The 53,899-nt window shown below is 55.7% G+C and carries 50 protein-coding genes and 2 tRNA genes (1 of these 52 only partly in view); 16 read left to right on the top strand and 36 right to left on the bottom strand.

Annotated elements, in window-relative coordinates; genetic code table 11:
- Positions 1 to 319, top strand: a 319-nt coding sequence (locus QP752_RS06885; RefSeq protein ID WP_256021995.1) for a hypothetical protein, incomplete at its 5' end; no start/stop codon positions are given.
- Between the two features lie 63 nt (positions 320 to 382).
- On the opposite strand, the gene QP752_RS06880 is transcribed toward QP752_RS06885, so the two are convergent.
- Complete coding sequence (locus QP752_RS06880; RefSeq protein ID WP_070976441.1) at positions 383 to 1,762, bottom strand: GntP family permease; 1,380 nt, start codon at positions 1,760 to 1,762, stop codon at positions 383 to 385.
- Positions 1,763 to 1,953: 191 nt separating this feature from the next.
- Here QP752_RS06880 and QP752_RS06875 point away from each other — a divergent pair, with 191 nt between their 5' ends.
- The gene (locus QP752_RS06875) at positions 1,954 to 2,481 is read left to right on the top strand and encodes a gluconokinase (RefSeq protein WP_071573909.1); all 528 of its coding nucleotides are present in this window, start codon (positions 1,954 to 1,956) and stop codon (positions 2,479 to 2,481) included.
- A 46-nt stretch (positions 2,482 to 2,527) separates the two neighbouring features.
- On the opposite strand, the gene tyrS is transcribed toward QP752_RS06875, so the two are convergent.
- The 14 genes from tyrS to uvrA all read right to left on the bottom strand — a co-directional run bounded on the left by tyrS (position 2,528) and on the right by uvrA (position 18,600).
- Entirely contained in the window at positions 2,528 to 3,796 is a 1,269-nt protein-coding gene (gene tyrS / locus QP752_RS06870; protein WP_070479100.1) for a tyrosine--tRNA ligase, read from the bottom strand.
- A gap of 35 nt (positions 3,797 to 3,831) precedes the next feature.
- The gene (locus tag QP752_RS06865; protein ID WP_070362515.1) at positions 3,832 to 4,014 is read right to left on the bottom strand and encodes a Trm112 family protein; all 183 of its coding nucleotides are present in this window, start codon (positions 4,012 to 4,014) and stop codon (positions 3,832 to 3,834) included.
- Positions 4,015 to 4,117: 103 nt separating this feature from the next.
- Positions 4,118 to 5,551 carry an argininosuccinate lyase gene (gene argH / locus QP752_RS06860; protein ID WP_071573911.1) on the bottom strand — a complete coding sequence of 478 codons (1,434 nt, stop codon included), beginning with the start codon at positions 5,549 to 5,551 and terminating at the stop codon, positions 4,118 to 4,120.
- A gap of 18 nt (positions 5,552 to 5,569) precedes the next feature.
- Entirely contained in the window at positions 5,570 to 6,769 is a 1,200-nt protein-coding gene (locus QP752_RS06855; protein WP_070479104.1) for an argininosuccinate synthase, read from the bottom strand.
- An 89-nt stretch (positions 6,770 to 6,858) separates the two neighbouring features.
- Entirely contained in the window at positions 6,859 to 7,350 is a 492-nt protein-coding gene (locus QP752_RS06850; RefSeq protein WP_284805022.1) for an arginine repressor, read from the bottom strand.
- A complete protein-coding gene (gene argF, locus QP752_RS06845; protein WP_070362519.1) occupies positions 7,350 to 8,297 on the bottom strand; it encodes an ornithine carbamoyltransferase in 948 nt (315 codons plus the stop codon). The genes QP752_RS06850 and argF overlap by 1 nt, the downstream gene beginning before the upstream one ends.
- Positions 8,298 to 8,407: 110 nt before the next feature.
- On the bottom strand, positions 8,408 to 9,541 hold the full coding sequence (locus QP752_RS06840) for a bifunctional ornithine acetyltransferase/N-acetylglutamate synthase (protein WP_070479106.1): 1,134 nt from the start codon (positions 9,539 to 9,541) through the stop codon (positions 8,408 to 8,410).
- 163 nt (positions 9,542 to 9,704) lie between these two features.
- The gene (gene pheT / locus QP752_RS06835; RefSeq protein ID WP_284805019.1) at positions 9,705 to 12,212 is read right to left on the bottom strand and encodes a phenylalanine--tRNA ligase subunit beta; all 2,508 of its coding nucleotides are present in this window, start codon (positions 12,210 to 12,212) and stop codon (positions 9,705 to 9,707) included.
- A gap of 13 nt (positions 12,213 to 12,225) precedes the next feature.
- Entirely contained in the window at positions 12,226 to 13,272 is a 1,047-nt protein-coding gene (gene pheS / locus QP752_RS06830) for a phenylalanine--tRNA ligase subunit alpha (protein WP_284805016.1), read from the bottom strand.
- Between the two features lie 93 nt (positions 13,273 to 13,365).
- Positions 13,366 to 14,187: an RNA methyltransferase gene (locus QP752_RS06825; protein ID WP_070362523.1), complete on the bottom strand. Its 822-nt coding sequence runs from the start codon at positions 14,185 to 14,187 to the stop codon at positions 13,366 to 13,368.
- A gap of 88 nt (positions 14,188 to 14,275) precedes the next feature.
- Positions 14,276 to 14,662 carry a 50S ribosomal protein L20 gene (gene rplT / locus QP752_RS06820; RefSeq protein ID WP_070362524.1) on the bottom strand — a complete coding sequence of 129 codons (387 nt, stop codon included), beginning with the start codon at positions 14,660 to 14,662 and terminating at the stop codon, positions 14,276 to 14,278.
- A gap of 53 nt (positions 14,663 to 14,715) precedes the next feature.
- On the bottom strand, positions 14,716 to 14,910 hold the full coding sequence (gene rpmI / locus QP752_RS06815; protein WP_070362525.1) for a 50S ribosomal protein L35: 195 nt from the start codon (positions 14,908 to 14,910) through the stop codon (positions 14,716 to 14,718).
- Between the two features lie 31 nt (positions 14,911 to 14,941).
- Complete coding sequence (gene infC, locus QP752_RS06810; RefSeq protein WP_083290943.1) at positions 14,942 to 15,490, bottom strand: translation initiation factor IF-3; 549 nt, start codon at positions 15,488 to 15,490, stop codon at positions 14,942 to 14,944.
- 257 nt (positions 15,491 to 15,747) lie between these two features.
- Positions 15,748 to 18,600, bottom strand: a complete 2,853-nt coding sequence (uvrA, locus tag QP752_RS06805; protein WP_284805012.1) for an excinuclease ABC subunit UvrA — start codon at positions 18,598 to 18,600, stop codon at positions 15,748 to 15,750.
- 108 nt (positions 18,601 to 18,708) lie between these two features.
- On the opposite strand from uvrA, the gene QP752_RS06800 reads away from it, so the two are divergent.
- From QP752_RS06800 to QP752_RS06790, 3 genes are all read left to right on the top strand, one after another.
- A complete protein-coding gene (locus tag QP752_RS06800) occupies positions 18,709 to 19,329 on the top strand; it encodes an MBL fold metallo-hydrolase (RefSeq protein ID WP_284805011.1) in 621 nt (206 codons plus the stop codon).
- Positions 19,330 to 19,411: 82 nt separating this feature from the next.
- Positions 19,412 to 20,452, top strand: coding sequence for a DoxX family protein (locus QP752_RS06795; protein ID WP_256001392.1), 1,041 nt, complete (start codon positions 19,412 to 19,414; stop codon positions 20,450 to 20,452).
- A 72-nt stretch (positions 20,453 to 20,524) separates the two neighbouring features.
- On the top strand, positions 20,525 to 22,720 hold the full coding sequence (locus QP752_RS06790; RefSeq protein WP_284805007.1) for a UvrD-helicase domain-containing protein: 2,196 nt from the start codon (positions 20,525 to 20,527) through the stop codon (positions 22,718 to 22,720).
- A 47-nt stretch (positions 22,721 to 22,767) separates the two neighbouring features.
- Here QP752_RS06790 and QP752_RS06785 read toward each other — a convergent pair whose 3' ends face one another.
- From QP752_RS06785 to QP752_RS06755, 7 genes are all read right to left on the bottom strand, one after another.
- Positions 22,768 to 23,211 (bottom strand): universal stress protein, encoded by a 444-nt coding sequence (locus QP752_RS06785; protein WP_070362531.1) that lies wholly within the window; start codon positions 23,209 to 23,211, stop codon positions 22,768 to 22,770.
- A 107-nt stretch (positions 23,212 to 23,318) separates the two neighbouring features.
- Complete coding sequence (locus tag QP752_RS06780; RefSeq protein WP_070362532.1) at positions 23,319 to 23,777, bottom strand: universal stress protein; 459 nt, start codon at positions 23,775 to 23,777, stop codon at positions 23,319 to 23,321.
- An 18-nt stretch (positions 23,778 to 23,795) separates the two neighbouring features.
- A complete protein-coding gene (gene uvrB / locus QP752_RS06775) occupies positions 23,796 to 25,895 on the bottom strand; it encodes an excinuclease ABC subunit UvrB (RefSeq protein WP_070479118.1) in 2,100 nt (699 codons plus the stop codon).
- 31 nt (positions 25,896 to 25,926) lie between these two features.
- Positions 25,927 to 26,541 carry a dephospho-CoA kinase gene (coaE, locus tag QP752_RS06770; protein ID WP_256008529.1) on the bottom strand — a complete coding sequence of 205 codons (615 nt, stop codon included), beginning with the start codon at positions 26,539 to 26,541 and terminating at the stop codon, positions 25,927 to 25,929.
- A 67-nt stretch (positions 26,542 to 26,608) separates the two neighbouring features.
- Positions 26,609 to 28,072 (bottom strand): 30S ribosomal protein S1, encoded by a 1,464-nt coding sequence (rpsA, locus tag QP752_RS06765; protein ID WP_070362535.1) that lies wholly within the window; start codon positions 28,070 to 28,072, stop codon positions 26,609 to 26,611.
- Positions 28,073 to 28,708: 636 nt separating this feature from the next.
- On the bottom strand, positions 28,709 to 31,378 hold the full coding sequence (gene polA, locus QP752_RS06760; protein WP_284805003.1) for a DNA polymerase I: 2,670 nt from the start codon (positions 31,376 to 31,378) through the stop codon (positions 28,709 to 28,711).
- Between the two features lie 40 nt (positions 31,379 to 31,418).
- Positions 31,419 to 31,492, bottom strand: a tRNA-Leu gene (locus tag QP752_RS06755).
- 144 nt (positions 31,493 to 31,636) lie between these two features.
- Between QP752_RS06755 and QP752_RS06750 the strand changes: the two genes are divergently transcribed.
- The 3 genes from QP752_RS06750 (at position 31,637) to QP752_RS06740 (ending at position 33,294) form a co-directional block, all read left to right on the top strand.
- On the top strand, positions 31,637 to 32,386 hold the full coding sequence (locus tag QP752_RS06750) for a sulfite exporter TauE/SafE family protein (protein ID WP_284805001.1): 750 nt from the start codon (positions 31,637 to 31,639) through the stop codon (positions 32,384 to 32,386).
- Positions 32,387 to 32,551: 165 nt separating this feature from the next.
- Positions 32,552 to 32,941, top strand: coding sequence for a TetR/AcrR family transcriptional regulator (locus QP752_RS06745; protein ID WP_070479193.1), 390 nt, complete (start codon positions 32,552 to 32,554; stop codon positions 32,939 to 32,941).
- Positions 32,938 to 33,294, top strand: coding sequence for a hypothetical protein (locus QP752_RS06740; protein WP_071573923.1), 357 nt, complete (start codon positions 32,938 to 32,940; stop codon positions 33,292 to 33,294). Before QP752_RS06745 ends, QP752_RS06740 begins: the two co-directional genes overlap by 4 nt.
- 57 nt (positions 33,295 to 33,351) lie before the next feature.
- Here the strand turns inward: QP752_RS06740 and QP752_RS06735 are convergent.
- The 3 genes from QP752_RS06735 to QP752_RS06725 form a co-directional block, all read right to left on the bottom strand.
- Positions 33,352 to 33,425: transfer RNA gene (locus QP752_RS06735), tRNA-Leu, on the bottom strand.
- Positions 33,426 to 33,482: 57 nt separating this feature from the next.
- Entirely contained in the window at positions 33,483 to 33,740 is a 258-nt protein-coding gene (locus QP752_RS06730) for a HypC/HybG/HupF family hydrogenase formation chaperone (protein ID WP_070362538.1), read from the bottom strand.
- 7 nt (positions 33,741 to 33,747) lie between these two features.
- Entirely contained in the window at positions 33,748 to 34,872 is a 1,125-nt protein-coding gene (locus QP752_RS06725; protein ID WP_284804998.1) for a reducing hydrogenase subunit alpha, read from the bottom strand.
- A 51-nt stretch (positions 34,873 to 34,923) separates the two neighbouring features.
- Here QP752_RS06725 and QP752_RS06720 point away from each other — a divergent pair, with 51 nt between their 5' ends.
- Positions 34,924 to 35,259 carry a hydrogenase maturation nickel metallochaperone HypA gene (locus tag QP752_RS06720; protein WP_284804997.1) on the top strand — a complete coding sequence of 112 codons (336 nt, stop codon included), beginning with the start codon at positions 34,924 to 34,926 and terminating at the stop codon, positions 35,257 to 35,259.
- Here QP752_RS06720 and QP752_RS06715 read toward each other — a convergent pair.
- From QP752_RS06715 to QP752_RS06690, 6 genes are all read right to left on the bottom strand, one after another.
- Complete coding sequence (locus tag QP752_RS06715; protein WP_083290945.1) at positions 35,237 to 35,788, bottom strand: hydrogenase maturation protease; 552 nt, start codon at positions 35,786 to 35,788, stop codon at positions 35,237 to 35,239. The two genes, QP752_RS06720 and QP752_RS06715, sit on opposite strands and share 23 nt — an antisense overlap.
- A gap of 3 nt (positions 35,789 to 35,791) precedes the next feature.
- Positions 35,792 to 37,024: a Ni/Fe-hydrogenase, b-type cytochrome subunit gene (cybH, locus tag QP752_RS06710; RefSeq protein ID WP_084028583.1), complete on the bottom strand. Its 1,233-nt coding sequence runs from the start codon at positions 37,022 to 37,024 to the stop codon at positions 35,792 to 35,794.
- The gene (locus QP752_RS06705) at positions 37,021 to 38,760 is read right to left on the bottom strand and encodes a nickel-dependent hydrogenase large subunit (protein WP_070479130.1); all 1,740 of its coding nucleotides are present in this window, start codon (positions 38,758 to 38,760) and stop codon (positions 37,021 to 37,023) included. The genes cybH and QP752_RS06705 overlap by 4 nt, the downstream gene beginning before the upstream one ends.
- A gap of 38 nt (positions 38,761 to 38,798) precedes the next feature.
- Positions 38,799 to 40,040: a hydrogenase small subunit gene (locus QP752_RS06700; protein WP_083329509.1), complete on the bottom strand. Its 1,242-nt coding sequence runs from the start codon at positions 40,038 to 40,040 to the stop codon at positions 38,799 to 38,801.
- A gap of 167 nt (positions 40,041 to 40,207) precedes the next feature.
- Positions 40,208 to 41,026 (bottom strand): hydrogenase nickel incorporation protein HypB, encoded by an 819-nt coding sequence (hypB, locus tag QP752_RS06695; RefSeq protein ID WP_284804994.1) that lies wholly within the window; start codon positions 41,024 to 41,026, stop codon positions 40,208 to 40,210.
- Positions 41,027 to 41,042: 16 nt separating this feature from the next.
- Positions 41,043 to 41,387, bottom strand: a complete 345-nt coding sequence (locus QP752_RS06690) for a hydrogenase maturation nickel metallochaperone HypA (RefSeq protein ID WP_070362543.1) — start codon at positions 41,385 to 41,387, stop codon at positions 41,043 to 41,045.
- A gap of 47 nt (positions 41,388 to 41,434) precedes the next feature.
- Here QP752_RS06690 and hypF point away from each other — a divergent pair, with 47 nt between their 5' ends.
- Positions 41,435 to 43,732: a carbamoyltransferase HypF gene (gene hypF, locus QP752_RS06685; RefSeq protein ID WP_284804991.1), complete on the top strand. Its 2,298-nt coding sequence runs from the start codon at positions 41,435 to 41,437 to the stop codon at positions 43,730 to 43,732.
- Positions 43,733 to 43,755: 23 nt separating this feature from the next.
- On the opposite strand, the gene hypE is transcribed toward hypF, so the two are convergent.
- Positions 43,756 to 44,850, bottom strand: a complete 1,095-nt coding sequence (gene hypE / locus QP752_RS06680) for a hydrogenase expression/formation protein HypE (protein WP_070479136.1) — start codon at positions 44,848 to 44,850, stop codon at positions 43,756 to 43,758.
- 240 nt (positions 44,851 to 45,090) lie between these two features.
- Here hypE and QP752_RS06675 point away from each other — a divergent pair, with 240 nt between their 5' ends.
- The 6 genes from QP752_RS06675 (at position 45,091) to QP752_RS06650 (ending at position 49,871) form a co-directional block, all read left to right on the top strand.
- Positions 45,091 to 45,360, top strand: a complete 270-nt coding sequence (locus tag QP752_RS06675; protein WP_070362546.1) for a HypC/HybG/HupF family hydrogenase formation chaperone — start codon at positions 45,091 to 45,093, stop codon at positions 45,358 to 45,360.
- Between the two features lie 36 nt (positions 45,361 to 45,396).
- On the top strand, positions 45,397 to 46,536 hold the full coding sequence (gene hypD / locus QP752_RS06670; protein ID WP_070362547.1) for a hydrogenase formation protein HypD: 1,140 nt from the start codon (positions 45,397 to 45,399) through the stop codon (positions 46,534 to 46,536).
- An 87-nt stretch (positions 46,537 to 46,623) separates the two neighbouring features.
- Positions 46,624 to 47,178, top strand: coding sequence for a hypothetical protein (locus QP752_RS06665; RefSeq protein WP_284804990.1), 555 nt, complete (start codon positions 46,624 to 46,626; stop codon positions 47,176 to 47,178).
- An 84-nt stretch (positions 47,179 to 47,262) separates the two neighbouring features.
- The gene (locus QP752_RS06660; protein WP_284805035.1) at positions 47,263 to 48,129 is read left to right on the top strand and encodes an ABC transporter substrate-binding protein; all 867 of its coding nucleotides are present in this window, start codon (positions 47,263 to 47,265) and stop codon (positions 48,127 to 48,129) included.
- A 6-nt stretch (positions 48,130 to 48,135) separates the two neighbouring features.
- Positions 48,136 to 49,077: an amino acid ABC transporter permease gene (locus tag QP752_RS06655; protein WP_284804988.1), complete on the top strand. Its 942-nt coding sequence runs from the start codon at positions 48,136 to 48,138 to the stop codon at positions 49,075 to 49,077.
- 41 nt (positions 49,078 to 49,118) lie between these two features.
- Positions 49,119 to 49,871: an amino acid ABC transporter ATP-binding protein gene (locus tag QP752_RS06650; protein ID WP_141742258.1), complete on the top strand. Its 753-nt coding sequence runs from the start codon at positions 49,119 to 49,121 to the stop codon at positions 49,869 to 49,871.
- A gap of 53 nt (positions 49,872 to 49,924) precedes the next feature.
- On the opposite strand, the gene coaD is transcribed toward QP752_RS06650, so the two are convergent.
- The 4 genes in view from coaD to QP752_RS06630 are tightly spaced (at most 16 nt apart) and all read right to left on the bottom strand, a layout consistent with a single transcriptional unit that may run on beyond the window.
- Positions 49,925 to 50,434 carry a pantetheine-phosphate adenylyltransferase gene (gene coaD / locus QP752_RS06645; protein WP_284804987.1) on the bottom strand — a complete coding sequence of 170 codons (510 nt, stop codon included), beginning with the start codon at positions 50,432 to 50,434 and terminating at the stop codon, positions 49,925 to 49,927.
- Between the two features lie 3 nt (positions 50,435 to 50,437).
- The gene (locus QP752_RS06640; protein WP_252931530.1) at positions 50,438 to 51,022 is read right to left on the bottom strand and encodes an RsmD family RNA methyltransferase; all 585 of its coding nucleotides are present in this window, start codon (positions 51,020 to 51,022) and stop codon (positions 50,438 to 50,440) included.
- A gap of 16 nt (positions 51,023 to 51,038) precedes the next feature.
- Entirely contained in the window at positions 51,039 to 53,141 is a 2,103-nt protein-coding gene (locus QP752_RS06635) for an ATP-dependent DNA helicase RecG (protein ID WP_284804984.1), read from the bottom strand.
- A 3-nt stretch (positions 53,142 to 53,144) separates the two neighbouring features.
- Positions 53,145 to 53,899, bottom strand: the 3' portion of a protein-coding gene (locus QP752_RS06630) for a DAK2 domain-containing protein (protein WP_284804981.1). It continues 808 nt past the right edge of the window; 755 of the gene's 1,563 nt are visible here — the last part of the coding sequence; the start codon falls outside the window, past its right edge; the stop codon is at positions 53,145 to 53,147.

Genomic DNA, 53,899 nt, shown 5'->3' with positions numbered 1-53,899 from the left:
CAAAAGTCAATGCAATCAAAAAAATAAAAAGTACATTGGCACACTATCGAGTTCTCAAACAACAACCGCACACCCAAACACACCACAAAACACAGTGGCGCATTCAAAGCGACGAAGATTGACACTAACAAAACATTCTCAACAACGCAAACACGCGCCGCATCACAGAACCTATTTCATTATGTCGGCCAGCGGTAGTTTTCCTAACCGCCATCTCACCAACCAACTCTTTACCGAGTCTGTCTGGCGGGGCGTTGTCGGTCTCGCTGACTCACATAAAGTTACACACACACCAACAACAACACAAATTGGCTGGTAGAAGTAGTTTATTGAGAAGGCGCTAACGGATCAGATTGCGTTCCCCTAACGCCTTCTCAAGGAGTTAGAAAAGGACAAAGATCAGAAGCGTGATTAGGAATGCCGCCACGGATTCTATGGTCTGCTGCAGCGTCCAAGTTTTCAGTGTGGTCTTGACGTCCATCCCAAAAAGACGGCCCACAAGCCAGAAGCCGGAGTCGTTCACTAGAGAGCAGCAAACCGAACCGGCCGCACACGCCAATGTAATTGCGACGATCTGAATTTCCGAGTAGCCGCCAGCCAGTACTGCTGGAGCCATCAATCCGGCCGTGGTTGTCAGCGCTACAGTTGCAGATCCCTGCGCAACGCGCATGATCACCGCTACCAAGTACACAGCGAGGATGACTGGAATTCCTAGTCCTTGCATGAGATCCGCGATGGCATCGCCGATACCAGACGCACGAAGAACTCCGCCGTACATGCCACCGGCACCAGTAATGAACACAACGGATGCAATTGGCCCTAACGCCGAATCGACGAGTTTTTCCAGCGCCGAACCCTTCACCCCACGTGAGGTCCCGAGCACTGGAAGCGCGACGAGAACCGAAATCAACAGCGCAATACCGGACTTTCCAAGGAATGTGAACGCCTGCGCCCAGGTTTCGTCACCTGTAATTGCGCCAGATTTCGTCGCAAAGTCGACACCCGTGTTCAGGAATATCAACAGCATCGGGAGCAGCAGAATCGTAATGACAGTGCCTGTTTTCGGCAATGACTTAATATCGCTGTCGTCCGAGTTGAAAACGGCGTTTGCTACTGACGTAAACGGGAACTTCTTTGCGCAATACTTACCCCACAAAAGGCCCGAAACATAGAACGTTGGAACTGCAACAATCAAGCCAAAAACGATCAGCAGACCAAGGTTTGTGTCGAAGAATGTCGAAGCAGCGACTGGTCCTGGATGCGGAGGCACGAAGACGTGCATGACAGAGAATGCAGCAACCGTCGGAATTGCGTAGAGCAAGATTGGTCCACCGATACGAGCGGCAACTGCGAAAATGATCGGCAGCATGACAACGAGGCCGGCGTCGAAAAACATTGGGAAGCCAAGCAAGAGCGAGGCCACACCAAGCGCCATCGGCGCTCGCCGCTCGCCGAACCTATCGATCATCGTGTTGGCGAGGACTCTAGCGCCACCGGAGTACTCAATAAGTTTGCCAAGCATCGCGCCCAAACCGACAAGAATACCGACGTCGCCAAGTGTGGATCGGAAGCCGCCCATCACAACGTCATACAGTTCTCCTGTTGGAATGCCGGCCGCGATAGCGGTCAAGACAGACACGAGGATCAGCGTGACGAACGCATGGACCCTAAACTGAATAATGAGCAAAAGAATGAGGGCAATGCCGACCGCAGCGATCCCCATTAAGGGGCCGGCCGACAACGTCTGTTCCCAAGTTTCCATGAGCTATCCTGTCTCTTCTCAAGCGAGGCTTCAAGGCCGTATCGACGCACCGATCTACGGGGCGTCAATACGGAAAACTGGCTATAGCGTTAGAATACACATACTTCAGTGGGCGATCGTGCACTGCATCAATGTCAGGGCGACGCTTTCTTTAGCTACCCCCACTCGTGAAGCATCAAGGAGGGAAGAACATGCATGAAGCAGAGAAGCTACCCCCGGCGCACCTCATCCTTATGGGCGTGTGCGGAAGCGGAAAGACCACCATCGCCGAGATTCTTGCGCAGAGATCCGGCTTTGAACTCGTCGAGGCTGATGAGTTTCATCCGGCGGAAAACGTCGAAAAGATGAGTAAGGGCCAACCTCTCACCGACGAGGACCGCTGGCCGTGGCTTGAGAAACTCTCGAACTGGCTTCAAAAGCAAGACAGTGCTGGAAAGCGAACCGTCGTTACATGTTCAGCGCTGAAACGCATTTATCGCGACAAGCTCCGACTAGCCGACGTACCCCTTATATTTGTGCACCTAGACGGGCCGCGTGAGCTACTGCTGAAACGGCTGAGCCACCGTACGGATCACTTCATGCCTGCTTCAATGTTGGATTCCCAGCTAGATACGCTTGAATCGCTCCAACCGGACGAGCTGGGTTTCGCTGTGGATATCGATGACACTCCCGAGGGCATCGCAGCAACCATCATGGAAAGACTTAACGCGGTGGCATAGGCTTCTGCTCTACCACCGCGTTGCTTTCAGATGCTGTCACCTGCGCCTAGCTGCGCTTCACGCCTGCGAATGTCTTCTTACCACGACGCAGCACGAGCCAGGTTCCATGCAGAAAATCATCCACGGATGGAACCCAGTTCTCATCTACTACACGCTCGTTGTTGGCGTAAATGCCGCCTTCCTTCAGCGATCTACGGGCAGCACCCTTCGAGTCGGCCAAGCCGGAGCCGACCAGCATGTCCACGATGCTGACTTCAGCTCCAGCCGCGACCTCGAACACATTCGTCTCGGCAACAGCGCTGGCCAAGGTACGCTCATCGAGATCAGTCAGATCTGCTTTACCGAATAGCGCCTGGGACGCTAACTCAACCGCCTCACGAGCTTCGCGGCCATGGACGAGATCTGTCATCTCTTGCGCCAACCGCTTCTGTGCCTCTCGCTTAAATGGTCGCTCTTCGACCTCGACGGCAAGAGCATCCAGCTCTTCCTTATCGAGAAAAGTGAACCACCGCAGGTACCGGATCACATCGGCGTCCGCAGCATTCACAAAGTACTGGTACCAGGTGTACGGGCTGGTCATTTCTGGATCAAGCCACAACGAACCACCACCCGTGGACTTGCCAAACTTCTTGCCCTCGGAGTCCGTCACAAGCGGAACAGTCAGCGCATGCACGCGCTCCGAATCCATGCGTCGGTTCAGATCAACACCAGCCACCAGGTTGCCCCACTGGTCGCCACCACCAACCTGCAGCACACAATTGTGCGTACGACGCAACTGTACAAAGTCATGTGCCTGCAACAGCATGTACGAAAACTCGGTAAAAGAAATCCCGTCGTTTTCCAGGCGACGCTTCACGGTATCACGACTCAGCATTGTGGAGAGCGAAAAATGCTTGCCGACGTCCCGAAGGAACTCGATGACCTTCCAGTCCTTAATCCAATCATTATTATTCAGCAGCAGCGCACCGTTCTCACCGTCAAAATCGACGAACTTTGACAGCTGACCTCCAATTCGCTCGGCCCAATCTGCCACAGTGTCATCGGAATTCATCGTGCGCTCGCCCACGTCACGCGGGTCGCCTATCTTGCCGGTAGCACCACCTGCTAGCACAATTGGCCGGTGTCCAGCGAGTTGGAACCTGCGCAGCATCAGCAGCGGCACCAGGTGACCTGCATGTAGTGAAGGGCCAGTCGGGTCGAAGCCACAGTACAACGTGATAGGCTTCTGCGTTTCTTCACGCAACGCCTCCAGATCCGTGTGCTGATTGATCAGGCCACGCCACTCGAGTTCGTCGATAATGTTTGCGTTAGTCATGAAATTCCTTTCAGAGAGTCGTCTTCCCAGCGTCGTTACTTGTGGGTGTTTGTATAGGGAACTGCTTCGTCGATTAGCAGGACTGGGATACCATCGTCGATCCGATACGCGACACCAATGCGTTCATTCACCAGCAACTGTTCGTCTTCCTTATACTCAAGCGGCCCTTTGTCTTGCGGGCACACCAGTACGTCGAGAAGTTTGGGATCAAGACTCATGCAGTTGAGCTTACCTCACCCTTGTTAGTCACTTATCGACGCCACCACTACAAAAAGTGGAAACGCCCACCGAAAGGTGGGCGTCGCAAATGCGGTACCGATGTTAACCCCGCACAGGCTTCTCTGCCCACGCTCGATACTTACTATTTGCCTCCGCTACGCGTACACGCTGTTCTTCTACCCGTGGACCGGCGGTTCCGCCGCGTGTATCGCGCGAGCTCACAGCACCCTCAATCGTGAGCACGTCACGGACTCCTGCGTTAAGTCGAGGGTCTACGCTCGCGAGCTCCTCATCTGTCAAGTCAATAAGGTTGACGCCTCGGGACTCCGCGATGCGCACGCATGCTCCGGAAGCTTCGTGCGCCTCTCGGAATGGCACGCCCTGGCGAACCATCCACTCTGCCAAATCGGTAGCAAGCGTGAATCCCGCAGGTGCAATCTCACGCATTCGATCACCATGGAACTTGAGAGTCGAGACCAACCCGGTAAACGCTGGCAGAAGAATGTTGAGCTGGTTTACGGAATCGATTACCGGCTCCTTGTCTTCTTGCAAATCGCGGTTATACGCGAGAGGCTGCGCCTTAAGAGTGGCCATCAATCCGGTAAGGTTGCCGATTAACCTACCTGACTTGCCTCGGGCAAGCTCCGCAACGTCTGGGTTCTTTTTTTGCGGCATGATCGAAGAACCAGTCGACCATGCGTCGTCCAACGTGACGTAACCGAACTCTGGCGTCGACCAGGCGATAATCTCTTCCGCAAAGCGGGACACATCCACTGCAATCTGGGCTAGAACGTAGGCCGCTTCGGCTGCGAAATCACGCGAAGCTGTGCCGTCCAGTGAGTTGTCGGTTGCTTCATAGAAGCCAAGTTCTTCCGCAATCGCCTCCGGGTCTAGGTGCAACGAAGAACCCGCCAAAGCGCCAGAGCCGTACGGCGACACAGCCAACCGCTTGTCCGCATCCTGAATCCGCTCCAAGTCACGCAACAGCGGGTGTGCGTGAGCGAGCAACGAGTGTGCGAGCAAAATAGGCTGCGCAGCCTGGAAGTGGGTCTTACCCGGCATGATGATATCGGGATGTGCAGCCGCCTGTGCAACGAGAGCATCGATGAGATCCGTAATGTGCAGAGCAACACCGCGCAGGGCATCACGAACCCACATCCGGAACATCGTTGCCACCTGGTCATTCCGCGAGCGCCCTGCACGCAGGCGCCCTCCTACCTCAGGACCTACTCGGTCGATCAGGCCGCGCTCCATTGCGCCGTGAACATCTTCGTCCGTCGGTTCGGGAACAAACGCACCACTTGCAACGTCTGCGCCGAGTTGCTCAAGCCCCTCGAGCATGGTCTTCAGGTCTTCGTCCGAAAGAAGTCCTGCACGGTGCAAGACTTTTGCGTGAGCTTTCGATGCCAATACATCATAAGGCGCAAGCACCCAATCGAAGTGCGTCGATACGCTCAGCGCGAACATCGCCTCAGAAGGGCCGCCAGAAAACCGACCGCCCCACAGCGCGCCTTCATTCGTCTTATGCTGCTGCATAACTTCCAAAGCTCCCTGCTATTTCGCTTCGCGATCGCGCTTGTTCGCGATCTGCGATGACAAACCATGCAAACGGACGAAGCCCTTAGCGTAGGTCTGGTCGAAAGTGTCGCCTGTGTCGTACGTCGCGAGGTTGAAGTCGTACAGGGAGTGGTTGGAGCGGCGGCCATTGACCACTGCCTTACCTGCATGCATTTCCATGCGGATGTCCCCAGTGACGTGCTCCTGTGTCGACTCGATGAACGCATCCAGGGAGCGCTTGAGCGGACCGAACCAAAGACCGTCGTACACTTCCTCCGACCAGCGCGCGTCGATAAGTCGCTTGTAGCGAGCCAGCTCGCGCTCAATCGTAACGTCCTCGAGCGCCTTGTGCGCCGTAATCAGAGCGACCGCACCTGGCGCTTCGTAAATCTCACGGGACTTAATGCCAACCAAGCGGTCTTCGACCATATCCAGACGACCGATGCCCTGCGCACCAGCGCGACGGTTCATCTCTTCGATTGCTTCCAACATCGTTACCGGGCGGCCGTCGATTGCAACCGGCTTGCCTCCCTCGAACGAGATAATGACTTCGTCAGGCGCATTGCCCATCGAAGGGCTTTCCGTGTAAGCGTATAGATCCTTCGTCGGCGCGTTCCAGAGGTCCTCCAAAAAGCCTGTCTCTACCGCGCGCCCCCAAACGTTTTGGTCAATCGAGAATGGCGAAGCTGCCGACTGCTCAATTGGCAGGTCCTTTCCTTCTGCGTACGCAATCGCCTTATCGCGTGTCCACGCAAAATCGCGAGCAGGCGCAACAATTTCCAGATCTGGGTCCTGGTTCAGGAATCCAACCTCAAAACGAACCTGGTCATTGCCTTTACCGGTGCAACCGTGTGATACGTGAGTGCCACCGTGCTCCTGTGCGGCCTTCACAAGGTGCTTTACGATCAACGGGCGGGAAATTGCTGACACCAACGGGTACTCACCCATGTACATACCGTTCGCCTTGATGGTTGGCAGGCAGTAGTCCTCAGCAAATTCATCTTTCGCATCGATAACGATGGATTCCACAGCACCGCAATCTAATGCGCGCTGACGTACGGACTCCATATCTTCGCCGCCCTGGCCAAGGTCGAGTGCTACTGCAATGACTTCGCCATTAAGCATTTCGCCGAGGTAGGAAATCGCAACAGAGGTATCGAGCCCGCCTGAGTATGCGAGTACAACACGGTTAGTCATGGATCAAAGCTCCTTGTGTTTCTAGATCATATTCTGCACTGCGGTACATAGTATACCTAGCGCGGGGTTTGTGCTTGCTTCGGCGTCACTTACGCCTTTGTATTGCGTCCAAATACCTGCTGGGCTAGGTCACCGCCCTTAAGCGGATCTCGGGCGAGAACAAAAATCGTATCGTCACCAGCGATACAGCCTACTACCTGCTCCAAACCGACTCTGTCTATATAGCTAGCCAGATATTGTGCAGCTCCAGGTGGAGTTCGCAGTACAGCCATATTCGCAGAATGGTCAACAGAGACGACGAGTTCCTCGATCATTCGACGAAGTTTCTCACGTGGGCCTGTATGCAAGGCATCAAAAGCCTCGGCTTTGGAGTTCACCGTGTAATATGCACGGCCTCCGTCGCTTGGCCGCACTTTCTTTGCTCCCAGCTCATCAAGATCACGGGACAGGGTTGCCTGCGTAATCTCGATACCCTCGTCTTGCAAAAGCTCGGAAAGCTGGATCTGAGAAGACACTCGCGTGCTCACAAGTATCTCCAGAATCCGAGCTTGTCGCGCAGTTCTTGAGACAGTTTGGGTCATTATTGGTGCTCCAACAACCAGGTCAACAACGCCTTTTGGGCGTGAAGACGATTTTCAGCTTCATCGAAGACTCGCGACTGCGGCCCATCGATTACTTCTGCGGTCACTTCGTTTTCACGATACGCCGGTAGGCAGTGAAGAAATATCGCATTATTACCGGCCATTTGCATAATTCCACTATTTACTTGGTATGGCAAGAACGGAGTGCGTCGATCCTTTCCATCTCCCTCCATGCCCATTGACACCCAAGTATCCGTGATAACCACGTCTGCTCCAGCTACCGCAGCAACATCGCTGGTAACCGTGACTGTCGCACCTGTCTGGCTTGCACGATCACGCGCACGGTCCACAAACCGCTGCTCCGGATGAAACTCCGGAGGCGCGATGATCGCGATGTCTACCCCCGCAGTTGCGAACCCAATCATGTAGGAGTTGGCCATATTGTTAGCGCCATCTCCCAAATACACAGCTTTCAGGCCGTGGAGTCCCGCCGGCCCCTGCTCAGGACAAAAGGTTTCGACGATTGTTTGCAGATCCGCAAGAATTTGGCACGGGTGCAGGTCATCGGAAAGCGCGTTAACAATCGGAACCTGTGATGTCTCCGCCATCTGGAGCAAATTGTCGTGGGCATACGTCCTCCAAACGATTGCTTCGACGTATCGCGAAAGCACCGCCGCCGTATCTTGGTAGGACTCACCCTTGCCCATTTGTGCATTCTGAGTTTCGACAACAATCGCGTGCCCACCCAGCTGTGCAATCCCTGTATCGAAGGAGAACCGCGTGCGCGTGGAGGTCTTGTCGAAAAGTACCGCAACAGACTTCGGCCCTTCGAGAGGTCGGTGCGCATAAGGGTTCTTTTTCATCTCTGCGGCAAGCGTGAGCACTTGCGCTTGTTCCTCTGGCGTCAAGTCATCGTCTGCGAAAAAGTGCCGAACTGAGTTCACCATGCTGTTTACTTCCTATTTCTGCGTTATGATTGCTGCAAAATATGCGGACGTCTCCCCTATTGTATTTTCAAAGCCTCCTGGACGTTCGCTTTTCGACGCCCACTTTCCCCTTACATAGGCTCCAAAAACGTCCGCACTGTTGCTGTACCGACGCCACGAGTTCCTAGATCCAGCGTAATAGTCACGTGTTCGTCGTAGTCAAGCACCCGGCTTGTCAAGAGCGGAGTGATTCCCTGGCAGAGCTGTGTTCCATTGACGTTGATCTCCAGTGCCTCAGCATCTAGGCACACTTTTGTCTTCCCCGCAATCGCGAGTGCGCGTGGCCAGTCCGGAGCACCACTGAGTAGCGACTCTCGAAAACGTCCGTCACATGCTACGGCTTGTGCTGCGATGCGTGCCTCTTCATCATTTGCAGCGCCAGCTACGGCAAGCGTCAATTTCTTGGTCGCGCTTCCCTGGTTGACCAAAAGCTGCTCCACCAATGCCTCGCAAACCGCAAGCACTGCCTCATCCAACTGAGTTTGGTTGGGGGTGACCTGGCTCGCACCAGATGCGAGCAACAACACCGTATCGTTCGTTAGCGGGGCTGTAGATCGATCAAGCGTATTAAACGTAGTTTCCATAGCCCGTCGCAATGCCTTTTCGAGTGAAAAGGCCGGTACAAGCGCATCTGTGGTGAGGCACCCCAGTACTGTGTCTAGTGTTTCCTGTGAATTTCCAGCCCCCTGGGAAATGCCCCCGACACTCCAAGCTCCACAGCTCACGCCTGCTTGATTGATCGTTCCTTGGGTTGACGCTATTGCGGCCGCAGCCGATTCAGCGTGCGCAGGGGTATCCCCCAGATCCGTGGCGAGTTTGGCTAACCCAGTTTTCACACGCTCCATTGGCAAAGGCACTGCGAACTGTCCCTTCGCGCAGACTGCGACCCGGTCTTCTGGGACTCCAATCTCTTGGGATACGCGCTTCTGAATCTCACGAGTGTCCGCATCCCCCGTTGAACCGTTGAACGCATTAGCGTTGCCTGATGTTAAAACAACTGCGTTCACAGCATGCGAGCGCATAACTTCGCGCGTAGCTCGAACAGGCGAGGCGCAGACCCGACTATCTGGAAACACCGCTGCTGCGTTCCAAGCAGGTCCCTGATTAACAATGAGCGCCAGATCACGCCCCTCGCCTTCGCGTATTCCCGCGTGAAGACCTGCAGCCACAAATCCCTTAGGGGTGAGAACGGTCTGTTGTGGCATGGTTTTATGGCTCCTTTACGGGTGTAGACGCTTGTGGCTACGGAGTCCCATCCTGCCAGACAAATGGCAAGCTCGTGCCGATTCAAGATACATGCATTCCTAAAACGACAGCAGGCAGGACGCCGCTCACTGCGATGTCCTGCCTGTCAGCAGCAAAAGTAACCTACGCCCTCATCGTGGCATTAAATTCCTGTTTCGCTGCCTCAGCCGCAGCCAAACGCCCTTCCGACGCTTCGTCTTCAGTGAGCGTTCGGTCATCCGCACGGAACAAGAGTCCAAATGCGAGCGACTTCTTGCCTTCGCCGAGGGACTCAGAACGATAGACGTCAAACAGCGTTACATTTTCCAATAACGGCCCGGCGTGTTCTGCTACGGTCTTTCGCACGCTTTCGGCCGGTGTCGAGTCGTCCACGACCAATGCAAGGTCCTGGTGAACTGCCGGGTACGCAGACAGCTTCGGAGCGGGCAGGTGAGCACTCTGTGGCAATGCCGAAAGGTCCATCTCCATTGCGCAAACTCGTGCAGGTAAGCCACATTCTTCCAGAATCTGCGGGTGTAGTTCACCTGCGTGACCAACAACTTGGCCGTCGACCAGCAACTCTGCGCAGCGTCCCGGATGCCATGGTAGGTAGTCTGCTGCCCGGACCTCGAGCTCTATCCCGGCTGTCCGCGCCACTATCTGCGCAGATTCAACAGCATCAGCCCACGAGTACATTCGCGAATCGCCCCAAGGCCCCTCTACTTCGGCATCTCCGACGCCAACAGTTGCAACATGCAGCGGCTGCTTCGGCAATGAGTTCACCACTGCTGCCAGGGTCTCTTCGTCCGGGCGGTGATCAACGCTTGGCATTGGTGTTTCAGCTTTCCCGCCGATAGCTACCTGTGCAACTGAGTAAATCGACACGTCATGCTGACCGCGGGCCGCATTTTTCGCTACTGCCTCGAGCATTGCGGGCAAGAGTGTCGTAGCGAGTACGGCGTAGTCGCTATCCAGAGGATTCTGAACAGACACGGTTGCGCGGCGGGCATCGTCCTTGCTCAGGCCCCAGGCGTCGAAAAGACCCGTGGCCATAAACGGTGTAGGAATAATCTCTGCGTAACCTGAGTACGCAAGAGCATGCGTCACTGCACGACGACGCTTTTGCGTTGCAGTCAGGCCACGTCCCCCCTTCGGCGTCGGAAGAATCGATGGAATAGCGTCAAGCCCTTCGAGCCGAACAATCTCTTCTACAAGCTCTACTGGGACCGTAAGGTCATTCCGCCAGGAAGGTGGCGTCACAATGAAATTGCCACCACTTTCTTCAACGCCGCACCCGACTTCATGTAGCCGCTGAGAAATGGTCTCTTCAGAGTACTTGACGCCGATCAATGCCGAAGGGAACGTTTTCGCCATAGAGATCTCAGTTCGCTGATGCACCTCACCCACCAACGTACGACCTGCTGCAACCTTGCCCCCGGCAAAGCTCGTCAGCAGCTCACAAGCTACATCCAACGCTACCTCCACCAGTGCCGGATCGACTCCACGCTCAAATCGACGGGAGGCTTCTGAGCTCAGTTTGTGGTGACGAGCAGTACGCGCAACCGTAAGTTCATCCCAAGTTGCTGCTTCGAAGTAAACATTCTTCGTGGTTTCCGAAATTTCTGAGGTCGTGCCACCCATGACACCAGCCAGAGACTGAATTCCAGAGTCATCAGAAATGACTACATCGGAAGCGCGAAGGGTTCGCATTGTATGATCCAGTGTTTCGAATTCAGTGCCCTCTTCCGCATTATGGATGCGAAGCGCGCCAGAGATTGTATCTGCGTCAAAGGCGTGCATCGGCTGACCGAGCAGCAACATTACGAAGTTCGTAACATCGGTTGCGCCGTTCACTGGACGGATGCCGCTGAGCATGAGCTCGCGCTGCATCCAAAACGGCGACGCCGCTTCGGGGTCGATGCCTTCCACCTTTCGCAGCCCGAAGCGCTTCGTAGCGGTGTCCGGCTCTACGGTGACGTCGAGAAGGGAACCTGCTGGCGCAGGAACTGCAGAAATATCGATGCCGGCGATGTCAGGCTGCTGAGCTAGGTCGACAAAAGCGATGTCGAATGCCGACGCAAGCTCTCGCATTAGGCCACGCGCCGACAAAGCGTAACCACGATCCGGAGTGACGTTCACTTCGAAGATAGTGTCGTCGAGATCCAGAACTTCCCGCGCATCAGTGCCAGGGGCGCCGATTTCATCGCTAAGAGTAATGATGCCAGCACTCTTCGCGGTCAGACCGAGCTCCGCCGCTGACGCCATCATCCCGTTAGAGATATGCCCGTAAGTCTTTCTCGCAGAAATAGCGAAATTACCCGGAAGAACGCACCCCGGAAGCGCGACAACTACCGTGTCGCCAACAGTAAAGTTACGTGCACCGCAAATAATGCCCTGCGGCTCACCCGTGCCATTCGCCTGTCCCACGTCAACCTGGCAGTAACGAATCGGCTTCTTGAACTCGGTGAGCTCTTCAATTTCAAGGACCTTGCCGAGCACTAGGGGGCCCTCGGTTTTTTCAATCGGGGCGTAGCCTTCAGTCTCAAAACCGACGCGAACGAAGCCTGCGTCCATCTCTTCGTCAGTGACAGACCAACCAGTATTGCCCGCCTGTTGCAGAAGGGTGGTGAGGAAATTTTTTGAAATCAGCATGTCATTAACTCCTTTAAGCCTGCACACCAAATGGGACGGTGAAACGGATATCTCCTTCGACCATGTCACGCATGTCTGACAAGCCGTTACGGAACTGGAGAGTTCGTTCAAGGCCCATCCCGAACGCAAAGCCTGAGTACTCATCCGGATCAATGCCTACTGCGCGAAGCACGTTCGGGTTCACCATGCCGCAGCCACCCCACTCGATCCAGCCAGCACCACCCTTTTTATTTGGGAACCAAACGTCTACTTCAGCAGATGGCTCGGTGAAGGGGAAGTAATTGGTACGCATACGCGTCTTCGTCTCTGGCCCGAACAGCGTCTTCGCAAGGTGGTCGAGTGTGCCACGCAAATGAGCCATAGTCAGGCCTTTATCGACGGCAAGACCCTCAATCTGGTGGAAAACTGGGGTGTGCGTTGCGTCAAGTTCATCGGTGCGGAATACCCTGCCAGGGCAAGCAATGTACACAGGCACATCACGGTCAAGCATCGTTCGAACCTGGACAGGCGAAGTATGCGTGCGCATCACCTGGCGGGAACCAGGTTTACCAACGTAAAAGGTGTCCTGCAGCGTCCTCGCCGGGTGATCCGGAATGAAGTTCAGTGCATCAAAATTAAAGTATTCGGCTTCGATTTCTGGCCCCTCGGCGATCTCCCACCCCATGCCGATAAAGATATCTGCGATCTGCTCACTCAACGTTGTGATGGGGTGCATCGCGCCCAGCTGAGAACGACGTGTCGGTAGAGTTACGTCGACAGCCTCTGCTTTCAATTGAGCCTCGCGGTACTCGGCTTCACGCACCGCGTGAAGTTTGGCATACGCCTTCTCTACACGGCCTCGGGCCACATTCACTGCCCTACCAGCGTCTTTACGGTCTTGCTTTGGCAACGAACCGAGTGCACGCCGAGCCTGAGGGATGTAGGCTTGGTCGCCCAAGTGCTGCTTGTGAGCCTCTTCTAACGCCTGCAGGTCTGCAGCTGCTTCAAAATCCGAAATTGCAGCTTCTGCTGCCGCATTGAGTTTCTCTTCTGACAATTCGATTCCACTAATTTCCGACACACTCGGTCCTTCCGATTACGCTTTGTAGTAAAGGTTGTAAAGCCGTTAAAACGAAACTAAGCATACCTGTCGCTTCAGACACGACACATATAACTAAAGCTCTTGTTGCGCCATCTTTGCTTTGGCAGTTTCCCAAAGACACATTGCTGACGCTGTCGCAAGGTTCAGCGACTCTGCAGATCCCTGAATCGGGATTGATACCCGTACATCAGCACGATCTGCAATAGCTGTTGGCAATCCGTGTGCTTCATTTCCGAACAGCCAAGCAATCGGGGCAGAAAGCAGATCACTTGTTTTCTCAAGGGATACCTCGCCGTCAATAGTCGTCGCTACTGTCTGAAGCCCTGCTGCTTTTAACTGGCCAAGGACGTCCTGGGTATTGCGCTCGCGTGCCACAGGTAAGTGAAACAACGAACCTGCTGAGGCCCGCACAGCCTTGCCCGACTCAGGATCGACGCAGTCGCCGGCAAATATGACAGCGTCCGCCCCGCACACGTCAGCAATGCGAATCATGGTGCCTGCGTTACCCGGATCGTTAGTATCAATCCCGACCACAACAAAAGAAGGCTTGCCGCGAAGAGCTGCCCCGACTGACCACAACACTGGCTTGCAAACAGCAAAAATACCAGTGGTGTTTACAGTGTCGCTCAAGTGCTTCGCTGCGATGTCTGTAATGGCATGAACATATACATCCATATATTCAGCGGTAGTCACAACGTCAGCAAAGGCTTGTGAAGCATGTTCTGTCACGAAGAGGTCAGTAGCCGCGCCCGTAGCTACGGCAGCCTCGACGCTGTTCACCCCTTCCACCAGAAAGCGGTTTGCTTTCTTGCGTCCTTTTGCGCGGAGCAGCTTCGCTGCATTCACGACTCGCGGGGTTCGTTCGGTGAAGGGCTGTGAAAAGTCAAGGGCCACGAAATTTCCTACTCCTGAATGTAAAAACCCGCCGCCAAGCGTTCACGCTTGCCGACGGGCTCCGTCCTAGTTCAACGTTCTAGGCAACTTATGCTGCATCAACTGGCGCATTTACGTCAGCTGGCAAGGCCTTCTTAGCGATCTCGCAGATAGCGGAGAAGGCTGCAAAGTCGTTCACTGCGAGCTCCGCGAGGATCTTGCGGTCAACCTCGACCTCTGCGAGCTTCAAGCCGTGAATGAGACGGTTGTAAGTGATGTCGTTCATACGGGCCGCGGCGTTGATACGCTGGATCCACAGCTTACGGAACTCACCCTTGCGCTTACGACGATCGCGGTAGGCGTAGGTCTGGGAGTGCAGCCACTGTTCTTTTGCCTTACGGTACAGGCGGGAGCGCTGGCCACGGTAGCCCTTTGCGGACTTCAGAATCGCGCGACGCTTCTTCTTGGCATTAACTGAACGCTTGACACGTGCCATGAGTCAATACTTCCTTTTCTTTCGTTCACCGGTTGTTTTAACTTGGGCAGTGCTTAGGACATGCCGAGGAGGCGCTTCATGCGCTTCACGTCGTTCTTAGCTACGTCGGTGGTACCCGAGAGCTTGCGACGACGCTTCGAAGACAGCTTCTCGTTCAGGTGGCGCTTACCAGCCTGCTCACGACGCAGCTTGCCCTTGCCGTTAACCTTGATGCGCTTTGCGGTGCCCTTGTGGGTCTTCTGCTTCATGTTGAAAGCCCTTCAGAGTTGAAAACTTGATCTACTTTTTGCCCTTGCGAGCAGGTCCGAATACCATCGTCATGTTTCGCCCGTCCTGCTTCGGACGGGACTCCACGACACCAACCTCTTGAATGTCGTCTGCAAGACGCTCGAGGAGGCGGTAGCCGAGTTCTGGGCGCGATTGCTCGCGGCCACGGAACATGATGGTGACTTTGACCTTGTTGCCCTTCTCTAGGAAGCGCTCCACATTGTTTTTCTTCGTCTGGTAGTCGTGCTCATCGATCTTAGGACGGAACTTCTGTTCCTTCACTACGGTCTGCTGCTGGTTCTTGCGGGCCTCGCGAGCCTTCTGATCCTGCTCATACTTGTATTTGCCGTAGTCCATGATCTTCGCCACGGGCGGCTTCGCCTTTGGCGCAACTTCGACGAGGTCAAGATCGGCCTCGTAAGCCAGTTTCCGAGCATCGTCGGTACGGACGATCCCTACCTGCTCGCCGGACGGGCCGACCAAGCGGACTTCCGGGACGCGGATACGATCGTTAATCCGAGCTTCAGCGCTGATGAGAACTCCTAAAACATAGAAACCAATGTGTGATCGCTACCAGACCACCAGTGATTCTGCGCAAAAGCACAAAACCCGCGCTATTAGCAATAACGCGGGAGCTTTCCGTAGGCGCCAAAAAACTTTGGCTACCTTGACCCGTATCCTGATCACTGTCGACCGGCATGGGGTGGGATTCACTCCACTTGTGGCCCAGGCACCTTTGTAAAGAATGCTCTGGGCGGTAGTAGTGAGAACTTTAGTACATGAAGTTTATTCAAGCAAATCACGCATTCAAGCTGGATCTATTGCAATATCTCCTTCAAGAAAGCACCTGTATGAGACTTGCCATTACGTGCTACGTCTTCTGGCGTTCCCTGCGCGACCACCGTTCCACCGCCTGATCCCCCCTCAGGCCCCATGTCAATCACCCAGTCCGCCGACTTGATAACGTCCAGGTTGTGTTCGATCACCAACACAGTGTTGCCCTTTTCCACCAGGCCATTCAGTACAAGCATGAGCTTACGAATGTCTTCGAAGTGCAGCCCCGTAGTGGGCTCGTCGAGGATGTAAATTGTTCGGCCGTTAGTTCGCTTCTGCAATTCTGCCGCTAGCTTCACCCGCTGTGCCTCACCACCGGATAGCGTTGTCGCAGCCTGCCCAAGACGTACATAGCCCAGGCCGACGTCGACAAGCGTGTTGAGGTATCGATGGATTGACTGAATTGGCTCGAAGAACTCAGCTGCTTCAGAAATCGGCATATCGAGAACTTCGGCAATGTTCTTACCCTTATAGCGCACTTCGAGGGTTTCACGGTTGTATCGTGCTCCCTGGCACACCTCACACGGGACGTATACATCCGGTAGGAAGTTCATCTCAATCTTGATAGTGCCATCACCACGGCACGCTTCACAGCGCCCGCCTTTGACATTGAACGAGAATCGGCCAGCCTTGTAGCCACGAACCTTTGACTCTTGTGTTTCCGCGAATAGGTTGCGGATCTTGTCAAACACCCCTGTATATGTCGCAGGGTTTGATCGTGGTGTACGTCCGATGGGACTCTGGTCGACTTGGACAAGTTTATCTAGATGGTCAAGGCCACTGACTTTCTTTACCCGTCCCGGGACTTGTCGAGCTCCATTGAGCTCATTCTGGAGAGTCTTAGCCAGAATCTGGTTTACCAGCGTAGACTTGCCAGACCCAGATACCCCAGTAACAGCTACCAACACTCCCAGTGGAATATCCACTGATACGTTCTTGAGGTTGTTCTCTCGCGCGCCCTCAACTCTCAGCTTGCGGTCTGCGTCTACCGGTCGACGCTGATCCGGGACCTCAATCTTTTTCCTGCCCGCAAGGTAGTCTCCGGTAATGGAGTTCTCTACTTCACGGATACCGTCGGGTTCTCCCTGGTAGACCACTTCCCCGCCGTATTCTCCGGCGAGCGGCCCGATGTCTACCAACCAATCAGCCTCACGGATCGTTTCCTCATCGTGTTCAACCACAACCAGCGTGTTCCCAAGGTCGCGAAGCTTCTTCAGAGTCTTAATCAGCCTCTGGTTATCCCGTTGATGCAAACCGATTGACGGCTCATCAAGCACGTACAGTACACCGGCAAGGCCAGACCCAATTTGCGTGGCCAGACGGATGCGCTGCGCTTCACCGCCCGACAGGGTGCCGGCTGACCGAGCGAGCGAGAGGTAACTCAGTCCTACGTCCAAGAGAAAGTGCAGCCGAGCTTGGATCTCTCGAAGTACCGCACCCGTGATCATTTCCTCACGGTAACCAAGTACCAAATTATCAAGGTATTCGGACGCATCCTCAATGCTCAGTTCCGTAAGCCCGGCGATGGAGCGTTCACCATGCGTTGTTGAGTCGAGGCGAACGGCGAGAATCTCGGGCTTCAACCTAGCGCCCTTGCACGAAGGACACGGTACCTCTCGCGTATAAGCAAGCAGTCGGTCTTTCTGGGTATCGCTTTCGGCCTGCTCGAGCTTACGCTCCAGGTACCCAATGACGCCTTCATAAGCTGCGCTGAATGACCGCTGCCTGCCGTAGCGGTTCTTGTACCGCACGCTGATCTTGGTTTTGGAACCATTTACCAAATGCTTCTGCTGCGTTTTCGTCAGCGAGCTGAACGGAGCGTGAGCATCAAAGCCCTCCTCTTTTGCTAACGCTTCAATCAACTTGACGAAGTATCGCTTGTTCGGGCTGGAGTTCCATGGCTGGAAAGCATCAATTGCTGGTGCGTCTGGATCTGGAATAACGAGTTCTTCGTCAATCTTCTTCTGCGTCCCGAGACCATCACACGTTGGACAGGCACCAAACGGTGAGTTAAACGAGAACGCGCGCGGCTCGTACTCCTCAACGTTAAGTTTGTGCCCGTTCGGGCACGCCATCTTTTCAGAGAAGATCTGGATCCGATCAGGGTTGCCCTCATCGAAGTCAACGAATTCGAAGCCAACGAGGCCGTCGGCAAGTTTGAGTGCTGTCTCCACTGAGTCGGTGAGACGCTGCTTTTGGCTTTGCTTCACTTGAAGGCGGTCCACTACCACCGAAATCGTGTGTTTGACCTGCTTCTCAAGCTTCGGTGGATCGCTGAGCTGGTACAACTCGCCGTCCACGCTCACTCGAGAGTAACCCTGAGCGGCGAGATCCTTAAACAAGTCAACGAACTCGCCTTTACGCTTTCGTACTACCGGGGCAAGGACTTGGAACTTGAGGCGCTCCTCCATCCCCAGCACGCGGTCCACAATTTGTTGCGGCGTCTGCCGTTCAATCACAGCGTCGCACTCTGGACAATGAGGAGTGCCAGCCCGCGAATAGAGCAGGCGAAGGTAATCGTAGATTTCGGTGATGGTACCTACAGTCGAACGGGGGTTACGGTTCGTCGATTTTTGGTCGATTGATACCGCGGGCGATAGTCCGTCAATGTAATCGACATCGGGCTTATCCATCTGTCCTAAGAACATCCGAGCATACGACGAAAGAGACTCAACGTATCGACGCTGTCCCTCCGCAAAGATCGTATCGAATGCCAGCGAGGACTTACCCGATCCAGACAGGCCTGTAAATACGGCCATCTTGTCCCTCGGCAGAGACACATCGACGCCCTTCAGGTTGTGTTCTCTTGCTCCACGTACAACAAGACGGTCAGCCACCTAGATACCTCTTCCAGAAGATCGGTTCATTTTGTTCCGAACATACCAGCGTATACCACTTCGGTAATCACTGTTCTGGCGAAGAAAGAATTGACTAGGGTAGGCACCATGAATTCAGGATCAACTCCACTGCCCCAAATAACACTGCACCAAGTTTCCGTCAGCTCGATGGACAACAACTGCTATCTCCTCTGCGCAGATGACCAGGGCCTGCTAATCGACGCCGCTGACGACGCGCCGGCTATCCTCGCCATGGCCGAACAGGCCGGAGTCAAGATCACGGATGTATTAACGACGCATCGCCACCACGATCACGTGCGTGCATTGGCTGCAGTCCTGGAAGCAACGGGCGCTACACACTGGGCACCGTTCCTCGAGGTACCTGCCCTGCCTGCTCCTGTCGACCGCGAACTCCACGACGGCGACTCGATTTCGTTCGCAGGCCACGAGCTCCCAGTGGTAATTCTGCGTGGACATACCCCAGGTGGCGCAGCCGTGCACGCCGACCTCAAGGGGGTGCCTAACCTCTTTGTCGGTGATTCCCTTTTCCCTGGTGGTCTTGGGAAAACAAATTCCGAAGGCGACTTCGTGCGACTCTTCCGCGATGTCAAAGAAAAACTCTTCGACGCATATCCGGATGAGACAATTGTGTGGCCGGGCCATGGTAAATCCACTACGCTTGGTACAGAGCGTCCAGATTTAGATGTTTGGTGGAACCGTCGCTGGTAAAAGCGTAATCCGAATGTCGGACGTCACATAGAACGTATATACAGCGACCGGTACGTTGCGAAAAGAAAAGAGGAATGCATTTATGATTCGAAAACTCGCAAGGCCAATGCTCGCGTCCGTCTACATCGTTGACGGTGTTCAGACGCTGCGTGACCCAAATGCCAATAAAGAAAGCACGAAGGCGCTTTTAGATAAGGTCCGCGGTGCCGTTCCGAGCGAGTACCGTGGTCTGATCCCGAGCAACCCGAAGACGGCCGCTCAGGTCGTTGGTGGCATTAAAGCAGGTGCAGGCAGCCTCTTCGCCATTGGCAAGCTGCCACGCACTTCCGCTGCACTGCTCGCTGCGACTGCAATCCCGTCGATTATCGGCCGTAATGCCTTCTGGGAGGCTGACGAGGCGAATGAGAAGCAGCGTCGTCAGACTGGCGCGCTGACCGATGTCGCTCTCGCCGGTGGTGTGCTCCTCGCGACTGTGGACACTGCTGGCAAGCCAGGGCTGCAGTGGCGCGCCCAGCAGGCTGCCCGCACCGCGAAGAAGAACGTACAGCAGGCACTGCCTACCCAGTCTGAGACCGAAAAGGCTCTGGGTAAAGCAAGTAACTGGCTGTCCGATACTGCAGATCAAGTGGTCGACTACGTCGATAACAACAAGGATGACTGGAAGAAGCAGGCCTCTAAGTTTGCGGACCAGGCATCTGACGCAGCTGAGGGCTTCTGGCAGGATGCGCGCAAGCAAACCTCCTCGTTCCTCTCTGATGCGGGTGACTGGATGGAGGATGTTTCCGATAGCGCTCAAGACACCTACAAGGACTTGAAGCCAAGCAAACTCCAGCAGTTCAAGGCAAAGCGCAAGGTCAACAGCGTTGTTGGGGATCTCCAGGACAAGCTGGAGAGCCTCGAGCCAAGCAAGTTGGACCAGTTCAAGGCAAAGCGCAAGGTAAAGAAGAGCACCGCGAAGCTGCAGGACCGTGCCCAGGACGCGGTTGACTCCCTGCAGGATGCCTTCGACAACTTGGATGTTGCGCCGTCAAAGTGCAAGCAGTGGAAGTGGAAGCGTAAGGCTAAGAAGGCCGAAAAGCGCGCGAACAAGCTGGTAAAGAAGGTTCAGAAGAAGCTCAGCTAATCTGACTTTCTGTAGTACACCCCGTGGCCGCATAGTTGTGGTTACGGGGTGGCTTTTACTTTGAAGGAGATTATGTTCACCGTGTCAGAGCAAGAGGTTGCTCGCGAACAGCACTACGTCGACGGTCTATTTTCTCGTCTTGACGATGAAGTATCGAAAGCCCAAGCCAAACTGGAAGCGGTGCAACGAGATGTCGACCCTGACAACCCAGATTCTGATGCGCTCGTCCGGCGCGAAACCGAATATCATGGGCTGAATGCAAAACTCGATGCACTCAACCTGGCAGAAGTTGGCTTAGTTTTTGGCCGAATTGATGTGGAGGACGAGTCTCCGGAGAATCTAGTCCCTAACAGCGACAATCTTGACCGACGCTATATAGGCCGGATGGGCATCGACGCCCCCGAAGACAAGTACCGGACGCTCCTCATCGATTGGCGGGCGCCCATGGCACGGCCGTTTTACCTCGCGACGACGGCGCACCCTTCAGGCGTGCAAACCCGGCGAAACATCCGTATGAGGGGTCGCACGGTGGAAACCATTGACGACGAGGTCCTCTCCGGCACAGGTACGGGTGTTGAAGCCTCGGGTGTCGGATCCGAGGCTGCGCTGCGGCGCGCCATGAATCGGCCACGCACTGCGCACATGCAATCCATCGTTGAGACAATCCAGCGTGAACAGGATGCCGTCATTCGTGACGCTACGCGTGGAGTGATGGTTGTCGAAGGTGGTCCAGGTACTGGCAAGACTGCAGTCGCTCTCCATCGTGTTGCGTATCTGCTCTATACTTGGCGAGCGCAGCTGGCGAAGACCGGCGTCTTGGTTCTTGGCCCCAATACCGTCTTTTTGGACTACATCTCGCGAGTTCTTCCGGAGCTCGGCGAGACCGGCGTAGTGCTTTCCACAATCTCAGACTTAATCCCCGGTTTTACCCCGGAAGGTAGCGAGTCGCTTGCTGCACGGGAAGTCAAAGGCTCGATTGAGATGGTCACGATTCTCAAGCGGGCTGTGCAGTCATATGAGACGGTTCCGGAGCGCGCGGTAACCCTTTCAATTGAGAACGTTCCTGTCGCTGCGACGCCAGCCATGGTGAAGGCAGCCAGAACCAAAGCACGACGGTCACGTCGTCCTCATAATGAAGCACGAGCCGTGTTTGCGGAACATCTTTGCGAACTTCTTGCGCAAGCACTTGCCAACACCATTGGTGCGGACCCTCTAGGCGGTGAGAATCTGTTGTCTGCTGCAGACGTCGATCAGCTCCACGATGACCTGGCTGAAGAATCCCAGGTCCGAGAGTTTATTGACGCCCACTTCCCCACTCTGTCGCCTGCAGAAGTACTACGCAATCTGCTTGAAGACCGCGACGCAATCGCAGCTGTCGCGTATGACTACGACGACTACACACAAGATGCCCTCTTTCGGGAGCCTGGTGCGGCAACGGCCCCGTCGGATGCTGCGTTACTCGACGAGCTCTCGATTCTTATTGGTAGTAGCCCAGCGGAGGGTATTCGTGACTCCGTTGACGATGCGTGGCAACAGCAGGTGGCCGAGGCAGAGGACGCGTTGGACGTCTTGGCTTCATCCGAGTCCACTGACAACGATGACGACCAGTTCGAGGCTGAGATCCTCTCTGCATCAGACGTCATTGATGCGGAAACGCTCGCGCAGCGCCAGGCGAGCACCGATATCCGTTCGACCGCAGAGCGCGCACGCGCAGATCGCACATGGGCCTATGGGCATGTGATCGTGGATGAGGCACAAGAGCTCTCACCGATGGAATGGCGGATGGTGTTTCGGCGCTGCCCATCAAAGTGGATGACATTAGTTGGAGACACCGCGCAGACTTCTTCGCCTGCGGGTTCAGACGACTGGTCAGCAACGCTGGAACCGTTTGTTGGCTCGCGTTTCCGCACGCATACCTTGAGTGTGAACTACCGGACTCCGTCGGAGATTATGGAGTACGCCGCGAAAGTTCTTCACGCGATCGACTCAGAGGCAGCGGTCCCTGAGAGTATTCGAAGCACTGGGCAACCCGTCGAGTTTTGGCCTTCCGGCACCACCCCAGAAACTGTCGCAACATACGAGGATGGGCGCACGACAGCGATCATCGACAAGTCAAATGTCGATGCGATGAAGGGACTCGAATTTGACCATGTAGTACTAATAGAACCCCAAGAAATTATCGACGCCTCTCCGCAAGGTTGGCAAGACCTCTACGTGGCGATGACCCGAGCAACTCAAAGCCTCGCCGTCATCGGTGAGATGCCATAGAACAACCTCCGGCCATGCAGTTGGCCGGAGGTTGTTACATGAAGACGTTAGCTGACGGTATGTACGATCATGACGTCGCAGTCCGATTGGCGAGCAACGTCTGCTGGGACAGACCCCAGCAGGCGACCGGTCAGAGAGTTGATACCGCGGTTACCGACCACCAGCAGTTCCGCATTGTTGTCACGAACAATCGCCATCAGAGCCTCTACTGGAGTACCCGGACGGGTCGCAGTCTGCACGTCTTTTGCTCCGTGCTGTCGCGCATGTTCTGCTGCCGCTTCAAGATTTGCCAACGCGTCCTTGTCACCGAGGATGGTGACCGAATCTTGTCGCAGGCTCTTCGTCGCGTCCGCTTCCGTTTCGTAATACGCGGTACCGATCACTAGCGTGGCACCAAATGCACTCGCCATTTTTGCAGCACGCTCAACGGCGAGCAGTGAAGACTTGGACCCGTCGGACCCTACGACGATGGTCTTGTAGTAATTGGCCATAGCTGTATTCTTGAGACCTTTCCTGATTCAGCTGTCGCTCGCTGGATAACGGTGGCGCCAACAAGCACGGTCAAATTTATAGTACCTGGTTCTCGCGCGGATGAAGGCTAGTCGTGGCCTTCAGCTCGGGTGTCAACGAGCATGACATCAACCGGCGCCTTCTTTGCCACGCTACCTGGGATGTTGCCGAAGACTCGACCGGCGAGGGACCGCATTCCTTTGTTTCCAACCACGAGGAGATCTACGCTGTATTCCTTTACTGATTCCAGCAGTACATTCGCAGGCTGGCCGCCACTGGAGACCAAGTTAATCTCTGGTGCCTGTTCTTCGACTGCGATCGCCTTCGCACGCCTCAAGATATCCTCGGCGCCCGATTCCGTCACGATATCGATCTTGCTCAGCTCCGCGTTGGTTGCGTTCAGCATCGAGCCCGACGCTGTGTAGTGAGCACAGATGACTGTGAGCTTCGCGTCATACACGCGGGCCAGGCTCGCAGCAGCACGAACCGCAACAAGCGAAGTTGGTGAACCGTCAGTACCGACAGCAATCGACTTATAGGTATGCATAGATTCCTCGAACCTTTCTTAGTTTCCTGTATCTTTCATACCACGAAGTTCCTTTCGGAGATCAGCAATTTCATCACGCAGTCTGCCGGCGAGCTCAAACTTCAACTCGCGAGCTGCTGCACCCATTTGCTTCGTAAGGTCGTCGATCAATGCTTGTACCTGATCAGAGGCCATCTCGGACACGTCTGGCTTCGATACAACTGCGGTATCCGAGGCAACGCCATTTTCAGCTTCACCGTCAGTGTTCTCATATACCTGATCCAAAATGTCGGCAATCTTCTTGCGCAGCGGCTGCGGATCGATCCCATGTTCTTTGTTGTACGCCAACTGAATTTCGCGACGCCGCTCTGTCTCACTGATTGCTTCCTCCATCGACTCAGTGACCTGGTCGGCGTACATGATGACCTCTCCAGATACGTTACGAGCTGCGCGCCCGATAGTCTGAATCAGCGACTTGGTCGAACGCAGGAACCCTTCCTTGTCGGCGTCGAGAATTGCAACAAGTGAAACTTCCGGCAAGTCGAGACCCTCTCGCAGCAGGTTGATGCCAACGAGGACGTCAAACTCTCCAAGCCTCAGCTGGCGGAGCAGCTCAACGCGCTGCAGCGTATCAATGTCAGAGTGCAGGTAGCGCACCTTTACCCCGTTATCCAGGAGATAGTCAGTCAAGTCCTCAGCCATGCGCTTCGTCAAGGTAGTGACCAGCACGCGCTCGTTCTTCTCCACCCGGACGCGAATCTCGTCAATCAGGTCGTCGATTTGTCCCTTCGTCGGTTTCACCGTGACCTTTGGATCGACGAGGCCTGTTGGGCGAATAACCTGCTCAACAAACTCGCCGTGTGCTGCTTCGAGCTCGTAATCGCCCGGTGTCGCGGACATGTACACCGTCTGCCCCACGCGCGATTCAAACTCATCGAAGGTCAACGGACGGTTGTCGACGGCGCTCGGCAGCCGGAATCCGAATTCCACGAGGTTGCGCTTCCTCGACATATCGCCTTCAAACATTCCTCCAATTTGCGGGACGGTCACGTGAGACTCGTCGATAATTGTGAGGAAGTCTTCCGGGAAGTAGTCGATGAGCGTCGCTGGCGCCGATCCTGCCTCGCGCCCGTCCATGTGACGAGAATAGTTCTCAATGCCTGAGCAGAAGCCGACCTGCTGAATCATCTCGAGGTCATACTCGGTGCGCATCCGAAGTCGCTGAGCCTCAAGTAGTTTTCCGCGGTTCTCGAGGTCTTCTAAACGGTCTGCAAGCTCTTCTTTGATGGATTCGATAGCCTTTTCCATTCGCTCTTCAGTGGCCACGTAGTGGGTAGCAGGAAAGATCCGAAGCTCATCTTCTTGGCTCAGAACGTCTCCGGTGAGCGGATGAATGTAATACAAGCTGTCAATCTCGTCTCCGAAGAACTCAACCCGAACCGCGACTTCCTCATACGCAGGAATGATATCGACGACGTCGCCCTTTACTCGGAACGTACCGCGTTTGAAGTCAATATCGTTGCGCTCGTACTGGATATCAACGAGTAATCGAAGGAAGCGGTCACGCTCAACCTCTTCCCCCACGCGCAGCACCACAGAGCGATCCAGGTAGGACTGCGGTGTACCAAGGCCGTAGATACAAGAGACTGACGACACCACCACTACGTCACGACGCGACAGCAATGCGGAGGTAGCTGAGTGACGCAGGCGTTCTACATCATCATTAATTGAGGAATCTTTTTCGATGTATGTATCCGTCTGAGCGATATATGCCTCTGGTTGGTAATAGTCGTAGTACGAGACGAAGTACTCAACAGCATTATTCGGGAGCAGTTGCCGAAGCTCATTTGCTAGCTGCGCAGCGAGCGTCTTATTCGGAGCCATCACGAGCGTTGGGCGCTGCTGCTTTTCGATCAGCCACGCTGCCGTCGCCGACTTGCCGGTGCCGGTGGCACCCATGAGGACGACGTCTTCTTCTCCCCGGTTGAGACGTTCATCTAGCTCTGCGATCGCTTTAGGCTGATCACCCGATGGCTCAAACTCCGAGACGACTTCAAAGGGCTTTTCACGACGCTCGATCTCGCCTACTGGTCGAAACTCCGAATGTGCTAGGACCGGATGCTCTGCTGCAAATGCCATGCAGCTCAGTCTAATGACTCAACCAGATTCCTCAACGTTGATGCTGCAACAATTCTCGCTCGACATAGTCGACCAAAGCGTCCACCTGCGGAGCGAGCTCAGACAACGGACCGTTGTTATCAATCAAGTAGTCAGCGGCCGCGAGTCGATCGTCGTCATCAATCTGCCGTGCAATACGGGAACGGGCGTCTGCCTCCGCTAGACCGCGCGATTGAACCAGTCGCCTCACTCGCTCTTCCTCATTCACGTCGACTACAACAGTGAAGTCCATCTGACGGTGCAGCCCAAGCTCTACAAGCAGTGGCATATCGTACACAGCAACCCGGGCTCCTTCAGCTTCAGCGGCGTCGAACTGCCGTGATGACTCCTTACGAATCGCAGGATGCGTAATCGAATTCAGCTTCTGCGTCTGTTCCTCCGAGGCAAACGCCCGCTGCGCCAGCAACTTGCGGTTCAAAGCGCCGGAAGCGTCCACCAGGTCATCGCCGAATGCAGCAGCCACCTCTTTTAGCGCATCGTTTCCTGGTTGCAGAACATCGCGCGCGATACGGTCAGCATCGACTACGACGAAGCCACGCTCGCGTAACAACGCGGCAACGGACGACTTTCCGCTTCCGATTCCTCCGGTAAGCCCAATTTTCAACATGCGTCACATAATAGGCGAAAACCCCTTCCTGGAATCCAGGAAGGGGTCGTCGATTAGCTAGTAAAGACTAGTTGCCAGCGAGCTTGTCGCGAAGTGCTGCGAGCTGCTCGTCAGATGCGAGCGACCCACCTGCGCTAGCGGTCTCATCCGCTGCCGGAGCTGCAGCGTTGGACTGCGAGGAGTAGTTCGCCTGGTCACCCGCCTGCTCTGCCGCCTCGGCAGCAGCAGCGCGATGACGCTCGATCTGTGCAGTGTGCGCCTGGAAGCGGCGCTCAGCCTCTGCGTAGCGAGCCTCCCACTGCTGACGAGCTTCGTCGAAGCCCTCCATCCACTCGTTGGTCTCCGGATCGAAGCCCTCTGGGAAGATGTAGTTGCCCTGCTCATCGTAGGAATCAGCCATGCCGTAGCGGGACGGATCGAACTCTTCGTTGTAGTCCTCGTCCGCCTGCTTCAGCGACAGCGAGATACGACGACGGTCGAGATCGATGTCGATGACCTTGACCATGACCTCTTCGCCAACGTTGACAACCTGGTCCGGTACCTCGACGTGGCGCTGTGCCAGCTCGGAGATGTGAACCAGACCCTCGATGCCCTCTTCGACGCGAACGAACGCACCGAATGGAACAAGCTTGGTGACCTTGCCCGGCACGATCTGGCCGACAGCGTGGGTGCGGGCGAACACGCGCCATGGGTCCTCCTGGGTCGCCTTCAGCGACAGGGAAACACGCTCACGGTCGAGGTCGACGTCGAGAACCTCAACGGTAACCTCATCGCCGACGGTGACAACCTCAGATGGGTGGTCGATGTGCTTCCAGGACAGCTCGGAAACGTGAACCAGGCCGTCTACGCCGCCAAGGTCCACGAAAGCACCGAAGTTGACGATGGAAGAAACAACACCCTTGCGTACCTGACCCTTCTGCAGCTGGTGCAGGAAGTCGGAACGAACAGCGGACTGCGTCTCTTCGAGGTATGCACGGCGGGACAGGACCACGTTGTTGCGGTGCTTGTCCAGCTCGATGATCTTTGCCTCGAGCTCCTGGCCAATGTATGGATCCAGGTCACGGACGCGACGCATCTCAACGAGCGACGCAGGCAAGAAGCCACGAAGACCGATGTCGAGGATGAGGCCACCCTTGACAACCTCGATGACCGTACCAGTAACTGGCTGGTCGTTCTTCTGCAGCTCCTCGATGGTGCCCCATGCACGCTCGTACTGAGCACGCTTCTTGGAGAGCAGGAGGCGACCTTCCTTGTCCTCCTTGGTCAGGACCAGGGCGTCGATCTCGTCGCCGACCTGGACAACTTCGTCCGGGTCAACGTCATGCTTGATCGACAGCTCACGGGTAGGGATAACACCCTCAGTCTTGTAGCCGATGTCAAGGAGAACCTCATCGTGGTCAACCTTAACTACGGTGCCGGAGACGATGTCACCATCATTGAAGTACTTGATGGTTGCGTCTACAGCGGCGAGAAATTCCTCAGGTCCGCCGATATCGTTGATTGCGACCTGTGGTGCGTTGGAAGTGCGCATAAGTTAAATGTGCTCCGAAATTGAAATAGGAGATCGTATTTGGACAGGGGCATATCATCTCTTACCAGTGCGGAAAGATCCCGCAATATGAGCCGGTGATGCCCTCCTATTACGACACCACGAGACCTATTGCCCAGATATGCTCGTGCAAGAATATCGCCTTTGCCCAGCTCGCGCAAATATCAACACTCGGATAAATCCCCATCAGGTCGACCGTTAAGGCAAACAACACGCCATTCACCGAACTCGCCAACTGAGAACACCGTAAGTCCGCCGCACCGCCAATAAGACGCAAACTCGCAGATCAACGCAATACACTCGCCATCCTCCACCCCCTTAATTGGTCAGTATTTTGTTTAATGTAGTCCATTTTTGGCCAATTCTCTTACGCTCCCCACAGACGTCTGTTAGTGTTTTCATTGCCACGATCAAGGCGCAGCAGCGATAGATAAGGCCGATCTAGAGCTGTGAAACCTCGCGAGGTGAACCGTGGCACCGCTTCTCGGGGGAACTCGGGGGAGGAAGCGGTTGATGGGGGAAGGCAGTCCCAGACGGATTGAGAAGGAGGCTCTGGGACCGTCTCGGGGCTATAGAGCGGAATAATGGGGGCCGCTCTATAGCCCCACACTTCCCGCCCTAATGGCCAGCATCTTGCCAGTTCTCTCCGTATCCGGTAGAAACCTCGAGCGGCACGTTGAGCTCAATAGCGCGATCCATCTCCCGCTCAACAATCTCACGCACTTCATCGAGCTCACCCGGAGCGACTTCAACAACCAACTCGTCATGCACTTGCAACAGCACACGGGACTCGTAGTCAGCCAACGCTCGGTCAACGTGAATCATCGCTACTTTAATGATGTCTGCGGCAGTACCTTGAATAGGAGCATTCAGGGCCGCCCGCTCAGCATTTTCTCGGGCGACTCGGTTGTCGCTGTTGAGCTCAGGCAGGTAGCGTCGGCGCCCAAACACAGTTGCCGTGTATCCATCTTTTCTGGCCTTCTCGACGACCGAGTCCAGATAGTGCTTCACCCCACCGAAACGGTGGAAGTAACTCTCCATGATTTCCTTGGCTTCACCTGGCGAGATCGAGAGCTGCGCGGCAAGGCCGTACGCAGAGAGCCCATAGACCAAACCATATGACATTGCCTTGACCCGACGGCGTAGCTCGGGCGTCACGGCGTCGATAGCTACGTCAAATACCTGGGAACCGACGTAGTTGTGCAGGTCTTCGCCATCCTTGTACGCGGAGATGAGCCCCTTGTCCCCGGACAGGTGCGCCATCACTCGCATCTCAATCTGTGAGTAATCAGCGGTCAGTAGATACTCATACCCCTTACCAACGGTGAATGCTGCTCGAATCTTTTGGCCTGTCTCTGTACGGACGGGAATATTCTGCAGGTTTGGATCAGTCGAACTCAGTCGGCCCGTTGAAGTCACGGTTTGGTTGAAGGTTGTGTGAATTCGGCCATCACTGTGTACCGCCTTGATAAGCCCCTCGATTGTGGACTTCATCTTCTGATATTCACGATGTGCCAACAGATGATCAAGGAACGGATGCGGATTCTTTTCTGCAAGCGCCTCGATCTCCTTGGCTGCCGTCGAATACCCAGTCTTTGTTTTCTTGGTTTTAGGCAAGTCGAGTTTGTCGAAAAGAACGACAGAAAGCTGCTTCGGACTTGAAAGGTTGAGAGCTGGCTCGTCGACAAGCGTGCGGGCCTCTCCTTCTACCTGGGCAACCTTGTCAGTAAACTCCTTGCGAAGATTTTCAAGAGCTTCGACGTCAACAGCCACACCGACGTCCTCCATCCTGGCAAGAATGGGTACAAGCGGCAGCTCAAGGTCGGCATACAGCGCGTAAGAGTCGATTTCACGAAGTTCTTGAGCAAGATGTTGCGCCAGTTCCAGCACAGCAACGGCGGCATCAACCTGTGAAGTTTGATCCAACAGACTGAGTTGCTCTTGCCCTACGTCCAACTGTCGCTGCAAGTGACGCTGGTATACATCAGCCAGCGCATAGGTGCGCTGCCCCGGGCGAAGCAGGTAGGCAGCAATCGCTGTGTCATGCGCAATCCCGCTGAGTGTGATACCTCTGCCCCGCAGCATGTGATACATAGCTTTACCGTTGTGGAGGTACTTGGGGTCATCTGACTCCAACCAGTCCTTCAGCGCAACATCCTCTTCAGGGGTTAGCTCCGCTGTTTCGCGTTGGATGCCGTGCCGCTCCTTATCGACGATCCCAATCGCAGTAGCATCGCCGTTTGCCGGCAGCGGACTACCGTCCACATACAGCGCTAATCCTTGACCCCTATGGGAAGCGATCCATGCGTCCAACGGCCCTTCGTCGATCACAACTTCTGGAAGCTCCACAGGCAAATGCTCTTCGGCGTCCCCTTCCGTAGGAAGCGCGGATAGCACACGTTCGCGAAGATTCGTGCCGAACTCCAAAGAATCAAATCGCTTCGCAATAGCACCGATGTCTACGGCCTTTAGCTCCAAGTCATTTGGCGTAACAGGGAGCTCTACGTCGGTGACCATCTGCGTGAGTTCACGATTGAGCTGCACTTGCTCGATACGGTCTCGGAAGTTTTGACCTGCGACTCCCTTGATTTCATCCGCGTGGTTAACGAGTTCTGCAAGCGAACCGTATTGCGTGATCCACTTTGTCGCCGTCTTCTCCCCGACCTTCGGAACCGAGGGGAGGTTATCAGACGGGTCTCCCCGAAGCGCCGCAAAATCCGGATACTGTGCCGGAGTCAGCCCGTACTTCTCCTCGACCTTGTCCGGAGTGAAACGTGTCATCGTCGAAACCCCGCGCATCGGGTACAACAGCGTCGTTGAATCGTCTACCAGTTGTAGGTAGTCGCGGTCCCCTGAAACCAAGACAGTTTCGAAATCCTGATCAGCGCGAGCCTGGTGCACCAGCGTCGCCACGATATCGTCAGCTTCAAAATTCTCCTTCGACAAGCTGATGATTCCGAGGTCCCCAAGGCATTCCTGAATCAGCGGAACCTGCCCCTTAAACTCAGGCGGAGTGGATTCGCGCTGGGCTTTGTACTCCGGAAAACGCTCCGTCCGAAACGTCTTGCGCCCCACATCAAACGCCACACCAATATGCGTTGGTGCTTCTTGCGCCACAACGTTGGCGAACATCGACAAGAAGCCATACACCGCATTCGTTGTTTGGCCACCGGTCGTCGAAAAATTTTCAGCAGGCAGAGCGTAGAACGCTCGAAATGCCATGGAGTGTCCGTCAATGAGCAATAACCGTTTCTTCACGGCCCCTAGTGTAGACGTACGTCCCGACATGACGACTCAAACAAAAAACCCGGCTCGTGGCCGGGTGTTGTGCCCCAGGTGAGACTCGAACTCACACTGGACGGGTTTTGAATCCGTTGCCTCTGCCAATTGGGCTACTGGGGCGACGTCGCAAAGTATATAGCAGGCAGGCGCTCCGGCGTGAATCGCAGCGCGAAGTCACCCAAATCGCCAGTTCACTGCGGGTATCTAGAATCTGTCAGGTAGGGTGATGAGCGCCGTATAAGGAGAAGAGCGCAGGAGGGCACAGTGACACCAGTTCTGATCGGGATTTTCCTGGCCATATTCGCCGGTGCAGCACTCCAACGAATTTCAGGAATGGGGCTCGGACTAATTGCGGCCCCCGCACTATCTGTCCTACTCGGCCCGGTCTCCGGCGTGCTCATGGTCAACGTATTAGCCACCGCCAACGCGATTGCCAACACCTATTCCATGCGCGAGCGCGTTGATTGGAAACGCTTCGCCCCTATCGCAGGAGCCCTTGTTTTGGGTGCGGTACCCGGCGCATTCCTCATACGGGCAGTTTCAACTAGCTTGCTTCTGATCATCGTTGGCGTTTTGTTGTTGATCGCGCTCGGCACAGTGACGTTGGGGAAACGCTACATACCGAATATTGAAGGCACCGTACCTTCTGTTATCGCAGGTTCACTTGGTGGTTTCATGAACACGTTGGCAGGCGTAGCTGGCCCATCAATCACCGTGTACGCACACGCGGCCCGCTGGCCCAAGGAGATCTACGCGGCAACACTCCAGCCAATCTTCCTGGTCAGCGGCGCACTCTCTTTCGCTATTAAGGAAATCACTGGTGCAGCAAACCTTTCAGCGGTAACGCCCGAAACGTGGGTGGTTGGCATTGTTGCGATGGTGCTGGGCATCGTCGTTGGCACCCGCATGGCACCACGGGTACCAGTGCAACTGGGATATCGAATAGCACTCGCCCTGGCGATCTTCGGCGGGTTCACCGCACTTGTGCGCGGTCTACTTGGTACCGGAGCATAATCCACTGACCAAGACTACTTTTAAACTGAGCCCCAAACCACAACAGCACCGGTTCCTTTCCAGTATCCGGTTGTAGAGCCATAAACACGCGCTTGGCGCGCGACACGGTATCTAATTAGCCTCAGATAATGGACAATTCATTCCAGAACGAATAGTATGTAAGCCATGGGTAGACCACGAGAGTTCGATGAAGACGAAGTCATCCGCAGGGCCATAAAGCTTTTCGGTGAACGCGGGTATACAGCACAGTCCGTTGACGCAACTCTTACCTACCTTGAGATAAATCGTTCGAGCTTCTATAAAATCTTCGGTTCCAAACATGGCCTGCTGAGAACGGCGCTGGAAGCAGTATGCCGAAACGCTAAGACAGGTGAAGTGACACTAGAAGCCAAGAGTCTTGTTGCAGTCACTCTCGTGGAAGTCGCGCCCGTAAGCCAAGAGCTACGCCCCTTGATTCTCGAAGCAAATTCCCTTTGCTTTGCTGGAGGCCCAGCAGCACTAGGCAAGCACTTACTCGACCGCGCAAGCGGCACTTCCAAAGGAGAAGCACAATGAGCAACAACAATCTCAAATTCACCGACGCTACTCTGGTTGTTGAGCCACTCGGCTTAGATAAGATTTGGTCGTTCAAAGGATCCATCGAGGTTCCCTGGGAACATGTACGCGGAGCTACACATGACCCGGGTATGAAGAACGAGCCGAAGGGTTTTCGCTGCCCAGGACTAAGGATGGGTGAAAAGCTTGCGGGAACGTTCCACTCAGATGGTGAAAAGCTGTTTTGGAACGTCAGCGGATTCGAGAATACGGTCGTAATCGAGTTAGCTGATGAGAACTTCGCCCGCCTCGTCCTCACAGTTGATGACCCAGTCACAACTGTTGAACGCATCAACGAGTTGGCATCAGCCTGATAGCTAAGTTTCGTACAAAAGGAGCCTGGTCGAGGGAATCCTCGACCAGGCTCCTTGTGCCCCAGGTGAGACTCGAACTCACACTGGACGGGTTTTGAATCCGTTGCCTCTGCCAATTGGGCTACTGGGGCGTGCCTGCTCAATATAGCGCACGGCGCGAGCAGAACAACAATCGGACGCCGTTAAGGTCAGCGCACAGTAGAGCCGGGTTGGTTTGGTAGCAGATCAAACTCATCGATTGCCTCGAACGAGGCCTGCGCGTCATCTTCCGAAATGACGTCCATTGCGAATCCATTCTGGATGAGCACCCACTGCCCCACCTCAACTTCTGGGAGATATGCGAAGCAGCATGGCCGCTCCTCACCCTTCATATCGATGGCCCCCATCGGCATGGGGCTGGACAGGTCGCCAGTGCTCAGCACTTTCGCTGGAACTCCAAGACACATCGCTACATCATTTCCTTTCAATGTTGATGTTCATGGCGCCTTCCGGTGCCGAGGTGCACGGCAGGCAAGGGTCTGCGCTACGGATCGCATGCTCCATCTCCGCGGAAGTCGATGCCTCTGTGAGCATCCGAGCAAGCCATCCCTCATTTTGCGCGGTAGGGCTCAAAATTTGGCAATCGCTCAGATTGCCGTCTTCCACAGTATAGCGATGCACCAACAAGCCTCGAGGACCATCAACGATGCCCGTTGCGGTGCCATCGCGCAGTGAATTATCGACGACGACCGGCTCAGCCAACAGCTCAGGAACCTGCAAAAGCTTTTCGATATCGTCGAGTACCGAGCGCACGAGCGCAAACTGGGCGTCGCGCGCGCTCAGATGGGGGAATCGCGCAACTGGGCCTACCCGGTAGTCGCGCCAGTGGCCGTCAATAAGTACCTGGGGCCGCGGGGTGATAGCACCGGGGTGCTGCTCTCGAACGTACTCATAGAAATCATGCGCTGGGAACAAATGCAGCTCACCCTCGAAACGCGCGGCAATGCACTCTCCTAGTGGATCTGCTGCGCCGTCGGCATCACACGCAAAAAGGTCTGCAAGCTTTGGTGGATGCTGATCCACAGGCTCAACCGGTTGGGAAGGCAAGAGACTACGGATCGTCGAGACGCCCTCAGCTGCGCGCTTGACCGCATCAGCATCCGCATGAGCGCAAACTCCCCCAGGAATCGCAACATCGGGGAAGTGACCCGGACAACCGGCGGCACGCAGCACCAGCTTCGCAAATTTGCGGATCTCTAATCCGCGGTCAGGCAGCAGGCGCGGTGCGAGCGTGTCAAGAACCGAACCTGCATGAAGAAGGCGCCGGAGCTGCACGGCCTGCTCGCTCATCGAATCGCTCGAGCCAACAAGTTGGTCAAGTGCTCGCATCCCCGCCAAGTGGTGCGTTACCGGGCACAGCCCACAGAGTCGCGTCACGATAGTCGGAACTTCGCTCGCGCGCTTGCCCACTAACAGCTTGTCTACGCGCGGCACGCCGGCGATGTCAAAGCGTGCGGTGCGTTCATTGCCCTCGCCTTCGACAATGACTGTCGCTGCAAGCGGATCGATGACGGCGTCAAGAAACAACTTCTCTGACATTTTCCATGCTCCTTACTCGCGTTGCCTACCCCAATTGAACATAATGGGGGTATGCATGAATTGAGTCTACTTCGCGGGGTAATCGATGCAGTGAACGAGTCGGTGCCCGGCCGAAACGTCCTGGCGGTCGGTATGAAAGTAGGCACGCGCTCCGGGGTTGATGTGTATGCGCTTCGCCAAGCATGGGACCTTGCACGCGTCGATACCACGTGTGCTCTCGCCCGGCTCGACTTGGACATTATCCCCGCGGCAGTCTGGTGCCCTCAATGTGAAGATACCGTCGAGATTGACGAATACTTCGCGCTGCGATGCCCTAAGTGTGACACCCCCACTGCAGATCTGCGTGGGGGTGACGAGTTCCAAGTTACTTGGGTTGATGTTGAGTAGCTTCTGCTGTCCATTCCTTTAGCAGCTGCCGGGCCCGCTGCACTGCTTCTGGAATTGCAGCACTGATCTCCTCACTCAGCGATGTACGGAATTCGACGTCGCGCGCCGTGATACCCACAACCGCCACGTTGTCGGGTTCTTGACCTGTGAGGCGCGCGGCGCTCAACAGGTCCAGCAGTCCCACCTGGTGAGGCGATAGCTGCTGTTGCAATAGGCGCGGAATTTGATCACCGACGAGCACAGCCACATCACCTGGCTGGCCCTGTTTGAGCCCATCGAGCACCAGCAGGTAGTCGGCGTCCTGCACCATGGGTAGGATCTCCATGCCAGACGTTCCTCCATAGATGAAGTTCACGCCCTGGATCGGGTCCGCCTCAAGCTCGCGGAGGATGGCCAGCCCAACTGCGTCATCCGCCATGATCTCGTTTCCAATGCCAATGACGTTGATAGTGACGCCATCAAGCGTCACCAGCTCAGGCGATGGCACCGGGACATCTGGCGCAGGACGAAGCTTCCTCGTGACCGTCATACTCTACTCAACCTCAGGGCCGTCAACCGGCTTCGTGCCCTTCGGCAACCAAACACCGCCGTTGATCATTGCAGACAGGCCACCGTGGCGCTCCGTCGCATCGGCACGGAACACAAGGTAGACGTGCAGAATGACGAAAGCCCAAATAATGAACATGATCAATGCATGCACCAAACGGAAGTATGGGATGCCGATCCATTCCACGGGTGCAGCCATGAGCCGCCAGAACCAGCTATCCTGCTTTGGCAAACCGAAAAGCGCAAGACCAGAGTAAATCTGCACCATACACATAGCGTAAATGCCCGTGTACGCCGTCTGCTGGAGACCATTGTGGCCAACACGTGGTGGCGGTTCGTTCGTAAGGAGCAAGTAGTACTTCGTCTGCTCCCACATCAACTTCAGATCATCTTGGCTTCGCACTGGCCACAGTGCCCGCCACTTCATCTGTCGTGTTTGAGCGAACACCATAATGGCAAGGCGCCAGATAGACAGTGCGATCCACGCGAAGGCCGCAATGAAGTGAATGAGACGGTTCCAGCCCATGAGCATTCCGGCATCGTGAGCATTCGAAGGACCGAAGAATGGATCCATGATGTAGTAACCAGTGATCGTCATCATGATGATCAAAATCATGTTGATCCAGTGCTGCCAACGCAGTGCAACCGGCCACATCTCGATGCGGGTGTAGCCGCCCTTGGATACAGGACGCGGACGGACATGGTCGCCGATGCCGAATGCAATATAGCCTTTGAGTACAAATTCACCGGTCTTGTCGCCATCTACAGGTGCAACGGCGACACCCATGCATCGATTGCCGAACTTCGAAACAGTGTCGACGTTCTGCATCATCGTCTTCATCTCATGCTTATCCCATGCAGATGCTTGAACTACCGATGCAAGGTCTCCACGCATGACCGCTACGTCCTGGCGCTCGCCGAGCAACTTTGCGTTACGCACGACCGAAAGCGAGTACTTTCGGCTTGGCGTCGCGGGGCTGAAGCTCTCCACGGTGCCGTAGACGTAGTCGGGGTCAACAGCACGCAGCAGCGCCTGATCAACAGGATCTGGCGAGTTTGCCGGCTGCGACGATGCCAGGCGCAACAGTGTTTCCGCACCGATATCGTCTATCGGCCGTGATTCTGTGACGCTCAACACCAGATTTTTATCTGGAGCGATCTTGCGAGTCTCAGGCACGCCACCCGAGCTCGAAGAAGCACGGTTTAGCTGGGTGCTCATTGCGTGATCACCTTCACAAGTTCATTGCCTTCCGTGTCCAGCAGGTGCACAGCACAGGACATGCATGGATCAAACGAGTGGATGGTGCGAAGTACCTCTAGCGGTTCCTCTGGGTTGGCCAGCGGGTGCTTGCCATTCGCCAGAGATTCCTCGTATGGGCCCATCTTGCCCTCAGGATCACGACCACCGGCCAGCCAGGTGGTCGGCACGACGGCCTGGTAGCGCTCCGTCTTACCATCCTTGATCTTGGTCCAGTGGCTGAGAGAGCCACGGGCGACTTCCATCATGCAGAAGCCTTCTGATTCCTTCGGCCAGGAAGAAGGTTCCCACTTGCTGGAGTCGAAGACGTCGTAGTCACGCTTGCGCAATCCTTCGATGAACTCGGGCAGCAACACATTGGTCATGGCCTCAGAAGTCGTTACAGCTTCCAGAGCACGAGCCAGCGTACGGCCACCGGTCGAATTCAGCTGTTCGAGCTTAATGCCGAGCTTCTTCAGCGCATCATCAACGAGGCGCTTCGTGCTTGGCTCGTTCTGAGCATATGCGAGCAGGATACGGGCAACTGGGCCAACCTGAACGACGTGGCCGTCGTAACGCGGTGCCTTAGACCAGGTGTACTCCTCGTTATCGCCGAGCCATTTATACGGCAATTTAGGACCGGTGTAATCGGCGATAGTGTCGCCCTCAAATGGGTGTTTGCCTTCGTTCTTGTCATCCTGTGCGAACCATGCCGAGGAAACGTATTCCTTGAACAGGTCCGGATTGAGCTCATGGACCTTGGAGTAGTCACCGTTGAGCAGTACACCCGGAGTGATGTCCGTGTGCGTGTACCCCATGGTTCGCTCCATGTGATCACCACGAACTGTTGCGCCAGCCATACCAACTGCGAGGAAGTTCGGGGCAGCCGCACCAATATCAAAGTAGTCCTTGTACACGCCCATAATCGCCATTGCGTCAGGCAGGTACACACCGTTGATGAACTCATGGATCTCTGCGACCCAGTTCTTGATTTGGTCAATCGAAACCTGGTTGACCGTCTCTGACTTATCCTGATCGATCGTGCAGGCCATACCCCCGACGAGGAAGTTCGGGTGCGGGTTCTTACCGCCAAACACCGTGTTGATGCGGATAATCGAGCGCTGGAACTGCAACGCATCGAGGTAGTGCGAAACCGCCATCAAGTTTGCTTCTGGTGGCAGACGGTAGTCCTCGTGGTCCCAGTAACCACCGGTAAAGATAGAAAGCTGACCGGAATCAAGAACCGAGTTCAAGGTGTCTTTCACCTGCTGGAACTTGTCGACGGAGTTGAGCTTCCAGTTTGAACCAATCGATTTCGCAAACTCGACTGCCTTCTCTGGGTCAGCCTTTGCTGCGGAGACAACGTTCACCCAGTCAAGGGCGTGCAGGTGGTAGAAGTGCACAACATGGTCGTGGATTTCCTGGCTTGTCAGGACGAGGTCACGAATAAGCTGCGCTTGCTTTGGGATGTGGCTTCCAATTGCGTCTTCGACGGCAACAACACTTGCCAGGGAGTGGACACCAGTGCAAACGCCACAGATACGGCCGACAAACGCCCAGACGTCGCGTGGATCTCGACCTTCTACAATCTTCTCAATGCCGCGGAACATCGTTGTCTCGCTCCAAGCGTTGGTGATGGTGCCGTCTTCGACTTCCATCTCCATGCGGAGGTGACCCTCGATACGCGTCAACGGGTCTACAACAACTCTTTCAGCCATTTTTAGTTGCTTTTCCTTTCAATCGTCGTGAACGCCGCCTACGCGGATGGGTTGGGTCGGTGGTGTCCATCAGTATCGGTGGTGGTCGCGAACGCCTGATCACCCTCTGCCATAAGTGCCGAGATATCCTCGGGACCGTCTTCTTCGCCAAAGGCCGCAAGAGGCTGAACTTCGCCACTCTTGCGACGGATGCCAACCTCCTTGACTACGCTGAGTGCGCCGTGGACTGCGGTACCAGCGGCGGCGACACCAATGAGGCCGAGGCCAATCTTGCCAGCGGAAGCTTCTTGACCGAATGCACGAACATTCGGCAGTTCCTCGTAGAACGGGGTAAACCGGTCAAAGAAGTCCTTTTCCGTACAACCGATGCACGGGTGACCAGCGCCGATCGGCCAGCCGGACTTGAGGTTCCATTGGATGATCGGGCAAGGCGAGAAGGTCGATGGGCCCTTGCAACCAACTTCATAGAGGCACCAGCCATTACGAGCGCCTTCGTCATCAAACGTGCGCACGAACTGGCCCGCATCGAAGTGTGGACGCTTCGGGCAGGAATCGTGAATGCGCTGATCGTACGCAAAGAGTGGACGACCCTCTGCATCCACCTTTGGTGGCTCACCGTGCGTCAGCAGGTAGGTGATTGTTGCGGTGATAACTTCACCGATAGGCGGGCAACCAGCCACGTTGATGACTGGCTTATCCTTGATAATTTCGTCAACACCCACTGCCCCGGTCGGGTTTGGACGAGCAGCCTGTACTGAGCCATACACTGCACATGCGCCTACGGAAAGGATTACGGTTGCGTTCTCTGCGGCTTCGCGGAGAACTTGCTCGGCGCTCTTGCCGCCGATCTGGCAGTATGCGCCACCTGCACCAGTTGGAACAGAGCCGTTGACCACCAGGATGTGCGGTTCCTTGTTCATCTCTTCCAGTGCCTGCTCGGCTGCGTGCCCTGATGCAGCCATCACGAGCTCGTTGTAGTTCATCGACAGCTGGTTCAAGACGAGGTCCTCAACTGTGGAGGAACCGGAACGAAGCACCGACTCCATACAGCCGGTGCACTCCTGTAGCTGAAGCCAAGCAACCATTGGCTTCTTTACATCACCGAGCGCCTCGGCAATTACCTCAGTCTCTTCAGCGTTGGCGCGTGAGGCAAGCGGCGCACCCACTGCAAACACTGCAGCCATAGAGCTGCACATTTTAAGGAAGTCTCGACGCTTCACCCCCTTCTTCGACAGGTTTTCCCAAAGCGTTCCACTCTGCCAAGTGTCTTGTAGAAGCATCGATTTTCCCTCTCATGCGAGAGCCATGTGCCGGCACATACTCCGGCCCATACCCCTCAAATGAACGTGTACAGATTCCATCAGCGGTCAAGCTGCATGCTTAACGCATCTATAGGGCCAGGGTATCAAGACATGAAAGTAATTCCGGTGTCGTGAAGTCGGCAGGGCTAGAAATCTACCCCCGATTGGGACATAAGCCACTCATTCCACTCGCCTAATCCTTCCCCCGTTGTAGCTGAGGTAAGGATTACCTTCACTCCAGGATTCACCTTCTCAAGATTTTCCTTGAACAGATCGAGATCGAAATTCAGGTAAGGCAGCAGGTCAACCTTGTTTACGACGACCACTTCGACACTCCGGAACATGACCGGGTACTTCAGCGGCTTATCCTCCCCCTCGGTAACTGAGGCAACCATTACCTTATGATGCTCTCCAACTTCAAATTCAGCCGGACACACTAGGTTGCCAACATTTTCAATCAGCACCATATCGACATCATCGAGGTTGAGCCCCTTTAAAGCATGCGCAACCATCGGAGCATCGAGGTGGCACTCGCCCCCAAACCCGTTCCCGGTATTGAGCAGACTTACCTGTGCACCGAGGTTTTCCAAGCGCTCTGCGTCTAACGCAGTTTCGATGTCACCTTCTACAATCCCGAAACGGATTTTGTCCGCGAGCGCTTCCAAGGTTTTACGCAGCAGCGTCGTCTTTCCTGCTCCCGGGGAGCTCATCACGTTGATGCAAACCACGCCGTGCTCTTCAAACGCGGAACGGTTTGCGGCCGCTTTTACGTCGTTTTCCGTGAAAATATCCTCAAGCACCGCGATGCGTTCACGTCCAGTGTCATACCCAGTGTGGTCTCCGTGCTCAGAGTGCTCCGCATCTACTCCCACGTGGAGGTGATCGTGTTCGTGGTGGTGCGTGTGATCATGCGAATGATCGTGGCTGTGAACAGTCCCGTCGTCGTGGCGGTGGAAACGTCCCATGCTTCTTTTCTCCTTCTTAACGGTCAGATGTCACATCAATGTCTACGACAGCGAATTCCTCGCCCGTAATCACACTCGTGGGAGCGTTGCATTCCTGGCATCGGACGTCGAGATACTCATTGGGGTCGAGTATTCTTCGATGCCCGTTGCTGCACTCGATCTCGGCTGGAACCCAGTCGATCCGCAGCTCCGACTTTTCCATGGGGCTCCCCTTTGTGACGAACCCCCAGGCATACTCGAGTGATTCCGGCACGACTTGTCGCAGCGCACCGATTCGGAGGTGCACCGACAGCACCGTTCGTCCGCGCGCTGCGCGCTGAACTGCTGACGCTAACTGATGACTTAATGCAACTTCATGCACAGCACCTAGCCTAGGCGATTATTCAAGAAGTTTGTAGAGTATGCAGCATGGGAGCACAGAGCAGAGTCCGCGTCTTTCTCGAAGGCATTGTCCAGGGGGTGGGAATGCGTCCGCACGTCGCGCGAATCGCACAACGCTTCGGCCTTACTGGACTTGTCGGCAACAACGAGCGCGGAGTCTTTATCGAGTTTCAGGGCGAACCATCAGCACTCCACAATGCGCAGAGGACGCTTATCGACGAGCTCCCGCCTCTCGCCCACATTTTGGATAGCCAAACGTCTCCACTCCCACTCGTATACGGCGAAACGGGGTTTCGGATTGTCGAGTCAGAACATGTCGAGGGAGAAAAGACACTCATCTCCCCTGACATGACAACGTGTGAAGCCTGCCTAGCCGATATTGATGACCAAGACAACCGGCGCTACCACTACCCATTCACCACTTGCACACACTGCGGGCCACGTCTCTCCATCATTACTTCGCTCCCCTACGACCGCGCGACTACCACCATGCGTGAATTCCCTATGTGTACACAATGCGAGGAAGAATACACGAACCCAGACGACCGGCGGTTTCACGCGCAACCAATAAGCTGCCCACATTGCGGCCCTACTTTGTGGTGTACGGATGCCAACGGTGCCGTCCTCGCCGAAACGCGAACGGATGCGCTTGCATTGGACCCCGGCAAATTCGACGAGCTCGTGCTCAAGATTCAAAACGCCTGGGAATCTGGTGCGGTCGTCGCGGTCAAAGGGATTGGTGGCTTTCACCTGATGTGCGCGGCGGAAAACGAAGAGGCCGTCGAAAAGCTGAGGGAGCGCAAGCGCCGACCTGACAAGCCTCTCGCGGTGATGGTGCCAAATCTCGACGCCGCCAAATCCATTGCAACACTCAGTAAAGAAGCGGAGGATCTTTTGGCATCGCCGTCGCATCCGATCGTGTCTGTTCCGCTTCACGAAGGAGCACTCTGCGAAGGTATTGCGCCTGGTTTGAGGGAAGTAGGCCTCATGCTTCCATATTCGCCACTGCACCATCTGTTGGTTGACCGACCTGTGGTAGCTACCTCGGGCAATCTCAGCGGCGAGCCTTTATGCGTCACTAATGAAGAGGCACTTCGGAAACTTACGCACCTCGCGGACATGTTTGTGCTCCACGATCGTGAGATTTATGTGCCCGTGGAAGACTCGGTCTACGTCGATACGACGCTTGTTCGGAGGTCTCGCGGACTGGCGCCGATTCCAATGCTGCTCGACACTGAGCGAAAGCCCACTGTCCTAGCGGTAGGGGGCGAACTCAAGAACACGGCGACTCTAGCCGTTGGGCGGTACGCACACGTCTCCTCGCATGTAGGCGATATGGGGTCATGGGATGCTCAGCGGCACTTCGAAAAAATGGTAAAACAGCTCTGCTCAATACAAGGCGCACAACCCGACGTTGTTGTGTGCGACATGCACCCTGGTTACCAAACTTCGATGTGGGCGCAGCGTTACGCTGACCAGCGTGACGTCGAGCTCATTGAGGTCCAGCATCACCACGCACATGCACTGTCACTGTTGGCTGAGCATCAGCGACTATCGACGCCCGCCGTCGTCGCAGCTCTCGACGGCACCGGCTACGGAACGGACGGCACCATTTGGGGTGGCGAAATACTTCATGTAACCGACGATGGCAACGCCGAGCGGCTCTGGCACCTACCACCATTTTCCCTCGTCGGTGGCGACAAAGCGGTGCGAAATCCGTGGCGGATTGCGCGCGGTCTCGCGCATAGCTGGCAGCTCGAAGACCTCAGCGTGCCTCCTGAGGTTGATCTAGACGAGTTGCGATTAGTCGACTCTCAGCTCAGCAGCGGGTTCGGCACCACTGCAACAACTTCGATGGGACGACTCTTCGACGCGTTCGCATCGATACTCCAGGTTCAGCAATCGGTGAGCTACGAAGCGCAAGCAGCGATGGAGCTTGAGGCTCTCGCAGGCAAGTCTCGCCTTTCGTCGGCAGAAGCGCTTGACGCAATCGAAGACATTCGATCGTTCCCGCATCTTGCACAATGGGTGATCAACGCAACCCTAGATGGAACACGCCTCTTCGAAGACATTGCCCGGATTGCACACGCAGGCATAGCGACACTCGTTGCTCGCTCGCTTATTGACGCCGCCCAAGAAGAAGCTACCGAGGTCATTGGCATCACGGGGGGCTGCGCCGTCAACCGCATTTTGATGACCGACATCTTGCAAGTATTCCGGCACCAACGCCCATCATTGACGGTGTTAACGCATAAAAAAGTGCCCGCCACTGATGGCGGGCTCAGCCTCGGCCAGGCGGCCGCAGGAAGGCTCTGGTCGCGGTAGCGAACCCATGCAGCCTCAGGAACTTAACAGATTCGTGGCAACGGATCGCCAACCAGTTTGTCGACCATACGGGTACCACCAAAGCCGGTGACCAACACTACCGCTGCAGCTGGTTCCTCGACGATCTTTCCAACCACCGCCGCCCCTTCAGCGCCTGCTGCATGCAGCGCCGCGAGTGCTTGGTCGGTCTGGTCCTCCGGCACCACCGCCGTAAACGTTCCTTCGTTCGCGACGTAGAGCGGATCAATGCCCAGCATGTCGCAAGCTGCGCGCGTCATCGGCTGCACAGGGATCTTCTCGTCGTGCAGTGCAACGCCGTAGCCAGTTGATTCTGCAAGTTCGTTCATGACTGTCGCTAGACCACCACGTGTGGCGTCACGCATCCAACGAGTCTCGGGGGCATCGGCGAGCATCGCCCGCACCAAACTTGCGACCTCGCGCGAGTCGGACTCGATCGGTGCTTCGATTGCGAGGTCTCCGCGGGCCATCATGACCGCCATACCGTGGTCTGCGATCGGGCCAGAAACGATAATCCGGTCACCAGGCTTGACTTTTGCAAAACCGAGTTCCCGTCCAGCAGGTACTACGCCGATGCCTGCTGTATTGATATAAATCTTGTCCCCAGCACCCTTCGGAACTACTTTTGTGTCGCCAGTCGCAATCTGTACTCCGGCGCGTTCTGCTGCGGTGCGGAGATTCTGCGCGATCCGGCGAAGCGTCTCTACTTCAAGCCCTTCTTCCAGAATGAAACCCACCGAAATATACTTCGGCTCCGCACCACCCACGGCAAGATCGTTGACGGTACCGTTTACCGCGAGATCCGCGATGGATCCACCCGGGAACTCTATCGGGTTCACCACATAGCTGTCGGTTGTAAACGCCAGCGTCCCGCCGTTCAAATCGAGGTCCAACAGCGTCGAGTCTTCCCCCTGTGAGAGCAGATCGTTGCCGTACTCGTCGAAAAATACCTGCTCTAGCAGTGTCGCGCTCGCCTTTCCGCCCGCCCCGTGTGCGAGCGTGACATATTCATCCTTCAAGCGTCCACCACGACGACGCACTCGAGCAATGTTGTCATTGACCTTGGACTCATCTACATTGAGGCGGTTTTTAGGCTGCACAGCACTTTCCTTTTCTTATTTTCGCAACTAGCCACCGTGTGGAATTGCTACGAATAGTTCCGTGTGTGAATTCTACCGCCGGTACCGTGTTTTGGGTTTTCGGGGCTTGAAGGTTGTGGGTGACGCGCATAGTTAGCTTGCTGGGTACTTTTAGAAATGCACAAATCATGGGCAATAATGTAAAACGGAATAAGCACGAAAAAGTGTGAAAATAATGCAATCGATGGAAGGCTCTGCTTTATGTGTCTGGGAGTACCAGCGCAGGTTGTCGAAATTAAGGATCCCACCCGCGCAACAGTCAGCATCTCGGGAGTAACCCGTGCAATCTCCACTGATCTTCTTGTTGAAGAAGGACTCGAGGTCGGCGAATGGGTGCTGGTACACGTAGGATTTGCGCTGTCAAAAATTGACGAGGATGAAGCCGCGACAACCCTGCAACAGATTCAACAACTCGGCGCAAATACGTTTGAGGACGAGCTCGATTCGTTTACAACCTCAAGAATCGACTAAGCCACCGTCCCCTACGTTCCTAAGAAAGGACCCCACATGAAATTCGTCGATGAGTTTCGTGACCCAGCCGCAGCTCGCCAACTGATTGCAACCATTGAGGAACAGGCGAAGCAACTCGACCGCCCGATTAAGCTCATGGAAATCTGCGGTGGGCATACCCATACGATCTACCGCTACGGCCTGGAAAATCTTCTCCCCGACTCCATCGACCTCGTTCACGGACCTGGTTGCCCAGTCTGCGTCATTCCAATGGGCAGGGTCGATGACGCACTCTGGCTTGCAAACCAGCCTGACGTTATCTTGACCACGTTCGGCGACATGATGCGTGTTCCAGGCTCCGAGGAGTCACTGTTGCAGGCTCGTGCACGTGGTTGCGACGTTCGCTTTGTCTACTCTCCACTGGACTCTCTCAAGATCGCGGAGGAGAACCCGGATAAGCACGTTATCTTCTTCGCAATTGGCTTTGAGACGACGACGCCATCCACCGCTGTGACGCTAACCGCCGCCAAGCAACGCGATATCCCAAACTTCTCAGTCTTTTCTAACCATGTGACCATCGAGCCACCACTGCGTGCAATCGCCAACGGGGGCGTCACGGAGGTTGACGGCTTTATCGGACCCGGCCACGTAGCAACTGTGGTCGGCACAAAGGCTTTCGATTTCCTGGCTGAAGAATTTAACCGGCCAGTCTCCGTTTGCGGCTTCGAACCTTTGGATATTCTTCAGGGCGTTGCCCAGTTGCTGGAGCAGTTTACGTCGGGCGACATTGCCGCGGGCAAAGCACGCGTCCAAAACCAGTACGCCCGCGTCGTGCGCCCAGAGGGCAACCCTTCAGCGCAAGCACTCTTGGATAGGGTCTTCGATATACGGGACGAGTTCGAGTGGCGTGGCCTTGGAACCCTTCCCCATTCCGGAATGGCCATCTCTGAAGAGTTCGCCAAGTGGGATGCGGAGCGCATTTTCGATGTGCCCGGCAACCGAGTCGAAGACCCCGCGGCATGTGAGTGCGGGTCTGTCCTGACCGGCCACATCAAGCCGTGGCAGTGCAAGGTCTTCGGTACCGCCTGTACGCCGGACACCCCGATTGGTACCTGCATGGTTTCCCCAGAAGGAGCCTGTGCCGCATATTACAACTTCGGAAGAATAGATAAAATCACCACTTCTTCCCTCTCTTAGATTAGTAAACCCCCAGGTCAGAACTGCCTGGGGGTAAAATCTTTCGATTTGTTAGCGCAAAACTGTCCGAGTGGGTATTATTCACTCATGCGCAAACGTATCACGGCCGCGGTCACCGCGGCTTCTCTCATTGCAACGGCTTCGGTGGTTAGCCCTTCCGCACTTGCGGAAATCCCAGCCCCCGAAGCACCTGCTACAAGTTCGATAGACTCTGATAAAGACGCCGGTGAAGCTTCTAGCGCGTCCGAGGGCGAAAAGAAGAGCTCCCTGGATCAAGACCCAGAGAAAGACCCTCTCTACATTCCGCCCGAAAAGAACCCCGTGCAGAAAATCTCCAGTTCTGAACTGTTCCTCAAATGGACTGATGACATGCCAGAGGGCGAGGGCAAGGACTTTGTTCAGGGATGGGCGAAGGGGTCGTCGATACCAAGCACCGCAAACCCGCTCGAATGGACTAAAGCTGAGGTACAGGGATCTTCGAATATGGTCCGTGGATTGTTCACTGGTAATTTTGCTCAAAGTTCTCAGGGCTCAAGCCAAGCGACAGCACCAGTGCTTCTCGCAATGTTGAGTGTGTTTCTGGTTGGACAAACGGTAGAGCTCATCATGCGTGGGCTGCGATCGCTTCCAACCCCACGCTAGAAACAATCCCAAACAAGGTCGAAAACAATGAACCAATACAAACGCTTTGGCAAGGCGACGAGGGTCCTCAGCGCGTTCACGTTGATGATGGGCGTTGGTCTTCTCAGTGGCTGCGTAACCAACGTGGAAGGTGGCAACCCAGATGGCTGGGAGCCTATTGAGCCTGCTACCGTTCCTGAGATTGCGGCGATGGTCCCCGAGAATGTCTCGAGAGACGGCAAATTCTCAATTGGCGCCAACCCACCATTCGCCCCCTTCGAGTTCAAAGACTCACAAGGTAATTTGATCGGGCTGGAGCTTGACCTCGGGCGCGCGCTTGCCTCAATCATGGGTCTCGAATTCGATCCACAGGAGATGGATTTTTCTATGATCCTACCTGCGGTTCAGGCCGGCAGCCTTGACGCTGGCATGTCTGGATTTACTGATAACGAAGAGCGCCGCAAAAGCTTTGAGTTCGTTAATTTCCTCTTCGCAGGAATCCAGTGGGCTCAACTCACCGGTACGCACGTGAACCCTGAGGATGCTTGTGGTCTCACAGTCGCGGTTCAGCGCACAACCGTTTCCGAGACCGATGACGTGCGTCCGAAGAATGATGCTTGTATTGAAGCAGGAAAACCACCCATCACCATCCTGTCGTTCGACACCTCTGACAACGCGGCGCTCGCGGCACTGGTTGGCCGTGCAGATGCCTTTAGTGCTGACTCCCCTGTCACGTCTTGGGCGGTTGAACGGTCCGACGGGAAGCTCGAGCTCGTGGGTGACATGTTCGACGCAGCACCATACGGAATCGCGGTGCCAAAAGACTCAGGTCTGAGCACTGCGCTTGCCCACGCAATGCAGCATCTCATCGACACTGGCGATTACGAACGCATTTTGGCGCAGTGGAACGTACGAACTGGCCTGCTCGATACCGCGCTTATTAACGAACAGCCCCTTACAGAATGGAAGTAACAGACCATGACTACACCATCTACTAGCCAAAGTCGGCCTGCCAGAATTGAAGCGAAACCGTTACGGCACCCAGGACGGTGGGCGCTCGCGGTCCTGCTCGGCGCCCTCGTTGTCTGGTTTATTATTGGCGCAGCCAAGAATGAAGCGTACGGGTGGGACACATACGCGCAGTACCTCTTCGATACTCGAATCGCGGTAGCTGCTCTACACACCATTGCGATTACGGTCCTCGCGATGCTTATTGGCGTGGTCGGCGGTGTGCTCCTTGCCGTGATGCGTATGAGTCCCAACCCGGTGTTTCGCACCGTAAGCTGGGTTTTCCTCTGGATTTTCCGCGGTACCCCCGTGTACGTTCAGTTGATGTTCTGGGGCCTGATCGGTGCGATCTACGACTCCATCAATCTCGGGTTTACGCAAATCTCCCTCGATCCGTTCACCTCTTCCGCATTTGCTCTCGCCGTCGTTGGTCTGGGCCTCAATGAGGCCGCCTACATGGCGGAAATTGTCCGCTCGGGTGTCTCCGCTGTTCCAGAAGGACAGATTGAAGCGTCGAAGTCGCTGGGCATGAGCTGGTCCCAGACCATGACTAGGACAGTTCTTCCCCAAGCGATGCGCATTATCATTCCGCCGACAGGAAATGAATTTATCTCCTTGCTGAAGACGTCTTCGTTGGTTGTTGCGGTTCCTTACTCCCTGGAGCTGTACGGCCGCTCGATGGATATCGCTGCAGCGCTGTTCCAGCCGGTTCCGTTGCTGCTTGTGGCAGCAACGTGGTACTTGGTAATCACCTCCATGCTGATGGTCGCGCAGCACTACCTGGAGCGCTACTTCGACCGGGGCGCAACCCGCCAGCTAACTGCCCGGCAGCTCGCTAGCTTGGCCGACGCCGAAGGCACAATTCCAAACAACGTCGAGATCATTGAAGCTCCAGAAAGGAACCAACGGTAACCATGGCTTCTCCTACATCTTCTTCCCCCGCCCAAACGCCAATGATCCAAGCGGTTGACGTATGGAAGTCCTTCGGCAGCTTGGAAGTACTCAAGGGCATCAACCTCGAAGTAGCTCCGGGTTCTGTTACCTGTTTGATCGGTCCTTCCGGCTCCGGCAAGTCCACATTCCTTCGCTGCGTTAACCATCTTGAGAAGGTCACTGCTGGTCGCCTGTACGTTGATGGTGATCTGATCGGGTACCGCGAAAAGAACGGCACGCTCTATGAGATGAGCGAGAAGGATGCCGCAGTCCAGCGCCGGGACATCGGGATGGTCTTTCAGAGCTTTAACTTGTTCGGGCACCGCACCGTGCTCGACAACATCATTGAAGCTCCGGTCCATGTCAAGGGCGAGTCGCCGGAGAAGGCAAAGGTCCGTGCGATGGAGCTTCTGCGCATGGTCGGTCTCGAATCGAAGGCGGACGCCTACCCGATCCAGCTTTCAGGTGGTCAGCAGCAGCGAGTCGCTATCGCTCGTTCGGTCGCGATGGATCCAAAGCTCATGCTTTTCGACGAGCCCACGTCCGCACTTGACCCGGAGCTTGTTGGTGAAGTGTTGCGGGTGATGAAGCAACTTGCGCAAGACGGTATGACGATGTTGGTGGTCACGCACGAGATGGCATTCGCGCGCGAGGTCGCAGATCACGTTGCATTCATGTCCGACGGTCAGATCGTCGAGTACGGCACCCCTGAACAGGTGCTCGACAACCCTCAAAAGGAACGCACGAAAGCCTTCCTTTCGACGATATTCTAGCTTGAGCGCCCAATCGGAGCCCGGTAGATCTTCTTGGCTGATCTTCCGGGCTTTTACTTTACTTCGCGCAGGCGTTCGTTCATCGCCTGCATAACCGCGGGAGGTACCAGTCCCCCGATATCGCCTCCGAAGCGGGCGACTTCCTTGCATAGCGAGGACGAAATGTAGCCGTACTTCTCGTCAGTGAGCAAGAAGAACGTCTCAACACCGGTGAGGCGGCGGTTCATCTGCGCCATTGGCAGCTCATACTCATAGTCAAGTGACGATCGCAAGCCTTTCACCAGGGCAGTAATGCCGTGTGCGCTGGTGTAGTCGACCAACAACCCACCCCAGCTGTCTACTTTCACCTCCGGCATGTCGGCGACGGCGGACTGGATCAAGGCGACTCGTTCCGCCACTGTAAACATTCCAGTTTTCTTGGTTGGGTTCCCAGTTACCAGAACGACTACTTCGTCGAAGTGGCGTCGAGCACGGTCTACGATATCCAGGTGCCCGTTCGTGAAGGGGTCGAACGACCCGGGGCACACCGCAACGTTACGGGCCGAAGCTAACGATTGGGCCATAACTCACTCCTCCTGAGCGTCTGAGGGGGCTGTATACACTGCCATATCGAACCGTGCGATCCCGTACAAGCGCTTCTTGAGTTTCTGTCCCGTAGGGGTAAACGCGGGCGGCCATGCGGTCTCGGGGCTTTCGCGGTGACGTTCGATGACGACCACGGCGCCGTCGACGAGTAGCTCCTGCAACGCAGTGACCATTTCGGCCACGGCTTCATCGGCAAGGTCATAGGGTGGATCGGCGAGCACCATTGAAAAGTGCTGCTTGGGAGCACGCGCCACATACGTGGAGACTTTCACGGGCTCGACACGGGTGTTCGAGTGCCCGACAACGCCCGCATTGTGCTCAATCACCGCGACCGCTTTCGGGTCGTCTTCCACAAGCACCACTTCCTCAGCGCCACGCGAGGCTGCCTCCAGCCCTAGTGCGCCGGATCCGGCAAAGAGGTCAAGGACGTGCTGCCCAGGGAACCCAAAGCGGACCTGCAGAGAGGAAAAGAGGCCCTCTCGCGCGCGGTCCGACGTTGGCCGTGTCCCCTCCGGCGGAACTTTAATCTTGCGCCCACGGGCTTCACCAGAAATGATGCGATTCATGGTACTCACTCTAGCTTTAGCTCTTTTCTAGGTACACAAAGTCCTCATCTTGGAGGTGTGCACTGAGCGCCCGTGCCTTCTCAAGGTCTTCTTCGACAAAGCGGGCCGCATCGCGGTACGCACTGGTAACGATCTCGTAGTCCTCAATCAAGTCGATCAATTTAAACGTGCGACGGATACCTGACTGCTCTGTTCCGAGCACGTCACCCTCACGGCGGTGGCGCAAGTCTAGATCGGCAAGAGCAAAGCCATCGCTCGTCTGAGCAACCTCCCAGACCCGCTGAAAGGCATCACTGCCTTCTTCTGCCTGTGTATGGAAAAGACACAGAGATTGATTGCCGCCTCGCCCGACTCGGCCTCGCAGCTGGTGCAGCTGTGAAACGCCAAAGCTTTCTGATTCCCGTACCATCATGACAGTCGCGTTCGGCACGTCTACGCCAACTTCGATGACGGTCGTAGCTACCAAGATGTCAATGCCACCCGCTGCAAAATCGGACATCACAGCGTCTTTTTCCTCAGCACGCATCTTGCCGTGCAGTACGGCTACTTGCAGGCTTGGGAACTCGGTAGCGCGCAACCACTCGGCAGTCTCAAGGACACCACCCTCGCCGTCAATACGCGGGCACACAATGTAGACCTGGTGGCCAGCCGCGACATCTTCTCGCATCTTCTCCCACGCACGTGCAATCCACGTCGGCTTGAACTCCGGAACAACTGAGGACTGAATAGGCTTCCTTCCGCCTGGCAGCTCGTTGAGCACCGAGACCTCGAGATCACCAAAGACGGTCATTGCGATTGTGCGCGGGATCGGCGTCGCTGTCATGACGAGTAAGTGCGGAGTCTGCGCCCTTGACTTTGCGCGAAGTCGGTCGCGCTGCTCCACGCCAAAACGATGCTGCTCGTCGACAATGACGAAGCCAAGGTTAAAGAACTCCACGCTGTCTTGAATCAGCGCGTGGGTGCCCACGACTATGTCCGCCTCACCCGAGACAATCTTGAGGAGGGCATCTTGCTTCAGTGCCGTCGGCATGGAGCCTGTGAGTGGCACCACAGTCGTGTGCAGCCCGGCGCGCATGAGTGTCTCTGTAAGCGATCGTGCGTGTTGCTGCGCGAGCACCTCGGTAGGTGCGATCAGGGCTGCTTGAGCGCCGTTATCAACCGCTTGGAGCATGCCGATCAGTGCGACGATAGTTTTGCCGGAGCCGACCTCTCCTTGGAGGAGGCGGCTCATTGGGTGGGCGTGAGTCAGGTCGGTGGAGATTTCCTGGATGACGCGTTGTTGCCCGCCAGTGAGTGGGAATGGGAGTTGTGTAATGAGTCGGGATTGTTCGCCGTTTGGTTGTTTGGGAAGGGCTGGAGCGTTGTGGTTGTTTGCGTCGGTGCGTCGCACGCTCATGGCGAGTGCGACGGTCATGGCTTCGTCGTATTTGAGGCGTCGGCGGGCGGGTTCGGGTCCTTCGGTGTCAGGTTGGTGAATGGTGCGGATGGCGCTGTCGCGGGCGATGTATCCGTCAGGGCTTGCGCCGAGGGGTTCGGGGACTGTGGGGAGGCTTTGCAGGATGGTGTGGACGGCTCCCATGATGGTCCAGGTGCTGACCTGTTTTGTTGCCGGGTAGATTGGGAGCCATTCGCGTCCGGAGAGGATTGCTTCGAGGTCTCCGAAGTGTTGGAGTTGTCGTAGTGCTCCGGTGGCTTGGGTGGGGCCGTCGAGTAGTACGAAGTCTGGGTGTTGGAACTGGATTTCGTTGCGGTACGTGCTGATTTTGCCGGTCATCATGACGCGGGTGTGTTCTTTGAGCACACGCATGGCGTAGTTGGAGCCGAAGAATGTTGCGGTGAAGGTGTTGGTGCCGTCGTAGACGTGGGTTCGGTAGATGGGTCGGTTGGGGTGTTTTCTGTTGGGGATGCGTTGGGTAGCGGTGATTTCGCCGACGATGCTGAGTGTATCGCCTTCATTGATGGTGGCAAGGTCGGTCGCGGTGCCGTAGTGGAGGTATCGGCGTGGGTAGTGCTCGAGGAGCTCGCCGCAGGTGCTGTATCCAAGGTGTTTGGTGATTGCCTTGGCTTGTTTCAGGGGGATGACGAGGTTGAGCGGCCTGGGGTCGATGTTTCCTAGCACTTCCTATTCGACTCCGATCTCGGCGACGGCACCGAGCCCGTCTGCGGGGAAAACGATGACGTCGACGTCGAGTTTGTCGTCGAGTGCCGCGAGGTCTTCGGCGCGCAGTGATGCGGTATCGAAGAGTACGGTGACTTGTTCCCCACCGGGCTCGAGGAGGCGCTTGCAGGTCTTTTCGACGGCGGCTATCGCGTCGTCAGCGATCAGGAGTGTTTCGCCGTGTGCCATGGCGATGATGTCGCCCTTCGAGACTGCCCCTCCTTGCACGAGCCCGGCTTTAGGGGCGCGCTGGAGGACAGCGGTTCGCATTTCTCCGGCGGCCTCCGACATGGTGAAAGCTGCCGTCGCGAGTGGTTGGGCTGGGTCATGAACGGCGAGCGCCGCGATACCGGAAACAAGCCGCACGGTAGGAAGCAGGGTGATGCTTTGTTCGAAGGCGTGGGTTGCTTTCTCCACTGCGGCGAGGCTTCGCTGATCAAGCAGTCCGTTCGGCAGCAAAATAACTTCGCGAGCTTCGGTTTTGTGGACGGCGGCGAGGATGTCCGCGACAATATTCTCGCCCGGCGCGACTGTTACCGCACCTGCCTGCGCGTAGAGATCAGTAAGTGATCCGGGAGGCGTCACTGCGACAACCAGTCTTGTGGGAGTTTGCGTGACAGGTTCATCCGGGAGCACTTCGAGTTGCAGTTGTGTCACGGTACCGCGGGCGAACGCGCGCTCAATCACTGCGCCAGCCTCGGTGGAGTGAATGTGCACTT

The organism is Corynebacterium sp. UMB10321, assembly GCF_030228725.1.
GTDB lineage: Bacteria > Actinomycetota > Actinomycetes > Mycobacteriales > Mycobacteriaceae > Corynebacterium > Corynebacterium pseudogenitalium.
Note: the sequence above shows the minus strand (reverse complement) of the source record. Positions and strands in the feature narration are given on the sequence as shown.

Excerpts from the sequence above, each read along its gene's own strand:
- QP752_RS06840 (WP_070479106.1), bottom strand. The coding sequence starts at position 9,541 with ATGCCACAACAGACCGTTCTCACCCCTAAGGGATTTGTGGCTGCAGGT.
- QP752_RS06660 (WP_284805035.1), top strand. The coding sequence starts at position 47,263 with ATGATGGGCGTTGGTCTTCTCAGTGGCTGCGTAACCAACGTGGAAGGT.
- QP752_RS06865 (WP_070362515.1), bottom strand. The coding sequence starts at position 4,014 with ATGAGTCTTGATCCCAAACTTCTCGACGTACTGGTGTGCCCGCAAGAC.
- QP752_RS06725 (WP_284804998.1), bottom strand. The coding sequence starts at position 34,872 with ATGTCAGAGAAGTTGTTTCTTGACGCCGTCATCGATCCGCTTGCAGCG.
- pheT (WP_284805019.1), bottom strand. The coding sequence starts at position 12,212 with ATGCTGATTTCAAAAAATTTCCTCACCACCCTTCTGCAACAGGCGGGC.
- QP752_RS06715 (WP_083290945.1), bottom strand. The coding sequence starts at position 35,788 with ATGACGGTCACGAGGAAGCTTCGTCCTGCGCCAGATGTCCCGGTGCCA.
- QP752_RS06745 (WP_070479193.1), top strand. The coding sequence starts at position 32,552 with ATGGGTAGACCACGAGAGTTCGATGAAGACGAAGTCATCCGCAGGGCC.
- QP752_RS06700 (WP_083329509.1), bottom strand. The coding sequence starts at position 40,040 with ATGCTTCTACAAGACACTTGGCAGAGTGGAACGCTTTGGGAAAACCTG.
- QP752_RS06720 (WP_284804997.1), top strand. The coding sequence starts at position 34,924 with ATGCATGAATTGAGTCTACTTCGCGGGGTAATCGATGCAGTGAACGAG.
- hypB (WP_284804994.1), bottom strand. The coding sequence starts at position 41,026 with ATGGGACGTTTCCACCGCCACGACGACGGGACTGTTCACAGCCACGAT.
- hypD (WP_070362547.1), top strand. The coding sequence starts at position 45,397 with ATGAAATTCGTCGATGAGTTTCGTGACCCAGCCGCAGCTCGCCAACTG.
- cybH (WP_084028583.1), bottom strand. The coding sequence starts at position 37,024 with ATGAGCACCCAGCTAAACCGTGCTTCTTCGAGCTCGGGTGGCGTGCCT.
- QP752_RS06790 (WP_284805007.1), top strand. The coding sequence starts at position 20,525 with ATGTTCACCGTGTCAGAGCAAGAGGTTGCTCGCGAACAGCACTACGTC.
- coaD (WP_284804987.1), bottom strand. The coding sequence starts at position 50,434 with ATGGCCCAATCGTTAGCTTCGGCCCGTAACGTTGCGGTGTGCCCCGGG.
- QP752_RS06730 (WP_070362538.1), bottom strand. The coding sequence starts at position 33,740 with ATGTGTCTTGGAGTTCCAGCGAAAGTGCTGAGCACTGGCGACCTGTCC.
- QP752_RS06780 (WP_070362532.1), bottom strand. The coding sequence starts at position 23,777 with ATGCATACCTATAAGTCGATTGCTGTCGGTACTGACGGTTCACCAACT.
- hypF (WP_284804991.1), top strand. The coding sequence starts at position 41,435 with ATGGGAGCACAGAGCAGAGTCCGCGTCTTTCTCGAAGGCATTGTCCAG.
- QP752_RS06640 (WP_252931530.1), bottom strand. The coding sequence starts at position 51,022 with ATGAATCGCATCATTTCTGGTGAAGCCCGTGGGCGCAAGATTAAAGTT.
- QP752_RS06875 (WP_071573909.1), top strand. The coding sequence starts at position 1,954 with ATGCATGAAGCAGAGAAGCTACCCCCGGCGCACCTCATCCTTATGGGC.
- QP752_RS06740 (WP_071573923.1), top strand. The coding sequence starts at position 32,938 with ATGAGCAACAACAATCTCAAATTCACCGACGCTACTCTGGTTGTTGAG.
- rpsA (WP_070362535.1), bottom strand. The coding sequence starts at position 28,072 with ATGCGCACTTCCAACGCACCACAGGTCGCAATCAACGATATCGGCGGA.
- QP752_RS06785 (WP_070362531.1), bottom strand. The coding sequence starts at position 23,211 with ATGGCCAATTACTACAAGACCATCGTCGTAGGGTCCGACGGGTCCAAG.
- rplT (WP_070362524.1), bottom strand. The coding sequence starts at position 14,662 with ATGGCACGTGTCAAGCGTTCAGTTAATGCCAAGAAGAAGCGTCGCGCG.
- polA (WP_284805003.1), bottom strand. The coding sequence starts at position 31,378 with ATGTCGGGACGTACGTCTACACTAGGGGCCGTGAAGAAACGGTTATTG.
- QP752_RS06880 (WP_070976441.1), bottom strand. The coding sequence starts at position 1,762 with ATGGAAACTTGGGAACAGACGTTGTCGGCCGGCCCCTTAATGGGGATC.
- QP752_RS06795 (WP_256001392.1), top strand. The coding sequence starts at position 19,412 with ATGATTCGAAAACTCGCAAGGCCAATGCTCGCGTCCGTCTACATCGTT.
- rpmI (WP_070362525.1), bottom strand. The coding sequence starts at position 14,910 with ATGAAGCAGAAGACCCACAAGGGCACCGCAAAGCGCATCAAGGTTAAC.
- QP752_RS06655 (WP_284804988.1), top strand. The coding sequence starts at position 48,136 with ATGACTACACCATCTACTAGCCAAAGTCGGCCTGCCAGAATTGAAGCG.
- coaE (WP_256008529.1), bottom strand. The coding sequence starts at position 26,541 with ATGTTGAAAATTGGGCTTACCGGAGGAATCGGAAGCGGAAAGTCGTCC.
- tyrS (WP_070479100.1), bottom strand. The coding sequence starts at position 3,796 with ATGACTAACGCAAACATTATCGACGAACTCGAGTGGCGTGGCCTGATC.
- argH (WP_071573911.1), bottom strand. The coding sequence starts at position 5,551 with ATGCAGCAGCATAAGACGAATGAAGGCGCGCTGTGGGGCGGTCGGTTT.
- QP752_RS06800 (WP_284805011.1), top strand. The coding sequence starts at position 18,709 with ATGAATTCAGGATCAACTCCACTGCCCCAAATAACACTGCACCAAGTT.
- uvrB (WP_070479118.1), bottom strand. The coding sequence starts at position 25,895 with ATGGCATTTGCAGCAGAGCATCCGGTCCTAGCACATTCGGAGTTTCGA.
- QP752_RS06665 (WP_284804990.1), top strand. The coding sequence starts at position 46,624 with ATGCGCAAACGTATCACGGCCGCGGTCACCGCGGCTTCTCTCATTGCA.
- QP752_RS06650 (WP_141742258.1), top strand. The coding sequence starts at position 49,119 with ATGATCCAAGCGGTTGACGTATGGAAGTCCTTCGGCAGCTTGGAAGTA.
- argF (WP_070362519.1), bottom strand. The coding sequence starts at position 8,297 with ATGGTGAACTCAGTTCGGCACTTTTTCGCAGACGATGACTTGACGCCA.
- QP752_RS06850 (WP_284805022.1), bottom strand. The coding sequence starts at position 7,350 with ATGACCCAAACTGTCTCAAGAACTGCGCGACAAGCTCGGATTCTGGAG.
- QP752_RS06705 (WP_070479130.1), bottom strand. The coding sequence starts at position 38,760 with ATGGCTGAAAGAGTTGTTGTAGACCCGTTGACGCGTATCGAGGGTCAC.
- QP752_RS06675 (WP_070362546.1), top strand. The coding sequence starts at position 45,091 with ATGTGTCTGGGAGTACCAGCGCAGGTTGTCGAAATTAAGGATCCCACC.
- QP752_RS06855 (WP_070479104.1), bottom strand. The coding sequence starts at position 6,769 with ATGACTAACCGTGTTGTACTCGCATACTCAGGCGGGCTCGATACCTCT.